The sequence below is a fragment of the Streptomyces sp. NBC_00631 genome (genome assembly GCF_045206895.1).
Taxonomy (GTDB): domain Bacteria; phylum Actinomycetota; class Actinomycetes; order Streptomycetales; family Streptomycetaceae; genus Streptomyces.
In genome coordinates this window covers 3,709,253-3,766,234 of the sequence record NZ_CP107734.1, presented here as the reverse complement: position 1 = coordinate 3,766,234, position 56,982 = coordinate 3,709,253, and the positions used below count along the sequence as shown (strand labels likewise).

46 protein-coding genes, 3 tRNA genes and 3 pseudogenes (2 of these 52 only partly in view) are annotated in these 56,982 nt (G+C 70.0%); 21 read left to right on the top strand and 31 right to left on the bottom strand.

Going from position 1 to position 56,982, the window contains the following annotated elements; translation table 11 throughout:
* From OHB00_RS17235 to OHB00_RS17180, 12 genes are all read right to left on the bottom strand, one after another.
* A protein-coding gene (locus OHB00_RS17235) for a TetR/AcrR family transcriptional regulator (RefSeq protein ID WP_406435785.1) crosses the window boundary here: on the bottom strand, positions 1-223 show its 5' portion. 362 nt of this gene lie to the left of the window's left edge; 223 of the gene's 585 nt are visible here — the first part of the coding sequence; the start codon lies at positions 221-223; its stop codon lies beyond the left edge, outside the window.
* 57 nt (positions 224-280) lie between these two features.
* Positions 281-631: a nitrite reductase small subunit NirD gene (gene nirD, locus OHB00_RS17230; protein WP_406435784.1), complete on the bottom strand. Its 351-nt coding sequence runs from the start codon at positions 629-631 to the stop codon at positions 281-283.
* Positions 628-3,243, bottom strand: coding sequence for a nitrite reductase large subunit NirB (gene nirB, locus OHB00_RS17225; RefSeq protein ID WP_406435783.1), 2,616 nt, complete (start codon positions 3,241-3,243; stop codon positions 628-630). The genes nirD and nirB overlap by 4 nt, the downstream gene beginning before the upstream one ends.
* Positions 3,243-3,587, bottom strand: coding sequence for a hypothetical protein (locus OHB00_RS17220; protein WP_406435782.1), 345 nt, complete (start codon positions 3,585-3,587; stop codon positions 3,243-3,245). The genes nirB and OHB00_RS17220 overlap by 1 nt, the downstream gene beginning before the upstream one ends.
* Positions 3,588-4,144: 557 nt before the next feature.
* A complete protein-coding gene (locus OHB00_RS17215; RefSeq protein ID WP_406435781.1) occupies positions 4,145-4,768 on the bottom strand; it encodes a class F sortase in 624 nt (207 codons plus the stop codon).
* Between the two features lie 119 nt (positions 4,769-4,887).
* The gene (locus OHB00_RS17210; protein ID WP_406435780.1) at positions 4,888-5,412 is read right to left on the bottom strand and encodes a hypothetical protein; all 525 of its coding nucleotides are present in this window, start codon (positions 5,410-5,412) and stop codon (positions 4,888-4,890) included.
* Positions 5,413-5,660: 248 nt separating this feature from the next.
* Positions 5,661-8,558 (bottom strand): TIR-like protein FxsC, encoded by a 2,898-nt coding sequence (locus OHB00_RS17205; protein WP_406435779.1) that lies wholly within the window; start codon positions 8,556-8,558, stop codon positions 5,661-5,663.
* A complete protein-coding gene (locus tag OHB00_RS17200; protein WP_406435778.1) occupies positions 8,551-9,483 on the bottom strand; it encodes an AAA family ATPase in 933 nt (310 codons plus the stop codon). Before OHB00_RS17200 ends, OHB00_RS17205 begins: the two co-directional genes overlap by 8 nt.
* The gene (locus tag OHB00_RS17195) at positions 9,480-11,561 is read right to left on the bottom strand and encodes a hypothetical protein (protein WP_406435777.1); all 2,082 of its coding nucleotides are present in this window, start codon (positions 11,559-11,561) and stop codon (positions 9,480-9,482) included. Before OHB00_RS17195 ends, OHB00_RS17200 begins: the two co-directional genes overlap by 4 nt.
* Positions 11,558-12,535: an alpha/beta hydrolase gene (locus OHB00_RS17190; RefSeq protein ID WP_406435776.1), complete on the bottom strand. Its 978-nt coding sequence runs from the start codon at positions 12,533-12,535 to the stop codon at positions 11,558-11,560. Before OHB00_RS17190 ends, OHB00_RS17195 begins: the two co-directional genes overlap by 4 nt.
* Positions 12,536-12,738: 203 nt before the next feature.
* Positions 12,739-13,398: a YceI family protein gene (locus OHB00_RS17185; RefSeq protein ID WP_406435775.1), complete on the bottom strand. Its 660-nt coding sequence runs from the start codon at positions 13,396-13,398 to the stop codon at positions 12,739-12,741.
* 284 nt (positions 13,399-13,682) lie between these two features.
* Entirely contained in the window at positions 13,683-15,326 is a 1,644-nt protein-coding gene (locus OHB00_RS17180; RefSeq protein WP_406435774.1) for a M4 family metallopeptidase, read from the bottom strand.
* Between the two features lie 138 nt (positions 15,327-15,464).
* On the opposite strand from OHB00_RS17180, the gene OHB00_RS17175 reads away from it, so the two are divergent.
* The gene (locus tag OHB00_RS17175) at positions 15,465-15,899 is read left to right on the top strand and encodes a gamma-glutamylcyclotransferase family protein (protein WP_406435773.1); all 435 of its coding nucleotides are present in this window, start codon (positions 15,465-15,467) and stop codon (positions 15,897-15,899) included.
* A 598-nt stretch (positions 15,900-16,497) separates the two neighbouring features.
* Here OHB00_RS17175 and OHB00_RS17170 read toward each other — a convergent pair.
* On the bottom strand, positions 16,498-17,178 hold the full coding sequence (locus OHB00_RS17170; protein WP_406435772.1) for a vancomycin high temperature exclusion protein: 681 nt from the start codon (positions 17,176-17,178) through the stop codon (positions 16,498-16,500).
* Positions 17,179-17,332: 154 nt separating this feature from the next.
* On the opposite strand from OHB00_RS17170, the gene OHB00_RS17165 reads away from it, so the two are divergent.
* From OHB00_RS17165 to OHB00_RS17145, 5 genes are all read left to right on the top strand, one after another.
* The gene (locus tag OHB00_RS17165; protein WP_406435771.1) at positions 17,333-18,067 is read left to right on the top strand and encodes a sirohydrochlorin chelatase; all 735 of its coding nucleotides are present in this window, start codon (positions 17,333-17,335) and stop codon (positions 18,065-18,067) included.
* Between the two features lie 282 nt (positions 18,068-18,349).
* The gene (locus OHB00_RS17160) at positions 18,350-19,624 is read left to right on the top strand and encodes a deoxyguanosinetriphosphate triphosphohydrolase (RefSeq protein WP_406435770.1); all 1,275 of its coding nucleotides are present in this window, start codon (positions 18,350-18,352) and stop codon (positions 19,622-19,624) included.
* Between the two features lie 148 nt (positions 19,625-19,772).
* The gene (locus tag OHB00_RS17155; RefSeq protein ID WP_406435769.1) at positions 19,773-21,035 is read left to right on the top strand and encodes an NAD(P)/FAD-dependent oxidoreductase; all 1,263 of its coding nucleotides are present in this window, start codon (positions 19,773-19,775) and stop codon (positions 21,033-21,035) included.
* 148 nt (positions 21,036-21,183) lie between these two features.
* Positions 21,184-23,097: a DNA primase gene (gene dnaG / locus OHB00_RS17150; protein WP_406435768.1), complete on the top strand. Its 1,914-nt coding sequence runs from the start codon at positions 21,184-21,186 to the stop codon at positions 23,095-23,097.
* A gap of 104 nt (positions 23,098-23,201) precedes the next feature.
* Positions 23,202-24,458, top strand: a complete 1,257-nt coding sequence (locus tag OHB00_RS17145) for an RNA polymerase sigma factor (protein ID WP_406435767.1) — start codon at positions 23,202-23,204, stop codon at positions 24,456-24,458.
* A gap of 187 nt (positions 24,459-24,645) precedes the next feature.
* On the opposite strand, the gene OHB00_RS17140 is transcribed toward OHB00_RS17145, so the two are convergent.
* From OHB00_RS17140 to OHB00_RS17125, 4 genes are all read right to left on the bottom strand, one after another.
* On the bottom strand, positions 24,646-26,574 hold the full coding sequence (locus OHB00_RS17140) for an ABC transporter ATP-binding protein (protein ID WP_406435766.1): 1,929 nt from the start codon (positions 26,572-26,574) through the stop codon (positions 24,646-24,648).
* Positions 26,574-28,307, bottom strand: coding sequence for an ABC transporter ATP-binding protein (locus OHB00_RS17135; RefSeq protein ID WP_406435765.1), 1,734 nt, complete (start codon positions 28,305-28,307; stop codon positions 26,574-26,576). The genes OHB00_RS17140 and OHB00_RS17135 overlap by 1 nt, the downstream gene beginning before the upstream one ends.
* Positions 28,308-28,471: 164 nt before the next feature.
* Positions 28,472-29,926: an FGGY-family carbohydrate kinase gene (locus OHB00_RS17130; protein WP_406435764.1), complete on the bottom strand. Its 1,455-nt coding sequence runs from the start codon at positions 29,924-29,926 to the stop codon at positions 28,472-28,474.
* 149 nt (positions 29,927-30,075) lie between these two features.
* Complete coding sequence (locus OHB00_RS17125) at positions 30,076-30,381, bottom strand: YtxH domain-containing protein (RefSeq protein WP_406435763.1); 306 nt, start codon at positions 30,379-30,381, stop codon at positions 30,076-30,078.
* 132 nt (positions 30,382-30,513) lie between these two features.
* Between OHB00_RS17125 and OHB00_RS17120 the strand changes: the two genes are divergently transcribed.
* From OHB00_RS17120 to OHB00_RS17110, 3 genes are all read left to right on the top strand, one after another.
* Positions 30,514-30,586: transfer RNA gene (locus OHB00_RS17120), tRNA-Asn, on the top strand.
* 5 nt (positions 30,587-30,591) lie between these two features.
* Positions 30,592-30,664: transfer RNA gene (locus tag OHB00_RS17115), tRNA-Asn, on the top strand.
* Between the two features lie 178 nt (positions 30,665-30,842).
* Positions 30,843-30,916, top strand: a tRNA-Ile gene (locus OHB00_RS17110).
* Between the two features lie 819 nt (positions 30,917-31,735).
* Here OHB00_RS17110 and OHB00_RS17105 read toward each other — a convergent pair.
* The 4 genes from OHB00_RS17105 to OHB00_RS17090 all read right to left on the bottom strand — a co-directional run bounded on the left by OHB00_RS17105 (position 31,736) and on the right by OHB00_RS17090 (position 34,827).
* Positions 31,736-32,131 (bottom strand): nuclear transport factor 2 family protein, encoded by a 396-nt coding sequence (locus OHB00_RS17105; protein WP_406435762.1) that lies wholly within the window; start codon positions 32,129-32,131, stop codon positions 31,736-31,738.
* A gap of 411 nt (positions 32,132-32,542) precedes the next feature.
* Positions 32,543-32,962, bottom strand: coding sequence for an ester cyclase (locus OHB00_RS17100; RefSeq protein ID WP_406435761.1), 420 nt, complete (start codon positions 32,960-32,962; stop codon positions 32,543-32,545).
* 44 nt (positions 32,963-33,006) lie between these two features.
* Complete coding sequence (locus tag OHB00_RS17095) at positions 33,007-33,960, bottom strand: alpha/beta fold hydrolase (protein WP_406435760.1); 954 nt, start codon at positions 33,958-33,960, stop codon at positions 33,007-33,009.
* Positions 33,961-34,062: 102 nt separating this feature from the next.
* Positions 34,063-34,827, bottom strand: coding sequence for a 3-oxoacyl-ACP reductase family protein (locus tag OHB00_RS17090; RefSeq protein WP_406435759.1), 765 nt, complete (start codon positions 34,825-34,827; stop codon positions 34,063-34,065).
* A 129-nt stretch (positions 34,828-34,956) separates the two neighbouring features.
* Here OHB00_RS17090 and OHB00_RS17085 point away from each other — a divergent pair, with 129 nt between their 5' ends.
* The gene (locus tag OHB00_RS17085; RefSeq protein WP_406435758.1) at positions 34,957-35,550 is read left to right on the top strand and encodes a TetR/AcrR family transcriptional regulator; all 594 of its coding nucleotides are present in this window, start codon (positions 34,957-34,959) and stop codon (positions 35,548-35,550) included.
* Positions 35,551-35,591: 41 nt separating this feature from the next.
* On the opposite strand, the pseudogene OHB00_RS17080 reads toward OHB00_RS17085, so the two are convergent.
* Together OHB00_RS17080 and OHB00_RS17075 are read right to left on the bottom strand one after the other, a co-directional pair.
* Positions 35,592-35,777: pseudogene (locus OHB00_RS17080) on the bottom strand (transposase); the annotation flags it as partial.
* Between the two features lie 121 nt (positions 35,778-35,898).
* The gene (locus tag OHB00_RS17075) at positions 35,899-36,600 is read right to left on the bottom strand and encodes an SDR family NAD(P)-dependent oxidoreductase (protein ID WP_406435757.1); all 702 of its coding nucleotides are present in this window, start codon (positions 36,598-36,600) and stop codon (positions 35,899-35,901) included.
* Positions 36,601-36,746: 146 nt separating this feature from the next.
* On the opposite strand from OHB00_RS17075, the gene OHB00_RS17070 reads away from it, so the two are divergent.
* From OHB00_RS17070 to OHB00_RS17060, 3 genes are all read left to right on the top strand, one after another.
* Complete coding sequence (locus OHB00_RS17070) at positions 36,747-37,442, top strand: TetR/AcrR family transcriptional regulator (protein WP_406435756.1); 696 nt, start codon at positions 36,747-36,749, stop codon at positions 37,440-37,442.
* 1,100 nt (positions 37,443-38,542) lie between these two features.
* Positions 38,543-38,794, top strand: a complete 252-nt coding sequence (locus OHB00_RS17065) for a type II toxin-antitoxin system Phd/YefM family antitoxin (protein WP_059205475.1) — start codon at positions 38,543-38,545, stop codon at positions 38,792-38,794.
* Entirely contained in the window at positions 38,782-39,180 is a 399-nt protein-coding gene (locus OHB00_RS17060) for a PIN domain-containing protein (RefSeq protein ID WP_406435755.1), read from the top strand. Before OHB00_RS17065 ends, OHB00_RS17060 begins: the two co-directional genes overlap by 13 nt.
* A 127-nt stretch (positions 39,181-39,307) precedes the next feature.
* On the opposite strand, the pseudogene OHB00_RS17055 reads toward OHB00_RS17060, so the two are convergent.
* A pseudogene (locus OHB00_RS17055) lies at positions 39,308-39,912 on the bottom strand (ABC transporter ATP-binding protein).
* Positions 39,913-40,184: 272 nt separating this feature from the next.
* Between OHB00_RS17055 and OHB00_RS17050 the strand changes: the two are divergent.
* Positions 40,185-40,343 carry a hypothetical protein gene (locus tag OHB00_RS17050; protein ID WP_406435754.1) on the top strand — a complete coding sequence of 53 codons (159 nt, stop codon included), beginning with the start codon at positions 40,185-40,187 and terminating at the stop codon, positions 40,341-40,343.
* Positions 40,344-40,586: 243 nt separating this feature from the next.
* Here OHB00_RS17050 and OHB00_RS17045 read toward each other — a convergent pair whose 3' ends face one another.
* Entirely contained in the window at positions 40,587-40,988 is a 402-nt protein-coding gene (locus tag OHB00_RS17045) for a MarR family winged helix-turn-helix transcriptional regulator (RefSeq protein ID WP_406445822.1), read from the bottom strand.
* A 469-nt stretch (positions 40,989-41,457) separates the two neighbouring features.
* Between OHB00_RS17045 and OHB00_RS17040 the strand changes: the two genes are divergently transcribed.
* Together OHB00_RS17040 and OHB00_RS17035 are read left to right on the top strand one after the other, a co-directional pair.
* Positions 41,458-41,661 (top strand): hypothetical protein, encoded by a 204-nt coding sequence (locus tag OHB00_RS17040; RefSeq protein WP_406435753.1) that lies wholly within the window; start codon positions 41,458-41,460, stop codon positions 41,659-41,661.
* Complete coding sequence (locus tag OHB00_RS17035; protein ID WP_406435752.1) at positions 41,658-41,897, top strand: hypothetical protein; 240 nt, start codon at positions 41,658-41,660, stop codon at positions 41,895-41,897. Before OHB00_RS17040 ends, OHB00_RS17035 begins: the two co-directional genes overlap by 4 nt.
* A 194-nt stretch (positions 41,898-42,091) precedes the next feature.
* Here OHB00_RS17035 and OHB00_RS17030 read toward each other — a convergent pair whose 3' ends face one another.
* Both OHB00_RS17030 and OHB00_RS17025 read right to left on the bottom strand, forming a co-directional pair.
* Positions 42,092-42,952: a TIGR03620 family F420-dependent LLM class oxidoreductase gene (locus OHB00_RS17030; protein WP_391073830.1), complete on the bottom strand. Its 861-nt coding sequence runs from the start codon at positions 42,950-42,952 to the stop codon at positions 42,092-42,094.
* 461 nt (positions 42,953-43,413) lie between these two features.
* Entirely contained in the window at positions 43,414-44,736 is a 1,323-nt protein-coding gene (locus OHB00_RS17025; RefSeq protein WP_406435751.1) for an epoxide hydrolase family protein, read from the bottom strand.
* A gap of 322 nt (positions 44,737-45,058) precedes the next feature.
* Here OHB00_RS17025 and OHB00_RS17020 point away from each other — a divergent pair, with 322 nt between their 5' ends.
* The 5 genes from OHB00_RS17020 (at position 45,059) to OHB00_RS17000 (ending at position 50,355) form a co-directional block, all read left to right on the top strand.
* Positions 45,059-45,502, top strand: coding sequence for a nuclear transport factor 2 family protein (locus tag OHB00_RS17020; protein ID WP_406435750.1), 444 nt, complete (start codon positions 45,059-45,061; stop codon positions 45,500-45,502).
* A 73-nt stretch (positions 45,503-45,575) separates the two neighbouring features.
* Complete coding sequence (locus tag OHB00_RS17015; RefSeq protein WP_406435749.1) at positions 45,576-46,544, top strand: alpha/beta hydrolase; 969 nt, start codon at positions 45,576-45,578, stop codon at positions 46,542-46,544.
* A gap of 257 nt (positions 46,545-46,801) precedes the next feature.
* Positions 46,802-48,121: an epoxide hydrolase family protein gene (locus OHB00_RS17010; protein ID WP_406435748.1), complete on the top strand. Its 1,320-nt coding sequence runs from the start codon at positions 46,802-46,804 to the stop codon at positions 48,119-48,121.
* 249 nt (positions 48,122-48,370) lie between these two features.
* A complete protein-coding gene (locus OHB00_RS17005) occupies positions 48,371-49,120 on the top strand; it encodes an SDR family oxidoreductase (protein ID WP_406435747.1) in 750 nt (249 codons plus the stop codon).
* A 41-nt stretch (positions 49,121-49,161) separates the two neighbouring features.
* Entirely contained in the window at positions 49,162-50,355 is a 1,194-nt protein-coding gene (locus OHB00_RS17000; RefSeq protein ID WP_406435746.1) for an MFS transporter, read from the top strand.
* A gap of 21 nt (positions 50,356-50,376) precedes the next feature.
* Here OHB00_RS17000 and OHB00_RS16995 read toward each other — a convergent pair whose 3' ends face one another.
* The 4 genes and pseudogenes from OHB00_RS16995 to OHB00_RS16980 all read right to left on the bottom strand — a co-directional run.
* Positions 50,377-53,217 (bottom strand): AAA family ATPase, encoded by a 2,841-nt coding sequence (locus tag OHB00_RS16995; protein WP_406435745.1) that lies wholly within the window; start codon positions 53,215-53,217, stop codon positions 50,377-50,379.
* A gap of 1,173 nt (positions 53,218-54,390) precedes the next feature.
* Positions 54,391-54,692 (bottom strand): annotated as a pseudogene (locus OHB00_RS16990) (hypothetical protein); the annotation flags it as partial.
* A 379-nt stretch (positions 54,693-55,071) separates the two neighbouring features.
* Positions 55,072-56,337 carry an alpha/beta fold hydrolase gene (locus OHB00_RS16985; protein WP_406435744.1) on the bottom strand — a complete coding sequence of 422 codons (1,266 nt, stop codon included), beginning with the start codon at positions 56,335-56,337 and terminating at the stop codon, positions 55,072-55,074.
* A 144-nt stretch (positions 56,338-56,481) separates the two neighbouring features.
* Positions 56,482-56,982: the 3' portion of a response regulator gene (locus tag OHB00_RS16980; RefSeq protein ID WP_406435743.1), read on the bottom strand. 159 nt of this gene lie beyond the right edge of the window; only the last 501 of its 660 coding nucleotides appear in the window; its start codon lies off the right edge, out of view; it ends in the stop codon at positions 56,482-56,484.

Sequence of the window (56,982 nt, the reverse complement as noted above, 5' to 3'; positions counted from 1 at the left end):
AGAGGGCGTGCAGGAGGCCCGGGAGCCGGTCCTGCTGGTAGCGGTCCAGCGCCTTCAGGTACAGGTCGTGCTTGCTGCCGAAGGTCGCGTAGAGGCTGGCCCGGCCGATGCCCAGGTGCTCGACCAGGTCGGCCATCGAGGTTGCCTCGTAGCCGCGCCGCCAGAACAGCTCCAGGGCTGCCAGCAGCGCGGCGTCGGGATCGAACTCCTTGCTCCTGGCCATGTGCCAGAGCCTAGGATTTTCTGGAACGGTCAGTCAAGCTTCCAGGGGGAGGAGGTCTCAGGCCGCCCGTACCTCGTAGGCCGCCACCCCTACCGCCTCGTCGTCCAGGCACGCGCCGGTCTCCAGGTCGAAGCGCTGCTTCAGCAGCGGGGAGGCCACGAACGGGCGGCCCTGGTGGGTGCCGGTCAGCCCGCGGGAGAGGACCGCCGCGCCACCGAACGGGTCGCGGTTGTCGATGGCGTACAGGCGGTCGGTGCGGTCGCGGAAGACGGCGACCTGACGGCCGTCCGGGAGGAGTACGGCCACACCCCGGCCGGGAGTCAGCTGGTTCAGGTCGCAGACCGTGAACCAGCTGTCCGTCAGCTGGAGCTGGACCTTCAGGTCGGTGGTCTCGGGTGCCAGGGTCATCGCTGGGTGCTTCCTTCCAGGACGTCCGCCGTGCGGTCCGCGCGGCGCAGGCCGATGGACAGCAGCGGCAGGTCGGGCTTCATCTGGTCACGCTCGGGCACGAAGCCGACGACCGGGTCGGGGGTGTCCGGGGCGTTGACGAAGGACACGAACCGGGCGAGCTTCTCGGGGTTGTCGATGGTGGTCGCCCACTCGTCGGCGTAGTTGGCGACGTGCGCCGCCATCAGCGACTCCAGCTCCTCGCAGATGCCGAGGGAGTCCTCGACCACCACGTCACGGACGTGGTCGAGGCCGCCCGGGATCCGCTCCAGCCAGGTCGACGTGCGCTCCAGGCGGTCGGCGGTGCGGATGTAGAACATCAGGAAACGGTCGATCAGCCGGATCAGTTCGGCGTCGGAGAGGTCCTGGGCGAGCAGGTCCGCGTGGCGCGGGGTGGCGCCGCCGTTGCCGCCGACGTACAGGTTCCAGCCGGCCGCGGTGGCGATCACGCCGAAGTCCTTCGACTGGGCCTCCGCGCACTCGCGGGCGCAGCCCGACACCGCCGACTTGAGCTTGTGCGGCGACCTGAGCCCCCGGTAGCGCAGCTCCAGGTCGATCGCCATCCGGACCGAGTCCTGGACGCCGTAACGGCACCAGGTGGACCCCACACAGGACTTGACGGTCCGCAGGGCCTTTCCGTACGCGTGGCCCGACTCGAAGCCGGCGTCCACCAACCGCATCCAGATCAGCGGGAGCTGTTCGACCCGCGCGCCGAACATGTCGATGCGCTGGCCGCCGGTGATCTTCGTGTAGAGGCCGAAGTCGCGGGCGATCTCGCCGATCGTGATCAGGCCCTCGGGGGTGATCTCACCGCCGGGGATGCGCGGGACGACCGAGTACGAGCCGTTCTTCTGGAGGTTGGCGAGGAAGTGGTCGTTGCTGTCCTGGAGCGCCGCCTGTTCGCCGTCCAGGACGTAACCGCTCGCGCCGATCGTCGGGGCGAGGGAAGCGATGATCGACGCCACCGCCGGCTTGCAGACCTCGCAGCCGTCGCCGCCCCGGGCGCCCTCGCGGCCGTACCGGTCGAGGAGGTCCTGGTAGGTGTTGATGCGCAGGGCGAGGACGATCTCGTACAGCTCCTCGCGGGTCTGCCCGAAGCAGCCGCACAGGCCCTTGTCGACCTCGACGCCGGACGCCTCCAGCTCCGCCGTGACCAGCTGACCGATCACCTTGACGCAACTGCCGCAGCCGGTACCGGCCTTGGTGCACTTCTTCACCTCCGGCACGGTGGTGCAGGAGTGCTCGGTCACCGCGCCGCGGATCGTGCCCTTGCTGACGTTGTGGCAGGAACAGATGATCGCCTCGTCCGGCAGGGCCGACGGGCCGAGCTGCGCGCCGCCGCTCGCGCCGGCCGGCAGCACCAGCGACTCGGGGGAGACCGGCGGCACCGAACCGGTGAAGGCCTTCAGGGTGCCGTACGCGTCCGCGTCGCCGACCAGGATGCCGCCGAGCAGGGTGCCGTCCCGGGCGATGACCAGCTTCTTGTACAGGCCCGAACGGGAGTCGGAGTAGACGACGTCCAGGCAGTCCTCGGCCGTGCCGTGCGCGTCCCCGAAGGAGGCCACGTCCACGCCGAGCAGCTTCAGCTTGGTGGACAGGTCGGCGCCGGTGAAGGCGGCCTCGTCGGACGCGATGGTCGCCGCGGCCGTCTCGGCCTGCTCGTAACCCGGCGCCACCAGCCCGTACACCCGGCCGTCCGCCGCCAGCGCGCACTCGCCGATCGCGAAGACGTGCGGGTCACTGACGGTACGGCACTGCTCGTCGACCGTGATGCCACCGCGTTCGCCGACCGTCAGACCGCAGTCCCGGGCGAGCTGGTCCCGCGGCCGGACACCGGCGCTGAACACCACCAGGTCGGTGGCGAGTTCGGATCCGTCGGACAGCTTCATGCCCGTCACGGCGCCGTCGGAGCCGACCACGATCTCCTGGGTGCCGACGCCCGTGTGGACCGTCAGGCCCATCTCCTCGATGGTGCGCAGCAGGGCCGCGCCACCGCCCTCGTCCACCTGCACCGGCATCAGCCGCGGCGCGAACTCCACGATGTGGGAGGTGAGTCCGAGCCCCTTCAGCGCGCCGGCCGCCTCCAGGCCGAGCAGTCCGCCGCCGACCACGGCACCTGTCGATGCCGTCTTCGCGTACTCCTCGATCGCGAGCAGGTCCTCGATCGTGCGGTAGACGAAGCAGCCGGCCGCGTCCTTGTTGGGGACCGGCGGCACGAACGGGTAGGAGCCGGTGGCGAGCACGAGCGTGTCGTACGCGAAGACCCTGCCGGACCTGGCCGTCACCGTCCGCGCCGCGCGGTCGATCGTCTCCGCCGGGTCGCCGACGTACAGCTCGATGCCGTGGGCGGCGATGAACTCCATGTCGGTCATGGAGAGTTCGTCGGGGGTCTTGCCCGAGAAGTACGAGGTGAGGGCGACGCGGTCGTACGCGGGACGCGGCTCCTCGCACAGCACGACCACGCGGTGCGTGGCGGTCAGACCGCGCTCGGCGAGGGCTTCGAGGAAGCGCTGGCCGACCATGCCGTGACCGACGAGCACGAGCGTGGGGGTGGCCCCGGGGGTGGTGGTCATCAGGAGCCTCCATCGTTGGTGAGCAGGTGGAGCAGAGGGGGGAGCGGGCGGCGCGGCGGCGGGAGCACGCGGTGGTGGGCGTGGGAGCCGGTGGCCGGGGCCGGTGTGTCGTATGCGATCGCCGTGCCGTCCGCGCGGCCGGCGCCACGGGCGGTCACCTCGGGGGCGTCGCGGCGGCCGGCCGGCACCTCGGCGCGGAGCGCCCTGCCGTACCGGCGGTGCTCCTCGTCGCCCACGGGCGTCCCGGACGGCACGGAGGTGCCGTCGAGCGCGCCGGGTCGCCGGGCGGGACGGGCACCCGCGGGGCCGGCGCCGATCACCACCACACGCGTATTCGAGGTCATGTCTAGGAGCGTGCGGGGCCGACGTTACCCGGCCGCATCACTCCTGTTTCCCGCGAGGAACGCTGCCCTCTTCGGGCGAGGGGCTTGGGTGTGAGGGGTCCGGGGGCGGAGCGGTGCGGGCTGTGAGGTGGGGGAAACGCGGGGCGGCGACGGGGGTGGCCACGCCGGGGAACGGTTGTGTACGTCGTTCACGCACGCCCTCCGCGGAAGGCCTGCGCGCGGAGGTCTCCGTGCACGTCGTCTCGGACCGCGGCCGGCCGATGGTGGCTCGGCGCCCCGGCGCCCCGGCGACCCGGTGACCCGGTGGTCCTGCGGCCTCGGTGACCCGGTGGTCCTGCGGCCTCGGTGACCCGGTGACCCGGTGACCCGGTGACCCGGCGGCCTCGGTGACCCGGTGGCCTCGGTGGCCCGGTGGTCCGGTTGTCCCGCGGCGCAGGTGGCCCGGTGGCCTCGGTGGTCCTGCGGCCCCGGCGGCCCGGTTGTCCCGTGGCCTCGGTGGCCTTGGTGACCCCGGGGCCTTGATGACCCCGGTGACCCCGGGGCACCGGCCTGCCTCGTCAGCGGCTGCCGGTCAGGTGGGCGAAGACGACGACGTTCCCCTGGTAGCCGGTCGTGCGTGAGTAGCCACCGCCGCAGGTGATGACGCGGAGCTCGGGGCGTTTCGCGGCGCCGTACACCTTCTCGTCGGGGAAGTCACGGGCCTGGTAGACCTCCACCGCGTCGACGCTGAACACGGCGACGCTCCTGTCCCGCCGGTCCACCTCGATGGTCGCGCCGCGCCGGAGGGCGCCGAGGTCGTAGAAGACGGCGGGGCCCTCGGTGTTGTCGACGTGCCCGGCGACGATCGCCGTGCCCCTCTCGCCGGGGGTGGTGCCGGCCTCGTACCAGCCGGCGAGGTTCTTCTCCGTGGCGGGCGGGACGTCGAGGCTGCCGGCGGGGGTGAGGGCGAGGCCCATGAGGGGGGCGTTCACGCGGATGGCGGGGATGCGGATGCGGGTGGGCGGGGAGGGGGAGAGCGCGGGGGCTTCGAGGCGTTCCTCGCCGGGGTCGGGGCGGCCCTCGGCGGCGGACGGCTGGGGCGGCGGGGTGCGCGGTCCGCTGCCGGGGCCGAGCAGCCAGACACCGGAGCAGAGGGCTATGACGCTTACGGTGGCTATCGCGGCGTCCCCGATCCTGCGCATGCGAACCCCTCTCCCCATCTCCCTGAGGTGACCCCCTACCCCCTCCGGGCCGCGAGGGGCGTCGGACCCGGAGGGGGTGGGATGTGCGGTACCGGCGGACGGACAGCGGAGGGTGTCCGTCAGATCACATCGCCTCTCGCCCGGCGATGCAGGAGCCAGGTACCGCCCGCGGCGGCGACGGCCAGAGCCGCCACGCCCGCCGCGGTCTGCACGGGGTCGGAGCCAAGAGCGCCACCGACCCCCGTCTTCACACTGCCGTGGGGCTGCAGCTGCTGCCCCGCGGCCGGCGCCAGTGCCACCACCAGGTCCCCGGTCACCTGCCGGTTCCCCTCGGCGCACTTCGCGACGATCTCGTACGTCCCCGGTTGCGCGCTGGGCGGCACCTGGAACTGCCCGATCGCCTCGCCCTCGTGCGTACTGGGTGCAAGGGTGAACTGGCCGGCGCCGACCGCACTGGCGTCCCCGACCGCCGTTCCCTTCTCGCCGCACGCCGCCGTGTTCACGGTGACCTGGGCACCTGCCGCCGCCGTCGACGGGTACACGTCGAGGCTGCCGGTGCCGCCGCCGTACGCCGGCGCGACGGCGAGTCCGACGGTGGCCACGGCCAGCGCGGTCCCGGTCAGCACACGGTCGGTGCGTCGCATGGTGCTCCCTCGGTCGAGGTCGTCCACTCCCTTGCTCTACCGAGGTAAAAGCCAACCGCCCGGCCCCGCTCCCTGAGACACCGTCAGTTTTGGGATGAACGGGTGTCACGGCGAGAGCCCGCGAGGTCGGTTGAGGGGGAATCCGAGCAGGTCAAGGGGGTTGCGCGAGCGCAAGTATGAAGAACACACGAATGGTGGGGGCGGGGGGAGTGAACGGGTGACCCTGGCCGGCCCGGCCGAGGGCGCCGTCAGGCCTCTCCTCCGGGGGCGTCTCCCGTGTCCGGGTCGGACGACGGGTGGGGGGCCGCCAGGCGGGGTCTGGGGACGTGCGGGTCCAGGGGCAGCCCGACCGTGTTTTTCAGGAACTGCCGGGTGGTGTAGGCGACGACCTCGGGCAGCACCCTGGTGAAGGACTTGAGGGTGGGTACGCCGTTGACGGCGATCCGGGTGTCGCTGCGCCGGGCCCGCTCCAGGGCCGTCGGCATCACCCGCTCCAGTTCCCCGGCGAGCCGGCGGCCGTGCTCCCCGTGGTTCTGGAGATCGGCCCGGGAGCGCGGCACGATCGCGCTCACCCAGGGGCTGGCGTAGGCGTCGAATGTCCTCAGTCTGCTGCGGCGTTCCTCGTCGCCCAGCGCCCACTGGTCCACGAGCAGGATGGTCGGTCCGGGGACGTCATCGGCGTCTCCGGTCAGGTTCTCGTCGTCGAAACTGGAGACGGTCACCCGGTAGTCCAGGGAACGGATCAGTTCCTCGGCGAAGGCGGGCAACGGCCGTGCTGACTCCGCGTAGTACGGGTTCCAGTCCAGCGCGTCGTCGCCGTACGACCTGGGGTCGCGGTCGGCGGGCACGGTGTCCCGGGTGGGTGCCAGAACGGTCAGCCGGATGTGCCGCGGTCCGGTGCCGCGCGGTTTGAAGGCGCTCGGCGTGCTCTCGTAGTCCCGGGGGCGGCCGGGCGGCAGCCCGGACTCGCGGGCCGCCTGCACGATGCGCTCGGCGAGGCCGAACACGGTCTCGTCGTACTCGTCGCGCAGCCGGCTGAGCTTGATCAGCCCGTAGATCCCGTTGCTGAGGTACCGCCCGCTCGACGACACGTTCTCGACGTGGATGTGCCGTACCGAGTCCGGCAGTTCACGCATGTCGACGCGCGTCCACAGAGCGGGCACGATGGCCGAGGCGGTGGCCGCCCCGGTGGTCCTGGCGTTCAGCATCCGTTCGTGGAAGGCGTACCACTCGCGGCCGCACATCTCGCTGGAGAAGTAGCGCGGCGAGAACAGCGGCACGAACACCCGGCACGTAGCGAGGTTCTCGCTCAGCTTCTCGGGCCAGCCCTCCCCGGAGCGCATCTCCCGGTCCATGAACCCGGCCGGGCAGCCCGCGGGCAGGTCGGTGAGCGCCATGATATGGCTGCACAGGTCGTTGAACAGGACCCGCACCCAGTGGTCCGGATCGTCGCCGCCCGGGCCCCACGGCGGGGTGTGGGCGTACGACAGGAAGAAGTACGGTCGCTTGTGGGGCTCCGGAGGAAACCATCCCGCCGACGTCAGGCGCGGTCCCGCCCCGATCGGCGGGGACGGAGACCGCTCCTCCCTCGCCTCGACCGCTGTCCGGTCCGGGGCAGCCGTGTCCTCCTGTCTGACCAGCCCGAGCATCTCCAGAGTGTGCCGGGACGCCTGGGCGAATGCCTGGATCTCCGCCTGGATCCCGGTGGTCGCTGCCGGGTCGTGTGCCATGGACGGGATCTGCCGGCTTCTGCCCTCCAGGGCGGCCACATGGCGGTTGAGTGCCTCGGTGATCCGCCACATCTCGTGCTGCGCGAGGTACTGCTGCAGCTGCCGGCGCACCGGCTCGGACAGGCTCAGCTCGGTCGTTCCGTCGTGGCCGGTACCGAGCGAGAAGAGCCCGCTGACGAGGACCTCCGCGACGTCCGCCGTAGACGCCTCGGGCACCAGCTCCTGCCGGATGAGGTGCAGCAGGCGGATGCTCAGCCTGCTGAACGTGGAGCACAGGACGGCAAGGCGCACCGCCGGTGCGGACGCGGTCCGTACGAAGTCGTCCGCTGTCACCGTTCGCAGCCTGCCGCGAACGGCGCTCGCGGGCCGTCCCCAGGAAGGCACGAGTACGGCCCCGCATCCTTCGGGAGCCCGTCGCATCACCGTGCGGGACCAGCGGTCGAGCGTGTGCGGGGACAGCGACAGGACGGGGACGGGCTGCCATCCGTCGTCATGCGCCGCCTCCCCGTCGGGCAGCAACGGCGGCCTGTCGAAGGAGAGCCGGGCGTTGACCGCACCGGGCGTCGCCGAGAAGACGCGAACCGTCGGCAGATCGAGTCCCGTTCTGCGCCACAGCTTCACCGGCAGCGGATTGAGCAGCGCGACGGGCGTCGAGGTGGCCCACTCGCGCAGTAACCGCCATACGGCACCGTCCCGCCAGCCGGCGGCCGCGCAGTCGGAGACCACGATGACCAGCCGTCGGCCGTCGGCGGAGCGAAGCCGCCCGTGGCTCATGGGCTCGGCTTGCCGGTCGCTGAGTTCAGGCCCGCTGTCCGTGAGGAGCAGGTCGCACATCTGGAGTGTGCGAAAGGCGCCGAGCCGGTCCAGCACGGCCGCGAAGGCGGTGACGGTCTCCTGCCACACCCGCATCGCGGGCGACCGGTCCACCACCACGGTCACGTCGAACCACCGTTCCGGCTCGGGGCCGAAGACCGGCAGCAGCTCTCCGCTGCGGGCGTAACCGTCCACGGTGGCGTCGATGTCCAGAACCAGTCGGCGGCCCCGTGGCCAGCGGCGCTTCCACGGCCGCACGGCACGCCCGGTCTCCAGCGCCAGCGGCAGGGCCGCCGCCTGTGGCACGGCCACCGCGTCACCGGGAATCCGGACGTCGGTCTCGGCGCGGCGCTCATGGAGGTCTTCCGCCCGGGCCCCGGGCTGCGGATCGGTACCGGGCGCGTCGGCCGCCTGCGTGGGGGACGTGTTCTCGGGCAGGTCCGACGCGGACGGCCTGGCCCACTCGCTCGTGTTCCCGTCGATCCGTGAGGCCAGCCACAGCGCGTCGGCCAGATCCATGGCGCCCCAGTCCGGCGCGACGGTGGTCAGCGTGGTGAGAAGCCGTGCCAGCGGGTCGTTCTCCGGCGCGACGTGATCAGGCACGGGACAGCTCTCGCAGCACGAGGGCCATCACCGCTGCCCCGTCCTCACCGGTCAGTCCGGACGGTCCCGTCAGCAGGTGAATCGCGTTCAGGAGCTGGTCGACGGCGAGGCTCTCACCTGCCGCGACCCGTTGCACGAACGACTTGATCAACTCGTCCACCGTGCCGGCACGGTCCTCGTCGACGCTCGTCCGCAGGTGTGCCTCGACCACCTTGCGCAGAGCCTCCACAGAAGGCTTCGGCATGGTGAACCGGATGCAACGCCTCAGGAAGGCCGCCGGAAAGTCCCGCTCGCCGTTGCTCGTCATCACGATGAAGGGGAATTGCCGGCACTGAACACGTCCTCGGTGCACGGACGTGGTGTCGTCGCTGCGCCACTGGCGTACCTCGACGGTGTCGTCGGTCTCCGTGTACCGGGCCAGTTCGGGGATCTCGAAGTCGCCGCGTTCCAGTACGTCGAGCAGGTCGCTCGGCAGGTCCAGATCGCTCTTGTCGATCTCGTCGATGAGGAGTGCGCGCGGGCGGCCCACCGCGACGAGCGCCGTGCCCAGCGGCCCCAGTTCCAGGAAGGGCCCGATGTCGTCGTGGCCGCCGAGCCGCTGGGCGTGGATCCGGCCGAGGGCGTCGTACCGGTAGAGGGACTCGCTCAAGGTGCTGCGGGAGGTGATGTGCCAGCGCAGCACCTCGCCGAGTTTCAGTTCCGCGGCGACCTGTTCGATCACCGTGGACTTGCCGGACCCCGCCGCGCCGGTCAACAGCAGCGGGCGGCGCAGGGCCAGCGCGGCGTTGACGGCATTGATCAAACCGGGCGGCGGTTGGAACTCCTTGTGCAGGGCTTGCCGGGGAAAGCTCCGCCACGGCGGCGGATCCCCGAGCTCGACGTCGCGCGGGACACCGTCCCCGACGTAGAAGGGTTGCCAGGTCATGAGGCGTTCTCCCCCGTCACGGTGTACTGCCCGAACCAGTCGCAGAAGTCGAGCCACTCTGCGTCGTGCCAGATCGTGCGCCACTGCGCCAGTTGCTCCCGGCCGTCGGGCTGCCCAGGCGCTTTCCTCCGCCAGCTGCACCGGTAGGCCTCGCAGAACTCCGCCGGCAGGAGGTGCCAGAACTTGTCGAGGCTGGCCTGGAACCCCTCCCTTGTGCAGTCCTCGACGCCGGGCCACAGCACGATCGGGGCGTAGGCCAGGAGCGTCTCCATGAGTTGCTCGAAGCGCGGCGGCCGGTGCGCCAGCGCGACGGCGCGGTCGAATTCGCCTCGCCCCAGCCGTTCCTTCAACTCGTCGGCGCGGGCCATGTCCTGCTCACCGAGCCAGTCGACGGGGGCCTGCCCCGCTCCCCACGCGGTGATCTGTTCCAGCCGGTCACGGGCGCTGTCGTTGATCCACCACAGGTGCTGGGGCGGGCAGAGCCGCTCGCTCCAGCGCAACAGGACGTTGTACCGGAAGCCCAGCAGCTCGCCGAAGGACGTCAGCTCGGGCCGCCAGCGCAACAGCAGCGCGGCCGAGGCGGCTATGTCCACGGAACGCGGACGCACCCCGATCTTCCGGGCTTCCGTGGACGCCCATCTCACCGCGCGCTCCAGTTCGCGCTCGACGCCCTGCTGGGTGGGCGGACAGGCGAACCGGCCCTCGTGGGCGAACACCTCACCCCGGTCCAGCAGCCATGCCTCCAGGGTCTCGGGCCACTGGTCGGCCACGGCGGCGTGCAGACTGACGACGAGCCGCAGCCGGGCCTCGGTGCCGCGCCGGCCCAGTGCGTCGAAGGCCTCGTCGAGTTCGACCCGTACGCCGATCGAGGTCGCCCAGGCGCGGAGCTGCGGATGCTGCGCCGTGAGTCCGTCGTCGACGGCCAGTGCGGCGACGAAGTGCGCGAGTCTGGCGTTTCTCGCTTCGGCGTCACCCGGCGCGTGCAGTCGCAGGTACTCCACGGCGTCCGTGAGCAACGCCGTGCCCGCGCTCCCGGGCAGGGGCGCCGCGGGCCGACCCACCGCCAGCCACAGGGCGCGGCGTAGCCGTTCCGATGTGAGGGGGCGCTCTCCTGGCCATGCGGAGAGGAAGTCGACGGTGCGGACACCGTCCAGGGTGCCGTGCACGACACGCAGCGCCCAGGCCAGCGTCGCGGAGTCGTCGTGCTCCCGTGCTTGCAGGAGGCCGGCGTGCAGTCGGCGGAGCGCGTCGGCTCCGGACACCGGTTCCGGAAGCAGGGACATTCCGCCCAGCGGCTCCAGAGCGCGTCGCAGTTCGGCGGTGGCCCGGGGACCGAGCGCGGATCCGCCCAGCCGGTGGCTCGCGTTGCGGGCGAGCCACAGAGGCCGGCCGAACCTGGCCCCTTCGTAGCTCACGTGTCGCGCGTCCTGCCCCGGGACGGCGTCCCGTACCGCGCGGAGCACGGTCGTGGGATGCAGCAGCTCACCGGCGCCGACGATGCCTTCGGTGAGGACGCGCGAGATGCCCCGGGAGAAGGCGAGCCCGTGGGCCGTCTGCGCGGCACTGACCCCCGTCAGCATCGCAAAATCCGCCGCGCCCCTGCGCACGCCCCCATCGAATGCCCTGAGGTCGGGCAGCCCCCCTCCCGCGTGGCAGGTGTCGACGAGGAGGATGACCCCGGGCAGTCCGGGTGTCTCCAGGGTGCGCGTGAAGATTTCCCCGACGTTCACCGCGGACCCGGTGACGTCCCTGCGCGAGTCGCCCGCCATCAGGAAAAGGGTCGGATTCCTGCCCGAGATGATCCCGTGACCGATCAGGGCGACCATGAGGACGGCCTGATCGGCTGCCGCTGCCGAGGCCGCCTCACGGAGCACGCCTTCGACGAGGGCCTGGCTGACAGAGGCGCCGTGCAGCGGCGACGAACCAGAGACGGGGCTCGGCCTGCAGGCACCGGTCCACTCGTCGGTGAGCGCCCGGTAGAGGTCCTGGGCCACGACGTCCAGTTCGTCGAGCACCTCCAGTTCGGCGCACTGCGGCGCGATGACGAGCGCGTGTCTGCGCGTGACCGGCCCGGTCATGACGCGGTGGCTCTCTCGATCGCCTCGATCACGGGGCCTGCCACTCCTGGCTGGGCCAGGTATTTCACGGCTGGGTGCACCCAGGGGCCGTCCGAGTCGATCCGCCTGCTGCGGGGCAGGACACCCTGGTGATTGGGCAGAAGTGTCTTCTCCAGCCGGGGCCGGACGGCTATGAAGTCGTCCTTGTCCCAGAAGTTGAGCCATCTGCCGACCGATTCGGGAACTCTCAACGGCTGGGGCCGGACTCGCCGACCGACGACCGCGCGCATTCCGATGGGCGAGCCCAGGGTGACGAACAGGGGAACCTTTACGTCGTGTGTGTGGAGCGCCTCCAGCGCTACCACCGTACCCAGCGAATGGGCCAGCACGATCGTGGGAACGCCGGAGTCCAGTTCCTGGTCGAGGCAGCGGCGGACCCGGGTGTCGAGGGTCGTTCCCGTACCGTCCTGCTCCGCGCGCCGCAGGTATCGGGTGACCTGACGCAGCTGACCCACCATCAAACCTGCGCTGGCCCAGGTGCCGACCGTGCGCAGTCCTGGTGCGGACAGGAGCGTGTTCGCGCAGTCCAGGACCTGCCTGACGACCGCACCGGCACCTTGTGCTCCGCCGTCGGGGTCAAGCTGGGCCTGGGCGTGCCGGAGCGGTGCAGCTTCCTGCTCGTCGGTGGACTCGGCCAGCCATTCGGTCACCGCCTCCCGGAAGAGTTCACGGATGAGCTCGGCCTCGGCCGCGTCGCAGCTCTCCGGATCGTCCAGGTGGTCGGAGTCTCCGCCCTGCTCCTGAGGGCGGCCGAACAGGTGGCCGTAGTACACGAACCGTGCGTCGGCCGCCCACCCCTGAGTCAGGTCGAGGAACCGCCGTGCATGTCCCGCGTGGCGGCCTCCCTCGGCCAGCGCCCGCAGCCATGAGTCGAGTTCGGCGGCCGGATTGCGAGGGCCGCCCACGCCGTGCACGAAGAGCAAACGCGGCTTCATGCTCCCCCTTGAGCCCCAGCTGGACCACTGGCAGGACATGAGGGTAGCAATCGTGACACCGGGAAGTCCCTTGTCCGGTAAAACCCGAGCATAAGGAGCGAGAAGGAGCGAGAAGGAGCGAGAAGGAGCGAGAAGGAGCGAGAAGGAGCGAGAAGGCGTGAGGCCGGGAGCACGCGGCAATCCGCCGTCGTCCGGTCGGTGCCTTAGCCCTCCGGCACCGTCCGGATCGCCGCGATGTCGAACTGCAGCCGTACCGTCTCACTCACCATCGCCCCGCCCTCCGCGAGCCGGGAGTCGTAGGACAGCCCCCAGTCCATGCGGTTGATGGTGGTGGTGCCGTCGAAGCCGGCGCGCTGGTAGCCGAAGGGGTCCGTGACGTTGCCTATGTAGGTGAGTTCCAGGTCCACCGGGCGCGTCGTGCTCTTGATGGTCAGGTCGCCGGTCATGACGTAGACATCCGGCGCTTTCAAACGCACCGCCGTGCTGGCGAAGCGCATGCGGGGGTGGGTCGCGGCGTCCAGGAAGTCGCGGCCGACCAGGTGGGCGTCCCGCTGTTCCACGCCCGTGTCGACGCTCGCCGTGGAGAGGATGATCTCCGCCTGGGAGCGGGACGGGTCGCGGCCGTCGAAGTAGAGGCGGCTCTTGTACTCGGTGAAGGCCCCGCGGACCGTCGTCACCATCGCATGCCTGACCGAGAAGCCGATTCTGCTGTGCGCCGGGTCGATGACCCACTCACCGGTGAGGGCGGCGAGGGTGGGGTCGAGGAGGACGGGTGCGGAGGTGGGGGAGGAGGGCGCCTGCGGGGGGCGGGAGGGGGCTGTGGGGGTGCGCCGGGAGGTGTGGGGGCGGCTGAACAAGTTCATGGTTTATCTAGTTAGTGCACGCACGAAATCGCCGCAAGGGCTTGTCAGGACAACGGAGTTATGGAATTCGGCAAACCGTCACGGAAATCACACATATCGGCCATGGAATCTGCTCAGGGTGCCGGATGAATGCCCCGGCTGTCCCCGCCTGTTCCTTGAATTCCGCGTATTCACCGTATTCACCATTGTTCGGGATGGGTTACGGCCGCCCCGGTTTGTTCACCGGGACACCGGGACGCCGGGGATCCGGGGCGGCCGTGGTCATGCTCCTGAAGTGCCGCCGCTCAGTTCACGTTCACCGCGCTCCAGGCCGCCGCCACCGCGTTGTACTCCGTGCTGCCCGCGCCGTACAGGTCCTTCGCCGCGTTGAGGGTCGCCGTGCGGGCGCCCGCGTAGTTCGTCGAGGACGTCATGTAGACGGTCAGCGCGCGGTACCAGATCGCGCCGAGCTTGTCGCGGCCGATACCGGTGACCGTCGAGCCGTTGTACGTCGGGGAGTTGTAGCTCACGCCGTTGATGGTCTTCGCGCCGCTGCCCTCCGCCAGGAGGTATGCGAAGTGGTTCGCGACGCCGGAGGAGTAGTGGACGTCGAGATTGCCCACCGACGAACTCCAGTAGTCCGCCGAACTCCCGTCCTTCGACGGCTGGTCCATGTACCGCAGTGCCGTCTTGCCGAAGCCCGAGCGGACGATCTTCTCGCCGATCAGGTAGTCGCCCGGGTCGGACGAGTTGTTCGCGTACCACTCCACCAGCGTGCCGAGGATGTCCGAGGTCGCCTCGTTCAGGCCGCCGGACTCGCCCGAGTACGTCAGCGCCGCCGTCTTGCTGGTGACGCCGTGCGTCATCTCGTGGCCCGCCACGTCCAGCGCCACCAGCGGGCCGAAGGTCGTCCCGTCACCGTCGCCGTACGTCATGCAGAAGCAACTGTCGTCCCAGAAGGCGTTGTTGTAGCTGTTGCCGTAGTGGACGCGGTTGTACGAGCCCTTGCCGTCGCCGGCGATGCCGTTGCGGCCGTGGACGTTCTTGTAGTAGTCCCAGGTCTCGTTGGTGCCGTACTGGGCGTCGACGGCCGCCGAGGAGCGGTCCGAAGTGGCGCCCGTGCCCCAGTGGTTGTCGGCGTCCGTGAACACCGTCGAAGGCGCCCGGCTGATGCAGATGCCGAAGATGCACAGGTCGGTCTTGTTGGCCGCGTCCCCGGTGTAGGTGTTGCCGCGTGTCGGGTCCGTGAGGTTGTACGTCGAACCGGACTGCGTCGTCTCCAGCGGAACCGTGCCGCTGTACAGCGACTTACCGTCGCCGGTCGCCGTCTCGATGCTGTCCCAGGCGTCGATCTGGGCGCCGCTGCGGGCGTCCGTCAGCACGGTGCGCGCGACCGGGTTGCCGAGCGAGTCCTTGCCGACCGCGTTGGTGCGCCAGGCCAGCTTCGGGGTGCCGTGCAGGGCGTCGACGACCAGCTCCGGCTTGGCCTTCACCTGCTTCAGCGCGTCGCCGAGGTTGGCCGCCCGCAGCGCGTTCACCGCGAGGTCGGCGGCCTTCGGGGCGGAGACGTTCGGGACGATCGAGGCGAGGGATATCCTGCTCCGGGTCGCCCGGTCGGCGCTGCGGTAGGCGCCGTCCGACTTGAGGTGGACGACGAAGTCACCGCCCAGGACCGGGAGTTCGCGGTACGTACGGTCGTAACGGACGTGCTGGGTGCCGTTCCTGTCGACGATCACGTCACGGACCGAGGTGCCCTCGGCGGACGTGAGGCCCAGGGCGGTGGCGTGCTGGACGAGTGCCTGCGCCGCGTTCTCGATCGCGGTGGCCCTGGTGGGTCTCGGGTCGGCGTGGGCGGCGGGGGAGAGCGCGGCGGCCAGCAGGGTCGCGGTGGTGGCGGCGACGCCGGCCGTGGCGAGACGGGAGGCTCGGGTGTTCCGTGTCCGGCTCATCGGTCTCCTTGGAGGTGCGCCTCGAAGGCGTGGGGGTGGCGCTGATGACGACAGAGATTTAAGAGGCCATGACAAGTCATGTCCATAGCGCCTCCATGGAGATGTGTGGGGAAGTGGCGGGGGTGCAGAATCCTTCCTGTGACCGCCCGGAACCCCCACCACCTCCCGTTCTTCGTCTACGGCACGCTCCGCCCGGGCGAGGTCAACCACGACGTGTACCTGCGGGGGCGGACGGAGACCGAGGAACCCGGCCGCCTCGACGGCGCGGTGCTCTACGACGGGCCCGGCTATCCCTACGCCGTCGAGGAGCCCGGGGCGGCGGCGGTGCGCGGCGAACTCGTCACCGCGCGCCCCGAGTCGTACGACCGGCTCCTCCTGGAACTCGACGAGCTGGAGGAGTGCGTGTCCGAGGACCCGGCGAGCCTGTACGTACGCGTCGCGCGGGACGTCGTACGGCTGCGGGACGGGGCGGCCGTCCGGGCCTGGGTGTACGTCGCCGGGCCCGCCGTGGCCGAGAAGCTGCGCCTCGACGGGCGGCGCATCGCCGGCGGCGACTGGCGGGCCCACGGCTGACCGGGGGGAAGCGCAGCGGCGTACCCGCGCACCGTCGTACGCGCGCACCGGCTCGCCGGGCCGGCCGGAGACCTCGGCGCCCTCCCGGCGGGCAGGGGCGACAGAGCCATCCCGAACCGCGGGACGCGGTACGGGGGTGGGCGGACGCCGAGGCGGTCTCCACGTCGCCCAGCGTGCTTCCGTTGTGTTACGTCCCCTGACGGACCCGTGTTGCACGGCCGAAACGGTCAACTCCCCGCGATGTGCCGGCCATCGTGAGAACCGATGCCGGCCCGCTGCCCGCCGGCACCGGGCCCCGCGGCGCTGACGGGTGCCTGGTCTGCCGTGGTCTGCCGCGGCCCGAGTGGCACAGCACCCTCCGCGGGTGGCTCGTTCCCCACCCCTGTTGGCCGGTCCCACCCCGTTGAGACTTCGAAAGGCCCGACTAGAGTCGTCGTCCGCCACCGCCGTCGCCCCGCAGACAAGGCACCCCCCGCACGGCGCCAGACCCCGCCCTGACCGGGCCGGGGCACCCGGCACCCGGGCCCCGCTGCGTCGCACCGGGGAACGGACGGCGGGCACGGTCGCGGCCACCCGGTGAGGACACCGGCACCACGCCCTAACGCGGCGCCGCCGCCAGGGCCTTGGCCACCCCTGGTTCCTTCTTCCCCAGGAACCGGGGGTTCGGCTCGAAGAGCACGTCGAGGGCCGCCTTGCCCGCCGCGAAGACCTCCCGGGTGCCCCCGTAGTACCAGGTCGCGTCGTGCTTGGCGTCGACCCCGACCCCGTACGACGTCACGCCCGCCGCCTCGCACAGCGCCACCGCCCGCCGGATGTGGAACCCCTGGCTGATCAGCACGGCCCGGTCCACGCCGAAGATCTTCTTCGCGCGGACGCAGGAGTCCCAGGTGTCGAAGCCGGCGTAGTCGCTGACGATGCGCCGGGCGGGGACGCCGTGCCCGGTCAGGTAGGTGCGCATGGCGTCCGGCTCGTCGTAGTCCTTGCGGCTGTTGTCGCCGGTGACGAGGACCACCTTGATACGGCCCTCCTTGTACAGCGTCGCCGCCGCGTTCAGGCGGTTCGCGAGGTACGGCGACGGCTCGCCGTCCCACAGGCCCGCGCCGAAGACGACCGCGACGTCGGTGCGCGGCACGTCCGCCAGGGTGCGCAGCCGGCCGGCCGTCGAGACGTACAGCCAGGTGGCCGGCAGCAGCGCCAGCACGCATCCGGCCATCACGCCCTGCACCAGGCGCCGCCGGCCGGTGCGGGTCCGCGGCAGCCGCGGTCGGCGGATCCTCATACGCTTGTTCCCCCCTGTGGGCTTCGACCATGGAGGACGCACCGCGGGACGATCCGGTTCGCTCACAGCGTGCGGGTTCGTGCCGTGAAGCGCCGGAAAACACTCGTGACGGTCAGGCAACGGGCATGCAACCTCGCCCGGCGAGGATCTTTGCATGACGGTGACCGACCTCTCCCCGCGCCCCGGCCCGCCCGCCCTGGTCCTGGTGGCCCACGGCAGCCGCGACCCGCGCGCGCTCAGCACCGTGCGGGCGCTCATGGACCGGGTGCGCGCGCTGCGCCCCGGCCTGCCCGTGCACGTCGGTCACATCGAGCTGAACGAGCCGCTGCTCCCGGACACCCTCGCCGCCCTCGGGAACGCCGAGGCCGTCCTCGTCCCCCTCCTGCTCAGCCGCGGCTACCACGTCAAGCAGGACATCCCGCAGATGGCGGCCGCCGCCGGCGCCCGCACCCGCGTCGCCGCCCCACTGGGCCCGCACCCCCTCCTGGCCGACACCCTGCAGGCCCGGCTGCTGGAGGCGGGCTGGCGCCCCCGGCCCGCGAGCGCCGTGGTCCTGGCGGCGGCCGGCTCCCGCGACCCCGACGCCCGGGCCGACACCAGCCACATGGCCGACCTCCTCGCCGCCCGCCTCGGCGTCCCGGTCCTTGCGGCCTACGCCTCGGCGGCGACCCCGACGGTCCCGCAGGCGATCACCGCCCTGCGGGCGAGGGGCCGCCGCCACATCGCCATCGCCTCCTACTTCACGGCCCCGGGCCGCTTCGCGACGGAGTGCGCGGCACACGCCCCGTGGATCGCCTCGGCCCCCCTGGGAGCCCACGACGCGATGGCCGACCTGGTCATCCACCGGTACGAGCAAGCACTGGGAACGCCGGTGACTGCGGCCGCCTAGGGGCGCGTGGATCGCTGCGGGTGCGTGGGGCCGGCCGCGCAGTTCCCCGCGCCCCCAAGAAGGTGGGTCCACTGCGCCGACCTGAAAGGGACGCGGGGAACTGCGCCCCAAGAAGGTGGGTCCACTGGGCCGACCTGAAAGGGGCGCGGGGCTGTGTTTGATCTGCGGCTACCGCCGCGTGGGCGCGACAGGCCCCCACGCACCCGCACCCGCACCCCGACCCGGCAGATCAGCAGGCGCACCAAACACCCATTTGTCACTACCGCCCCGTACTGTCGAACCATGGCAGTCCCCGCACCCTCTTCGGCCTATGACCAGGCGTCAGCCGACCGCTGGGCCCCCGAACCCGACAAACGCCCCGGCCGCACCGCCTTCCAGCGCGACCGCGCCCGCGTCCTGCACTCCGCCGCCCTCAGAAGGCTCGCCGGCAAGACCCAGGTCGTCACCCCCGGCACCCCCGGCCAGGCATGGGACGCCAGCCCCCGCACCCGCCTCACCCACTCCCTCGAATGCGCCCAGGTCGGCCGGGAGCTGGGCGCGGCCCTCGGCTGCGACCCCGACCTCGTGGAGGCCGCCTGCCTCTCCCACGACCTCGGTCACCCGCCCTTCGGCCACAACGGCGAGCAGGCGCTGAACGAGTTCGCGGACGACTGCGGCGGTTTCGAGGGCAACGCACAGTCCCTCAGGCTCCTCACCCGCATCGAGCCCAAGCGGTTCACCCCCGAGGGCTCCGTCGGTCTCAACCTCACCCGTGCCGCCCTCGACGCCGCCACCAAGTACCCGTGGCCGCGCGGCGCGCACCCCACCGACCCGGCCTCGCCCAAGTTCGGTGTGTACGAGGACGACCGGCCGGTCTTCGACTGGGTCCGCAAGGAGGCCCCCGCCACCCGCACCTGCTTCGAGGCCCAGGTCATGGACTGGTCGGACGACGTCGCCTACTCCGTGCACGACGTCGAGGACGGCCTGCACGCCGGTCACATCGACCCCGACTGCCTGCACGCGGAGCCGGAACGCCGGGAGGTGTACGCCGTCGCCGTCGGGCTGTACGTGCCGGCCGGCACCGACCCCGCCGAACTCGCCGCCGCCCTCGACCGGCTCCAGGACGAGGAGTGGTGGCCGCACGGCTACGACGGCACCGCGGTGGCCCAGGCCCGCCTCAAGGACGCCACCAGCCAGCTCATCGGCCGGTTCTGTCTGGCCGCGGAGGGCGCCACCCGCGAGGCGTACGGCGCCGGCCGGCTCACCCGCTACGGCGCCGAACTGGTCGTACCGCGCGAGGCCCGGATGGAGTGCGCGGTGCTCAAGGCGATCGCCCACCGGTACGTCATGCAGCGCGCCGAGCAGGAGCGGCTCCGGGCCGACCAGCGCGTCGTCGTCGCCGAACTCGCCGAGGCGCTCACCGCCCGGGCGCCCGGCGGACTCGACCCGCAGTTCCGGGTGCTGTTCGACACGGCCGGTGACGACCACGCCCGTAAGCGGGTGATCGTCGATCAGATCGCGTCGCTCACCGACGCGTCTGCGCGATCATTGCATGCGCGGCTGACGGGACGTATGTGAACACTTTGTGACTCTGTGTGGCCTGATCGGGTCATGATCGCGTCAGTGGGGGTCACTCCCTCTTCCCGCATCACGCTGCGTGCGGGAGGCTCACAGTGCGGCGCATGTGGGCGGCATATGTGGCGGCACCCTTACGAGGAGGCATCAAGTGGTCGACGCGGACCAGACATTCGTCATCGTCGGAGGCGGACTCGCCGGCGCCAAGGCGGCCGAGACGCTCCGAGCCGAGGGCTTCAGCGGCCGGGTGATACTGATCTGCGACGAGCGCGACCACCCCTACGAGCGGCCGCCGCTCTCCAAGGGATACCTGCTCGGCAAGGCGGAACGCGACAGCGTCTTCGTGCACGAGCCCGCCTGGTACGCGCAGCACGACATCGAACTGCACCTCGGCCAGACCGTGGACCGCGTCGACCGCGCCGCGAAGACCGTACGGTTCGGTGACGACGGCACGCTGGTGCGCTACGACAAGCTGCTGCTCGCCACCGGAGCCGAGCCCCGCCGCCTCGACATCCCCGGCACCGAGCTGGCCGGCGTCCACCACCTGCGCCGCCTCGCGCACGCCGAGCGTCTCAAGGGCGTCCTGGCCGCGCTCGGCCGGGACAACGGGCACCTCGTCATCGCCGGCGCCGGCTGGATCGGCCTGGAGGTCGCGGCGGCGGCGCGGACGTACGGCGCCGAGGTGACCGTCATCGAGCACGGGTCGACCCCGCTGCACAGCGTGCTCGGGCCCGAACTCGGCAACGTCTTCGCCCAGCTGCACGAGGAGCACGGGGTGCGGTTCCGCTTCGGGGTGCGGCTCACCGAGATCGTCGGCCAGGACGGCATGGTGCTCGCCGCGCGCACCGACGACGGCGAGGAGCACCCGGCGCACGACGTGCTCGCGGCGATCGGCGCGGCGCCGCGGATCGGGCTGGCCGAGGCGGCCGGGCTGGAGCTGGCCGACCGGGCGCAGGGCGGCGGCATCATGGTCGACGAACGGCTGCGGACGTCCGACCCGGACATCTACGCGGCCGGCGACGTCGCGGCCTTCCCGCACGCGCTGTTCGACACGAGGCTCCGCGTGGAGCACTGGGCCAACGCGCTGAACGGCGGCCCGGCGGCGGCCCGCTCGATGCTGGGGCAGGACGCCGCCTACGACCGGGTGCCGTACTTCTTCACCGACCAGTACGACCTGGGCATGGAGTACAGCGGGTGGGCGCCGCCGGGGTCGTACGACCAGGTGGTGATCCGGGGGGACGCGGGGAAGCGGGAGTTCATCGCGTTCTGGGTGAAGGAGGGGCGGGTGCTGGCCGGGATGAACGTGAACGTGTGGGATGTCACAGAGCCGATCCAGCGGCTGATCCGCACCGGGGCGCCGGTGGATCTCGACGCGCTGGCCGACCCCCATGTGGCGTTGGATTCGCTCGCCTAGGGGGCTCCGCTGTCGGTGGGTGCGCGGGTGCCGGTCGTGTGTGACGTCGCGCTCACGCGGCGGAGCCGCATATCGGACACAGTCCCGCGCCCCTGGAGGGGCGCTCCGGCTCGCCGGAGTTGTCACAGCACCCCCGTAGAATTCACCCGTGGCTGGACGGATCAATGACGAGGATGTGAAGGCGGTACGGGACGCGGTCCCGATCGACGCCGTCGTGTCCGAGTATCTCCAGTTGCGCAACGCGGGCGGCGGGAACCTGAAGGGCCTGTGCCCGTTCCATGACGAGAAGTCGCCGTCCTTCCAGGTCAGCCCGAGCAAGGGACTCTTCCACTGCTTCGGCTGCCAGGAGGGCGGCGACACCCTCACCTTCGTGATGAAGGTCGACCACCTCTCCTTCTCGGAGGCGGTCGAGCGGCTGGCCGCCCGCGCCGGCATCACCCTGCGCTACGAGGAGGGCGGGTACAACCCGTCCCACCAGCGCGGTGAGCGGATCCGGCTGGTCGAGGCGCACAAGGTCGCCGCCGTCTGGTACGCGGAGCAGCTCGCCACCAGCCCCGAGGCCGAGACCGGCCGGGTCTTCCTCGCCGAGCGCGGCTTCGACCAGGCGGCCGCCGTCCACTTCGGCGTCGGCTACAGCCCCCAGGGCTGGGACCATCTCACCCGCTACCTGCGCGGGCAGGGCTTCACCGACAAGGAGCTGCTGCTCTCCGGGCTCTCGCAGGAGGGCAGGCGCGGGCCCATCGACCGGTTCCGGGGCCGCCTCATGTGGCCGATCCGGGACATCGGCGGCGAGGTCGTCGGCTTCGGCGCCCGCAAGCTGTACGAGACGGACAACGGGCCCAAGTACCTCAACACGCCCGACACCGCGATCTACAAGAAGTCCCAGGTCCTGTACGGCATCGACCTCGCCAAGCAGCACATCGCGAAGGTCAGCCGCGCGGTCGTGGTCGAGGGCTACACGGACGTCATGGCCTGCCACCTGGCCGGGGTGACGACCGCGATCGCCACCTGCGGTACGGCCTTCGGCGGCGAGCACATCAAGATCCTGCGGCGGCTGCTGATGGACAACGGCTCGGCCCGCGTGATCTTCACCTTCGACGGTGACGCGGCCGGGCAGAAGGCGGCCCTGCGCGCCTTCGAGGACGACCAGAAGTTCGCCGCCGAGACGTACATCGCCATCGCCCCGGACGGCATGGACCCCTGCGAGCTGCGGCTGGCCAAGGGCGACGAGGCGGTCGCCGACCTGGTCGAACCGCGCACCCCGCTCTTCGAGTTCGCGCTCCGCCAGATCGTCGCCCGCTACGACCTGGACACCCCGGCAGGCCGAGCGGCCGCCCTCGACGAGGCGGCGCCGATCGTCGCCCGGATCAAGAACAGCGGCGCCCAGCACGAGGTCGCCGTCGAACTGGCCGGCATGCTCGGCATTCTCGACACCCAGTTCGTGGTGAAGCGGGTGGCCCAGCTGGCCCGTTGGGCGCGGGAGAAGGGCGGCGGCGGCAGAGGGGCCGGCCCGGGGCGCGGCCCGCAGCAGCCGTCGTACGACACCGCGGCCTCGCGCCCGGCCGTCTCCGGTCCCGCCCTCAACCTGCGCAACGCCGTCTTCGCCACCGAGCGCGAGCTGCTGAAACTCGCCCTCCAGCGCCCCGAGCTGGTCTCCCCGGCCTTCGACGCGTACGGCATCGACGAGTTCACCGCCGAGCAGTACGCGGCCGTCCGCCGGACCATCATGGAGGCGGGCGGCGCCGAGTACGGCGTCCAGGACCCCCAGGAATACCTGGTCCGGGTCCGCGAGGCGGCGCCCGACGACTCCGTCCGCGCGATGGTCACGGAGCTCGCCGTCGAGGCGATCATGCGCCGCACGGTCGACGAGAACTACGCCGGCGAGCAACTCGTGACCGTCCGCCGCCGGGCCGTCGACCGCCGTATCCACGAGATCCAGATCACCCTCACCCGCCTCGGCAGCGGCGGCGACCCGGCCCAACTCGCATCAGTGCAGAACGAGTTGTGGGTGCTCCAGCAGTACGGGCAGGCGCTGCGCGAGCGCGGCGCGGCGGCCCTCTGAACCCCGGCCGGCCGGCACGATAACCGCGCGGTCACGGACCGGACGCAAAAAGTCACCGCACGCCCCTCGTGGCGGCGATGTGTCTTACCCCACACTGGGGGGCGGTGCCTGAGTCCTCGGAGCGCGGCCGGCCCGTCCCGGACGGGTCCCACACCCCCGCCGTTCCACTCATCGCGTACGGGACGGACAGCGGCGAGGCCGTCGTCTCCGCCCCCGAAGTACCGCTGCCGTACCCTCTGGCAGCGATCATCCTGGAGGTCGCCCCCGTGCAGACCCAGACCCTGACCCAGACAGACAGCAGCTATGCCGGCGTGCCGCCGCAGAGCCGGGCCGTGCTGCACCCCGAGACCGAGCCGGAGGGCCCGCCCCCGGAGGAGCTCGCGGCCGACGCCCCCGACACCGAGCCCGAGCCCGCCGAGCCGCCCGCAGCCGCCCGCGCCGACACCGGCAGCCCCTCCTCGGACCTGTTCCGCCAGTACCTGCGCGAGATCGGCCGTATCCCGCTGCTCACCGCCGTCGAGGAGGTCGAACTCGCCCGCCGCGTCGAGGCCGGCCTGTTCGCCGAGGAGAAGCTGGGCAGCACCCCCGACCTGGACAGCCAGCTGGCGCTGGACCTGGACCGGCTGGTCGTCATGGGCCGCATGGCCAAGCGCCGCCTCATCGAGGCGAACCTGCGGCTGGTGGTGTCGGTCGCGAAGCGGTACGTGGGCCGCGGCCTGACCATGCTCGACCTGGTCCAGGAGGGAAACCTCGGCCTGATCCGGGCCGTCGAGAAGTTCGACTACGCCCGCGGCTACAAGTTCTCCACGTACGCGACCTGGTGGATCCGCCAGGCCATGTCCCGGGCCCTCGCCGACCAGGCCCGCACCATCCGCGTCCCCGTGCACGTGGTGGAGCTGATCAACCGGGTCGTCCGGGTCCAGCGCCGGATGCTCCAGGAGCGGGGCTACGAGCCGACGCCCGACGAGGTGGCCGCGCACCTGGATCTGGCGCCGGAGCGGGTGGGCGAGGTGCTGAGGCTGGCGCAGGAGCCGGTGTCCCTGCACGCCCCGGTGGGCGAGGAGGACGACGTCGCCCTCGGCGACCTCATCGAGGACGGCGACGCGGCGAGTCCGGTCGAGTCGGCCGCGTTCCTGCTGCTGCGGGAACACCTTGAGGCGGTGCTGTCGACGCTCGGGGAGCGGGAGCGGAAGGTCGTCCAACTCCGGTACGGGCTGGCCGACGGGCGGCCTCGGACGCTGGAGGAGATAGGGCGGATCTTCGGGGTGACGCGGGAGCGGATCCGGCAGATCGAGTCGAAGACTCTGAACAAGCTGCGGGACCATGCCTTCGCGGATCAGCTTCGGGGTTATCTGGACTGACGCCGGATGCGGGTGCGTGGGGGCTGGTCGCGCAGTTCCCCGCGCCCCTGAAGGGCGCTCAGCTCGCGCCAGCTTCCCGGCCGCGGGCATGCGTGCCGCCCGGGGCGGCACGGGTGGGCGCGGCGGCACCCGGCAAGCGCCGGTAAGCGTCCCCACCCGTGCCCAGCCCCAGCGGCCGGTGCCGGACTCAGTCCACCTCGGCCACCGCCTGCGCGAACTGCGCCTTGTAGAGCCGTGCATAGGCACCGTCCGCCGCCAAGAGCTCGGCATGCGCGCCCTGCTCCACGATGGACCCGTTCTCCATCACCAGGATGGTGTCCGCGTCCCGGATCGTCGACAGCCGGTGCGCGATCACGAACGACGTGCGGCCGTCCGCCAGTTTGGCCATCGCCTTCTGGATCAGCACCTCCGTACGGGTGTCGACCGACGACGTCGCCTCGTCGAGGACGAGGATCGTCGGGTCGGACAGGAACGCCCGCGCGATGGTGATGAGCTGCTTCTCGCCCGCGCTGACGCCCGTGCCCTCGTCGTCGATGACGGTGTCGTAGCCGTCCGGCAGGGTCCGGATGAACCGGTCGGCGTGGGCCGCCCGCGCCGCCTCCTCGATCTCGCCCCGGGTGACCTCGCGCGCGGAGCCGTACGCGATGTTCTCCGCGATGGAGCCGCCGAACAGCCAGGTGTCCTGGAGCACCATGCCGATCCCGGCGCGGAGTTCGTCCCGGGACATGCGGGTGATGTCGACGCCGTCGAGGGTGATCCGGCCGCCGGAGACGTCGTAGAACCGCATGAGGAGGTTCACCAGCGTGGTCTTGCCGGCGCCCGTCGGGCCGACGATCGCGACCGTGTGCCCGGGGTCGACCGTCAGGGACAGGTCCTCGATGAGCGGCTTCTCCGGGTCGTAACGGAAGGAGACGTGCTCCAGCGCCACCCGCCCGCGCAGTTCGGCGGGACGCTCGCCCGGCACCGGGTCGGCCTCCTGCTCCTCCGCGTCCAGGAGCTCGAAGATCCGCTCCGCCGACGCGACCCCGGACTGCACCAGGTTGGCCATGGAGGCGACCTGGGTCAGCGGCATCGAGAACTGCCGGGAGTACTGGATGAATGCCTGCACGTCACCGATGGACAGCGCGCCCGACGCGACCCGCAGACCGCCGACGACGGCCACCAGCACGTAGTTCAGGTTCGACACGAACATCATCAGGGGCTGCATCACACCGCTGTTGAACTGCGCCTTGAACCCGGCCTCGTACAGCGCCTCGTTCTGCTCGGCGAACTGCTGCGCGGACTCGTCCTGACGGCCGAACACCTTCACCAGGGTGTGCCCGGTGTACATCTCCTCGACGTGGGCGTTCAGCTTGCCGGTGGAGCGCCACTGCTGCACGAAGTGCGGCTGGGAGCGCTTGCCGATGCGGGTGGCGACCAGGAAGGACAGCGGCACGGTCGCCAGCGCGACCAGGGCCAGCAGCCAGGACACCCAGAACATCACCGCGAGCACACCGATGATGGTGAGCAGCGAGTTGATGAGCTGGCCCATCGACTGCTGGAGGGTCTGGCCGATGTTGTCGATGTCGTTGGTGGCGCGCGAGAGCACCTCGCCGCGCTGGCGCTTGTCGAAGTAGGACAGCGGGAGCCGGGACAGCTTCGTCTGGACGTCCTCGCGCAGCCGGTACATCGTGCGGTTGACGGACCGGTTGACGAGCCGGGTCGCCACCGCCATCAGCAGGCCCGCGACGACGTACGTACAGAGCGCGAAGAGCAGGACGTCGCCGACCTGGCCGAAGTCGATGCCCTTGCCCGGGGTGAAGTCGGTGCTCTTGAGCATGTCGGCGACGGTCCCCTGGCCGCGCTCGCGCATGCCCGCCAGCACCTGGTCCTTGGTGGCCCCGGCGGGCATCTGCTTGCCGATGACACCGGCGAAGACCAGGTCGGTGGCCTTGCCGAGGATCTTGGGGCCGATCACGTTGAGGGTGACGCTCGCGACCACGCAGACCAGCAGCACGTAGATCGTGAACCGTTCGGGTTTGAACCGGGCGACCAGCCGTTTGCCCGAGTTCTTGAAGTCCATCGAGCGCTGGTCGGGGCCGCCCCCGGCCATCATGCGTCCCATGGGCCCGGCCATCAGGCAGCCTCCGCTTCCGTCAGCTGGGAGAGCACGATCTCCCGGTAGGTGTCGTTGCCGGCCATGAGTTCGTGGTGGCGGCCGGTGCCGACGACCCGTCCCTCGTCGAGGACGACGATCCGGTCGGCGTCCCTGATGGTCGCCACCCGCTGGGCGACGATGACGACGGTCGACTCGGCCGTCTCCTGGGCGAGCGCGGCGCGCAGGGCGGCGTCGGTCGCGTAGTCGAGGGCGGAGAAGGAGTCGTCGAAGAGGTAGATCTCCGGGCGCTGCACGAGCGTACGGGCGATGGCGAGGCGCTGGCGCTGGCCGCCGGAGACGTTCGTTCCGCCCTGGGCGATGGGCGCGTTCAGGCCGCCCTCCAGATTGTCGACGAAGCCCTTGGCCTGCGCGACCTCCAGCGCGTGCCAGAGCTCCTCGTCGGTGGCGTCCGGGTTGCCGTAGCGCAGGTTGGTCGCCACGGTTCCCGCGAACAGGTACGGCTTCTGCGGGACCAGACCGACGGTCCTGGCGAGCAGCTTCGGGTCGAGCCCGGAGACGTCCTCCCCGTCCACGAGGACAGAGCCGTCCGTGGCGTCGAAGAGGCGCGCGACCAGGCCGAGCAGGGTGGACTTGCCGCTGCCGGTGGAGCCGATCACGGCGGTCACCTCGCCGGGCCGGGCCACCAGGTCGACGGCCTTGAGCACCGGCTCCTCGGCGCCCGGGTAGCAGAACCCCGCGGCCCGGATCTCCAGGTGGCCGTGGCGGCGCAGTTCGGTGACCGGCGCGAGCGGCGGGACGACGCTCGACTCGGTGTCCAGCACCTCCTCGATGCGCTCGGCGCAGACCTCCGCGCGCGGCACCATCATGAACATGAAGGTGGCCATCATCACGGACATCACGATCTGCATCAGGTAGGCGAGGAACGCGGTCAGGTCACCGATCGCCATCTGGCCGCTGTCGATGCGGTGCGCGCCGAACCACACCACCGCGATCGAGGACACGTTCACCGTCGTCATGACGATCGGGAACATCAGCGCGAGCATGTTACCGGTGGCCAGCTGCATCTCGGTCAGGTCCTTGTTGGCCTTCCCGAACCGGCCCTGTTCGTACTCGTCGCGCACGAACGCGCGGATCACCCGGTTGCCGGTGATCTGCTCGCGCAGCACCCGGTTCACCGTGTCGAGCCGCACCTGCATGGAGCGGAACAGCGGGCGCAGCCGGCGCACGATCAGCGTCACCGAGATGCCGAGCACGGGTACGACGGCGACCAGCACCCCGGACAGCGGAACGTCCAGGCCGAGGGCGAGCACGATGCCGCCGACACACATGATGGGCGCCGACACCATCAGCGTGAACGTCATCAGGACCAGCATCTGGACCTGCTGTACGTCGTTGGTCGTACGGGTGATGAGCGAGGGCGCCCCGAAGTGACCTACCTCACGCGAGGAGAAGGACTGCACCCGGTCGAAGACCGCGGCCCGCACGTCCCGGCCGAGCGCCGAAGCGGTCCGGGCGCCGTAGTACACCGCACCGATGTTGCACGCCACCTGGGCCAGCGAGATGCCGATCATCAGGCCACCCAGGGACAGGATGTAATCCGTGTCACCCTTCACGACGCCGTTGTCGATGATGTGCGCGTTGAGCGTGGGCAGGTAGAGAGTGGCGCAGGTCTGCAGGAACTGCAGCAGCACCAGGAGGGAGATGGGTTTCTTGTAGGGCCTGAGATAGGTCCGCAGAAGTCGTATGAGCACGCTACGTCTCTCGGAGTCGGCGGTGGGGGCGGGGTCGCGTCTGCCCGGACGAGCGGGTCGCTTGCCCTAGGCCCCTATCGTCCGACACTCCACCCGCGTTACCTCAACCGATTAACCCAACAGCGGACGCAGGTCGGCGTACGCGGGCGTGCGTTTCGCGACGGTTACGCCCGGAACGCCCCCGGATGGGTCTGCTCCCGCACCGAGACGAACTGCTGCCGCACCGCCTGCCCGACGGCCAGTTCGTCCCCGGGCTCCAGCACCTGCGCCGCCGCGCCCTGCCACACCGGCGGGGTACGCGGGTCCAGCGTCCCCTGCGAGACCCCGAGCGCCCAGGCCGCCTGCCGCGCGGCCCCGATCGCCGCGTAGTCCGCCGGCTGCGGTACGACGACCTGCACGCCGAACAGCATCGGCGCGGCCGCCTGCACGGCCGACAGCTCGGCGGCCTGCCCCAGCAGGAAGATCCGCCGCACCTCGACACCGCGGCCGCGCAGCACGTCCAGCGCGTCGGCCAGCCCGCACAGCATGCCCTCGAAGGACGCCCGCGCCAGATGCTCGGCCCGCATCGACTCCCGGCGCAGTCCGGCCAGCGTCCCGGCGGTGTGCGGCAGGTTCGGCGTCCGCTCACCCTCCAGGTACGGCAGCATGACCAGCCCGTGCGACCCCGGCGTCGACTTCATCGCCAGGTCGGAGAGGGCCTCCAGATCGGACAGCCCGAGCAGCTCCGCGGTACCGCGCAGGGCCCGTACGGCGTTGAGGGTGGTGACGACCGGCAGGTGCATGCCGGTGGCGTCGGCGAGCGAGGTGATCATCCCGGAGGTGTCGGCGAGCGCCTCCGGATGCACGGCCATCACCGACCCCGAGGCGCCGAGCGACACCACGGCGTCCCCGAACCCGAGCCCCAGCCCGAAGGCGGCGGCCATGGTCTCGCCGGTCCCCGCGGAGATCAGCAGCCCCTCCGGGGTCGTACCGGCCGCGTCGGACGGCCCGATCACCTCGGGCAGCATCGTCTGATGCCCCAGGGCGAGTTCGACGAGGTCGGGCCGGTAGGCGCCGGTGGCGGCGGACCAGTACCCGGTCCCGGAGGCCCCGCCACGGTCGGTGGTCCGCCTGACCGGCCGCCCGAGCAACTGCCACACCAGCCAGTCGTGGGCCTGCAGCAGTACGGCGGTGCGCCGGGCGTTCTCCGGCTCGGTCTTCGCCAGCCAGCGCAGCTTGGTGACCGGCTGCGCGGCCTGCGGCGCGCACCCCACCGCCTGCGCCCAGGCCTCCCGGCCGCCCAGCGCGTCGATGAGATCGGCGGCCGCGACCTGGGTGCGCTTGTCGCCGCCGACCATCGCCGGGCGGACGGTGTTGCCCTGGGCGTCCAGCGGAATCAGCGCGTTCTGCTGCGCGGAGACGCCGATGGCCTGCACACCCTCCAGGAGCCCGCCGCCGGCGGCCTCGCCGAGGGAGAGCAGCCAGGCCTGCGGGTCGACGTCACTGGGGCGCGCCGTGCCGTCCGGCGTGTCCACCGGGTGCGGTGCGTATCCCTGGCGGAGCACCGCACCCGTGTCCGTGTCGCAGACCACGATGCGAGTGAAATCCGGTGAGCTGTCCAACCCGGCGACTATCCCCATGCCCGAAATTCTGCCGCACGCTGCGCTGTGGTTCGGCCGACGGGCGCCGTTCGGGTGGGGGCCGCGTCCGGGTGCGGGTACGTCGGGGCTGGTCGCGCGGTTCCCCGCGCCCCTGGGGGGTTGCAGCCGGGCGTGTTGAAAAGGTCGACCTACGTGGCGCTGGTGCCCCAGTCGTCCCCGGCTGCGCCGTTCGGGTGGCGGTCGCGCAGGGAACGCACCCGGGCCGTGACCGAGTCGGGCATGCGGTCGCCGACCTTCTCGCTCACCGTGTGGATGGCCTTGCCCGCGTAGACGCGGCCCTGTTGGGCGGCGGTCTCGGCGGTGTTGCGGACGGCCGGGTTCTGGGCGACCTGGCGGGCCGACTTCTTCAGCTGTTCGTAGCGCTCTCGTCCGGCCCGCGTGCCGAGCACGTAACCGAGAGCGAGCCCGACGACGAACGTGAGCTTGTAGCGCATGACGGCGACCCTTCCGGTGTGGGGGAGTACCGATTGGCGGAGCACCCCCCTGCTTGCGCTAATGTATGTGTCGCAGCGAGCGCCCGCCCCCTGGCGAATACCCAGGTAGGTGCGTTCGATGCAACGAGGCATTCCTCCGTAGCTCAATTGGCAGAGCAGCCGGCTGTTAACCGGCAGGTTACTGGTTCGAGTCCAGTCGGGGGAGCTCGGTCCTCCGTAGCTCAATTGGCAGAGCAGCCGGCTGTTAACCGGCAGGTTACTGGTTCGAGTCCAGTCGGGGGAGCATGCTGAACGAGGACCCCTGGTGGGGTCCTTTTTCATGTCCACGGGAACCGCCGGGCCTGCGCCGATGTCCTCAAGGTCGTGAACGTCGCAGTTCGCCGACCAGCCGAAGCAGGAGATCGTATGAGCGGCTATGCTGCGGCAGACGGCGCGCACACGTGTACGCGACACGCCGCTATGGGGCGGTAGCTCAGCCGGTTAGAGCAGCGGACTCATAATCCGTCGGCCGTGGGTTCGAGTCCCACCCGCCCCACTTGTGCAGGGCTGTGACCTGCGGAAACGTTCATTTTTGGGTGTTGGATCGTCAACTTCGCCTGAACGGACTGAATCCGCTGCTCGCGAGTTCGGAGTCGGGCGGTGCTCGGGGGAGCTCCACCCTCCTGACCTGCGGGTGAGGAGATGATCGAGGGTGTCGCTCGCGGCCTGGGTGACTGCCTTGAGGGCCGATGCCGGGACCCAGGGGCCGTACAGGGGCCGGGACGGCGCGGGCGCGTCCAGGCCGACGGTGTCTCCGGGGCGATTCGTTGTCCGATTTACCGTTGCGTGGGCATCGGGTGGACATCCTTCGTAGGGCCAGTCGAATACCGGACCAGCGGAGAGGGCGGCACGGCTGCCGGTACGTCTGGGTTCGCAGGGTGGGGGAGAAGGAAACTGCCCGAAGAGGAAAGGGCACTACAGGGTCGTCGGCGGCCTGTTTCCGAAGCCGTCCGCCCGGTGAGGCGGCCGGGGCCGCACAGGAGGTCTGAGCCAGCTGTCGCTGTGAACTGGCTCCCCGCCCCGTGGACATGGCCATCGGCGGTCCATGAGCCGATCATGCCCGTGAGGACATCGCAGACGGGTGAGTCAGTTCTGTCGTGGGCCGTGGATCGCGGTCCTTCGCTAACGGTGCGGCCGTGAAGAGCTCGTCGCGCGGGGCATCCTTGGCAGTTGACCTGCGCCGCCTCGATCGTCGGCGGGGTGTCGGAGTCGGCTAAGCCGACAATGACGGGAACGACGTGGGGCCGTCCTTTCGGCGTGACGTTCTGGCCCCGGGGAGCCACGCTCTCGTTCTCGTTGAACGCGGAGGCCGTCACTACACTTCGGCGAGGCTGTCGAGCACGCGCGAGTCGAAGTACTCCTCGATCCGTGCCACGAGCCCGTCGGAGTCGATCTCCAGTCGCATCATCGCCGGCATTCGGAACCGGCCTCCGGAGTGGAGCGCCGCGGTCAGCGTGTACTGCAGGAACGCCTGGGAGCCGACTGTCGTGATGCGTCGGTCCTCGTAGTTCCGGCTCGTCGAGTGGGCACAGAGGTGGCCGAGCATCGCAGCCATGGCATGGACGTCCTGCTCGATCTCGTCGAAGTTGTGCCAGGTGAGCGCGTCGGGTGCGAAGCAGCGTCGCACCTCGTCCATGTCGCCCTTCTCGATCGCGGCCAGCAAGGTGTTCACCACGCTGAAGTCCGTGGGGTCCGGTTCTTTGCCCGACATCTCTTTCCTCGGTTCTCTTGGCCGCGCGGTGCGGCAATGCGTCCTGGACTTGGGTCCAGCTCTTTGTGACTGGGGCTCAGCGCCGGGCCTCGGCCATACGGCCTTTGCGGGCGCGTTCGGCGCGGTACTCGGCGAACCGCTGGAGTGCGCACGATTGCGATGCGCTTGGCCGGGACCTGGAGCTCCGTGCCGGTGATGGTGTGCGGGGCCGCGCCTTAATCCTTCTCTGCACCATGTCAATGGAGCGAGCGCCTCCGGTATGTCGTCAGACGGCCTTCAGGAGCCGACGGGGCACAGCGTGAGCCATGAGAACCCCCGGCGAAGGGTCTATGGGGCGATCAACTTCGACTCTTCGCCGGGGGTCCCTTGTCTGGTCAGCTCACGCCGCGTTGGTGCATCCCTGCTGCTGCCTCAGTCGGTGAGCTGCATCTGCATCTGCAGTTGCAGCAGCTCCTCGACGTGCCGGACCTCGACGATCCGGCCGTCGACCACCCGCGCGAGATCGATGCCGGAGCAGGTCACCTCACGGCCGGTCGCGGGCAGTCCGAACCAAGGGCCGGTGTGGGTCGCTGTGACCACCCACTGGGAGACGACCCAGCCGTCGTCGGTCTCGGCCTGGTAGACGATCTCGTGGTGAGGGCTGGTGAACCCGTCGCGCATGGCAGCGACCATTGCCTTCATCCCCTCGATCGCCGAGGGAGCCTCTGGGGGCAGGTTGTGGTCGATGAGATCGGGCGAGACCAGGGTGTCCAGCGCGGCGATATCGCCCGCGTCGAAGGCGGCGAACAGGCGGGTAGGGACATCGCGGGCGGATGTGGGGTGGCTGTTCATCAGGGGTTTTCCTCTCACTTCGGTGTGCCGGTTCTCGAAGTCGGTCAGGCTGGGGGGTTGGTGGGGTAGAAGGCGTTGATCTCGGCCAGGACGCGGTCGGGTGCTTCGTGGAGGAGGAAGTGTCCGGCGCCGGGGACGTCGGCGGAGGTGGCGTGGGGGGCGGCGTCCTGGAGGGGCGGCAGGACCATGTCGGCGAGGCCGGCCTGGGTGATCATGCGGACCGGGATGGTCAGCGGGGTCTCCTGGAGTTTGGTGTTGTCGGCCTCGTCCTGGGTCTCGGTCCGGTAGAGCTCGAAGCCGGCGTGCAGGACCTGGGGGCGGGAGTACAGCCGTACGAACTCGGCCAGTTCGTCGGCGGAGATGTTCTCGCCGGCGGTCTTCATCCCCTGGAAGAAGTGGGTGAGGAAGGTCTCGACCCGGTCGGTGACCAGTTCCTCCGCGAGGGGACGCTGCTTGTTGAAGGAGAAGTGCCAGAACATCGACTCGATGGCGGCGAACTTCAGGTTCTTGCCGGTCAGGCCGTAGTCCATGAGGAACAGGCCTGCTATCTGCTCGCGGTACTGGGCGGCCAGCGGGTAGGCGACGCTGACGCCGAAGTCGTGGGCGACGACCTGCACGTTCTCGCGGTGGCCGAGGTGGTCGAGCAGCTTGTGGACGTAGGTGGCCAGGACCGTCTTGGCCCTGGAGGGCGGGTTCCCGGTCGAGTCGCCCAGGCCCGGCAGGTCGATGGCGATGACGGTGCGGCCGGGCAGCAGCGAGGGCATGATCTGGCGGTACTCGTACCAGCTCTGCGGCCAGCCGTGCAGCAGCACCATGACCTGCGGGCCGTCGCCGCCGATGACGTAGTGCATCTGCACGTCGTCGATGGTCGTGAAGCCGTGCCGGAAGAGCTCGTTGAACTCGGCGTCGTCCTTGGTCGCCGCGTCGTAGCCGGGGCTGAGCGGCTCCTCCGACCCGACGGCCAGGGCGGTCGTGGAGGCTGTGGTGGAAGCGTTCATGGTCGTGGTACGTCCTTTGTGACGGGGGGGTGTTGTCGTGCACGGCGGTGCGGCTGGAGGCCGGTGGACCGCGCCTGCTTGCGGCCGGCCCGGGGTGGGCGGTCAGACGGCGATGCCGCCGTCGATGTTCCAGCTGGTGCCGGTGATGAAGTGGGCTTCGGGGCCGGCGAGATAGGCGACGGCGCTGGCGATGTCGGCGGGCTGGGCGAAGTGGTCGAGCGGCATGAGCTGCTTCAGGGATTCCGCGTACGGGCCGGAGTCGGGGGCCATGTCCGTAGTGGTGGCGCCGGGTTGCACGTTGTTGACGGTGATGCCGTGCGGACCGAGTTCGCGGGCCAGGCCGCGGGTGAGACCGGCGACGGCGGCCTTGGTCAGGGCGTAGACGGTTGCGCCGGGGAAGGGGACGCGGTCGACGATGACGCTGCCGATGGTGATGATGCGACCGCCCGGGCCGAGGTGGGGAGTGGCGGCCTGGACGGCGCTGAACACGCCCCGGACGTTGACCGCGATCAGGCGGTCGAACTCCTCCAGCGGGAAGTCCTCGATCGGCGCGATGTGGGCGACGCCGGCGTTGTTGACGAGGATGTCCAGTCCGCCGAAATGCTGTGCGGTGCGGCTGACCGCGGCCCGGACGGCTTCGTGGTCCGCGTTGTCCGCCTGCACGGCCAGGGCGCCCGTCGCCTCGGCCACGGCGGCGGCCTGGTCCTTGGCGCTGGCGTAGGTGAAGGCGACCTGGGCGCCGTCGGCGGTCAGACGGCGCACGATCGCGGCACCGATGCCCCGGGATCCACCCGTGACCAGGGCGATTTTGCCATCGAGGGGCCGTATGCCCGACTGGGTGGTGCCGGGGGCGAGCGGGGTGCTCATAAGAGGGGTCTCCGATGTCTGCGTCCATTTACGAACCGAACCGCTCGGTTACTATATGCGCGATGACACTAACCTGAGCAACCACGGGAGTCATTCCGTAGCGGCGAACTTTTTCTCAAGGAGGCTTCGATGCCCAGCACGGGACGGCCCCGGTCCTTCGACACCGACGAGGCGCTGGAGGTGGCGATGCGGGTGTTCTGGGCCGAGGGTTACGAAGGTGCCTCGCTCGCCGCGCTGACCGAGGCCATGGGGATCAACCGGCGCAGCATCTACGCCGCCTTCGGCAACAAGGAGGAGCTGTTCCGCAAGGCCGTCGACCGCTATGTGCAGGGCCCGGGAGCCTTCGTGGCCCCGGCACTTGAGCTGCCCACCGCCCGGCAGGTGGCCGAGGCGATGCTGCACGGAGGCGTGGAGGCCCACACCGCGCCCGGCTGTCCGCGCGGCTGTCTGCTGGTGCAGTCCGCGCTGGCCGCCGGCCCGGACAGCGAAGCGGTCCGCCGCGACCTGGCCGAACGCCGCGAGGCCGGAGTGGCCGCCCTGCGGAAACGGTTCGAACAAGCCCAGGCCGAGGGTGACCTGCCACTCACCGCCGACCCGGAAACCCTCGCCCGCTATGTGCACACCGTCGGGCAGGGCCTCGCCGTACAGGCCGCCGGCGGCGCCAGCCGAGAAGACATGCACCGCGTCGCCGACCAGGCACTCAGCACCTGGCCGAGTAACTGAAGCCTCGCGGCGCCGGCCGTCCGGACAGTCTGCGGGTGCGAACGGATCCGAGTGGTCTGACGGGTCCGATCGTTGACCAGGTCGAGGCGGCGTGCGGTCAGAGTGCGCAGGTCGGCGGCTATCTCGTCGCCGGGCCGCAGGAGACCAAGGTCTTGGCGCATGCGTGCCTGGTCGGCGATGACGAACGCATCCTTCTCAGCCGTCCTGCCCTGGCCGCGACAGGCGGCCGACACCTGGTTGTACGGGCCTTCCGCTGTGAAGCTGGGTTCACAGTCGCGTCGCGGCGCTGGGGCGCCGCGACGCGATCGGGTTTCGGCAAGGGGCCGAGTCGGCAGAGCCGGCGCGGTGTCAGGCGCGTGGGAAGCCCTCGGCATCGAGGCGGAAGACGAGCTCGGCCTTGTCGCGCTTGGTGGTGTGCAGTTCCCAGTAGAGGGGGGCGATCTGCTCGGGCTTGGCCGCCTCGACGCCGGGGATGACGGAGACGCCGATCGACGAGTCGATGCCGACGTGGGCGGCCTGGATGCCGGTGCCGTCCAGCTCCTTGTGCAGGTTCATCGCCCAGTTGCGCAGCGCCGCTGCGGCGGCGTTGACGTTGGCGACCCGTGGGTCGGGCCAGATCGAGCCGGCGCCGGTGGTGTAGAGCAGGGTGCCCGCGCCGGTCTCCTGCATCGCCGGCAGTACCGCCTTGGTGGCAGTGATGGCTCCGTAGAGCTGGAAGTTCATCTCGAACTCCACATGAGACGGCTCGGTCTCGGCCGGAGCGGTCAGCTTTATGACACCGAACGACCCCACCGGGGAGTACTCCAGGACGTCGATCCCGCCGAACCGCGCGGCGGCGTCCTTGAGTGCCTGGGTGAGCGCGTCGCGGTCGAGCACGTCCGCGGGGAACGCGGCGGCGGTGATGCCGTCGGCGGCGAGCTTGCCGACAAGACCGTCGAGCTTCTCGCGGTTACGGGAGATCAGGGCGACGTCGAAGCCCTGGGAGCCGAAGGTACGGGCGATGGCCAGGCCCATCTGGGGGCCGGCTCCAACGATGGCGATGCTGGTCACAGGGATCCTTTCAAGAAATCTGGTCGAAGGAGGAACGTCATCCGGATAGCTCTGTCCATATCAAGATCCGGATAAGCCGCTCCGGTTTGCCGCTGCCACCGTACACCAAAAATGGATAGGGTAATCCGATTGCTAGACTCCCCGGTATGCCCCCTGCCACCGAGCATCCCGACGGCACCGCCGGCCAGCCCCTGCGCAGCGACGCCGAGCGCAACCGTGAGCGGATCACCGTGGCCGCGCGCAAGGTGTTTGCGCGTGACGGTCTGGGTGCCTCAATGGCCTCCGTGGCCCGTGAGGCGGGGGTGGGGATCGCCACCATGTTCCGCCGCTTCCCCACGAAGGAGGAGCTGGTCGACGCCGTCTTCATCGACCGCATGGACGCCTACGCTGATGCCGTCGCCGTCGCCCTGGAGGACCCCGACCCCTGGAACGGGTTCGTCGGCTACATCGAGACCGCCTGTGCGATGCAGGCCGCCGACAGCGGCTTCGCCGACGTCCTCATCACGACCTTCCCGACCGCCAGGGCGCTGGAGCGGCGGCGCAACGAGGCCTATGAGGGCATGGTGGAGCTCATCGGCCGGGCCAAGGCGACGGGTCGGCTGCGCGAGGACTTCGACTCCTCGGACCTGGTGCTGCTGCACATGGCCAACGCCGGTGTCGTCAACGCCACCGGCGACGCCGCCCCCGACGCCTGGCGCCGCGTTGTCGCCCTGTTCATCCAGTCCTTCGAGGCCCCCGCCCGCGGCACCCTGCCCGCCTCACCCGAGCATGACGCCCTCTACAGGGCCATGCTCCGCGCCGGTCCGGCCGCTGATGCGGCGCCGGATGCGCGTACCAACTGACCTGGAACTGGAGCGTGCGGAGCCTCTGCGCGGTGGAAGGGGAATCCGCTGTGCGGGGTTCTATCCCCTTGGCTGGACTGGGCGGACGCGGCTGTTGCCGTAGAAGCCGTCTGACTCATCGCCCCCCAGGGGCCATTGAGGGGCCACAAGGACAGGAACAGACCAACAAGCACCGCACAGGGCTGACACGGATCAGCACGTCTGACCTGCAAGAACGGCGTGAATCGGCAATGATCGGCAACAGCCGCCAAGATCCTCAATGGACTCATAATCCGTCGGCCGTGGGTTCGAGTCCCACCCGCCCCACCTTTGCAGGTCCCTGACCTGCGGAAACGTTCATTTTTGGGTGTCGGGGCGTCAGCTTCGCCTGGACGGACTGAATCCACTGCTCGTGAGCTCAGCCTCGTTGCCGGTGTCGGGAGAGCGGATGCCCCTGACCTGCACGGATGTTCCAGTTCGCAGCGGTTGAACTTGCGATACATGGATCCTGTGGCTGGTTGGGCACTGGATTCTGGACGCTGGCTGGACGCGAGGAATCGCAAGTGCCATCTGATGATCTTCGAGTTGGCCCGCTGTTCTGGGCGGCGTGTGGGTGCGGTCGTCCGTCCGAGGGTGCGGTGGCCGAGGTGATTGCTGGGATAACGGCCGTACTGAAAACGGCCCAGCGCGTCCTTGCGTGACCGGCGCAGGTAGAGGTTAAGGCCGCCGCGGGCGCGGGGAAGGGGGGCCAGGCGGTGAGGGGGCGGGTCATGGCATAGGCCGTCCAGAGGGCGGCAACCGCGCCCTGGGCCAGCGTGGAAGCGAAGAGGGCGACGAACGCCGGGTAGCCGAAGCCGACGGTGGCGGTGGGGTCGTCGGCGGCGGTGCCGAGGGCGAAGGTGGCGAGTACGGCTGCTCAGCAGAACGCCACGCGGCGCCGTGCTCGGGATGCCGGTGCGTGACAAGGGTCAGAAGGGAATGGCAAGGGTGGAGAAGGTCGGGGTGCCAATCATGCCTGACCTGGGAAAAGGATGCGCTGGCCGTGGGTTCGAGTCCCGTTCGCCCCACCACTCGTTACTACATGTCTTGTCGGGTATCAGATTCTCTGAGAAAATCAGGTCATGAAGACGATGACCGCTACCGAAGCGTCACGGAACTTCGCCTCCGTGCTGGACAGTGCGGAACGCGGGGAAACCATCGTGATCACCCGCGGAGGCAAGCGTCTGGCCGTGCTCGCTCCCGCACCCAAGGCCACGGGGCGGGCTGTGAAGGACGCTCTCCTGCCTCATGTCGGCACGCTCGACGACGCCTTCGAGGACGACGTGACCGCCACACGTGATCTGTTGACGCTGGACGATCCGTGGAGCGACTGATCCTGGACACCGGCTTGCTGATCGCGATCGAGCGCCGGAAGATCTCCCTCGACCAGGCGCTGGCCGACGACGACGATCCAGCGATCGCCGCCATCACGGCGGCGGAACTGCTCCAGGGCGTGGAACTGGCGGACGACACCAACCGGGTCGCCCGCCAGTCCTTCGTCGACACCGTCCTCGCCACCATCCCGGTCGAGGAATACACCGTGGACGTGGCCCGCGCGCACGCACGGCTGCTCGCCCACGTCCGCAGAGCCGGCCAGCCCCGAGGTGCCCATGACCTGATCATCGCGGCCACCACGCTGACCACCGCGCGCACGGTGGTCACCCATGACAAGCGGGCCCGCTTTGACGACCTTCCCGGTGTCCGGGTACGTCAGTTGTGACAGGCCTTGGACGATGGGCGTTGGCAGGCGGCTGAGGGTTTTCATGCCGCTCTGGGCAGCCTCGTGGCGACCAAGGAACGCCGGGCAGGAATGTCGGTCAGCAAGCCCAATACGCGCGACTCTTTCGTCAGGGGCTGCTCACCGCGCCGAGTGTCTCCCAGCGGAGCGTGCGATCACACCAGCGGTTCAGGAGCATACGGTCATGTCCTACGGCGAGCAGCCCCGCGTCGGCGTGTCGCCGGTAGTTCTCAACCATGTCTACCTGCACGGCAGTTGTCGACGTGTCGAGCACTGCGGTCATCTCGTCGCAGACCAGCCAGCGGGGGCGCAGGACGAGGGCGCGGGCGAGGCAGGCGTGTTGGAGCTGGCCGTCGCTGACTTCGTGGAGGCCTCTGCTCAGCAGGTCGGGGGTGAGGCCGACGGTGGCGGCGAGTTCGGCGACCCGCTCGGTGACGGTGTCGCGGCGGCCGGTGGCACGCAGGGGCTCGGCGATCAGGTCCCTGAGTTGCAGTCGGGGATCCGCGGACAACCTCGGCTGCTGGAAGACGACGCAGTAAGCGGTGCGCAGGTCACGCGGTGCAGGAGCGCGGTGACCCAGGTCGGGGTCGATTTGCCGCAGCGGCTGGGCCCGAGGAGGCCGACGGCTTCGCCCGGCTCGACGGTAAGGGAGACGTCTCGAACCACGGGGGCGTAGCGATCGTATCCGGCGGTGACGGCGCGCAGTTCAAGCACGGGCGTCTCCCGGGACGTGAGGGGGGTGGCATGCGACGACGCTCGTCAGGGACGGCAGCGCGGTGCACGCGTCGGTGGCCCGCTCGCGGCGCGGGCCCGCCGAACGCGGATTGCTCCGGTCCCGCCAAGCCCCGGCGAGCCGGCGACGGCGAGCGTCGGCACGATGACGAACAGGCCGGGAAAACAAGGTCGGCCACCAGTGCGTAGGCAGCCCGAGAGCGTGCGCGTGCTTGCGGGCTACGGACGTCACCGACAGTCCGGGGAAGCTGGTGATGACTTCCGAGTCCGGGTGGGTGGAACGCTTCCTGGGTGGCCGTCGCGAGGACGTCGACGCTCCGGCAGGTGGCGTCGAGTTGCTGGACGCGATGACGGGCCGCACGGCGGTGGTGACCCGTGAATCCGACGGCAGTCGTCAGTCAAATTACCGATGACACGGCATGAGGTGAGCGGCAGCATGGGGCGTGCCGACACTTGGTCGTGCGGCGCACCGACCCCCGCTGGTCTCCTCGGCGCACGACCTCCTCTGCAGGGCCGGCCGTGCCGAAGCGACGGTGGGCCGATGGTACTCGAAGGGGAGTCGGGGGAACGGGTGTGTGAGCACCGGCCCGCCGCCGGTGTTCACACACCTGCCCGCGTCGTCCTCCGGGTGAGGGGCAGCGCGATCGGCGTGTGGGTCACTGCTGCGATTCGAGTTTCTCGATGATCGTGTCGGCGATCTCCGCCAGGATGGCTGTCTGGCCCGGGGTCATGTGGTCCAGGAACAGGCGCCGTACATCCGCGACGTGCTGGGGCGCGGCCGTCTCCAGGGCAACCCGACCTGTCGGAGTGATCCTGACGTACGCCCCACGGCCGTCGTCGGCGCATTCTTCCCGGTCGACAAGATCTCGCTTGGTCATGCGCGCGATGTGATGGGAGACCCTGCTCTTCTCCCAGCCCAGCACTTTCGCGAGCTCCAGTACCCGCAACCGGTCGTCGCTGGCACGCGTCAGCTCTGCCAGCACCTTGTAATCAGTCGCGGACAGCCCGAAGTGGCTCTGTATCGACCGACCGGCCTGGCTGACCAGCAGGTCGTGCATGCGCAGCAGACCTCGCCATGCCCGTTCCTCGACCGGGGTCAGCCATCGGGGTGATTCCGTCATGAGTCCACCATATGAGAAAGTTGACACTTCAGTCACCTCCGGCCGTCGTGACTCCACCCGCGTCGTGACCGCAGTCGGCTGAGGATCTATATCAGAAGGAGGCCCCAGGGGGCGGGCGATCTTGGTTCACAGGTGTGGGTTTCTGGCGGTCAGCGGCGGGCCGCGTCGGTACCGGATGTAGGTCGAAGATCCGCGATGAGCATGGGAACGCCTCACCACCAAGTGGGTGTGCCGTTCACCGCGGCGGCGCCTTCCCGGTGCCGCACGGTTCCAGGCCGTCTGAAGCGCGGCGCACCGAATGCCCCGCGCCTTTGTGGAGCTGATGGGGGCTGGGCGGCTATGCGTCGGGTGGACACATCGCGTGTGTAGCGTGGCCACGGCTACGGAGTCCGCCTCCCGTCACGGCATGCCCGCCACCCTCCTCGCCATGGCCGCGGCCTTCGGTCCGCTGCTCGGCGGGGCAACCTACGGCCTGCGCGGGGCCCCTCCGTCGGAGCGGGCGACCAACTTGGTGATGATGCTCGCCGCCTGGGGTGGCTCCTACGCGCCGTCCGTATTCGAGGGACGTTCGGGGCCGTCGGGCTCGGAACCGCCGCCGTCTGGTCGGTGACAGGACCGGCGGGAGGGGCACTGCTGGGGCGGGCTGGGTGGACGGTGCAGCGCGGGCGGGGCGACGTCCGGGCGCTGGCCCGCGCGGTCACGGCGATGGTGGTACTGGCGCAGGTGCTCTGGCTGGGGCCGGCGCCCCACTACTGGGGAGAGGCGGTCGTCCTCCTGGCCGTCGGTGCGTTGCTCACCGCTGCCCTGACCGCCGGCCTTGCGCGCGCCGACGTGCACCGGTACTAGCCGTGCGCGGTCCCCGCCCCCATGCGCGGTCTCACCTGCTGTCTCGCCGGGGACGGCATCCTCGACGCCTGTTCGGATCGGCGTGAGTCGGTCCGGCTCCGCACTGGATCTGACGTTGGTCACATCCGTTGGTTGGTGGATGCCGCGAGGGGAGGCGCCGCGGCCGTGCGCTCGGTTCCCGTACGGAGTCCGGGTCAGTGGGCCAGTGGTGCGAGCTGTCGCCACTCGGCAAGGGGCAACCCATTGCCTCTGCCGATGGCATGGAGGGCCACATGGGTGGCGCCGGCGTCGTGATGGGCCCTGATCCGTTCACCGATGGCGTCGACGTCCCCCCAGGCCACGACGGCGTCGATGAGACGGTTGCTGCCACCGTCGGACAGGTCATCCTCGCTGAAGCCCTGCCGGAGCAGGCTCTTGGCGTAGTGCCCCATGCGGATGAAGGGGGCGAGGAAACCGCGAGCCGCCTCCCGGGCACGCTCGGGTTCCGGATCCACGACGACCGCCTGGTAGGGGGCGAGCATGGGGCCGGAACCCAGAATGGCTCTGGCGCCGGCGGTGAACTCCGGGGTGACCAGGAAGGGGTGGGTACCCGCGCTGCGCCGCCCTGCCAGTTCGGTGAGCTTGGGCCCCATGGCGGCGACCACGCGCTCATCGGCCGGAACGGCTTCCTTCGCCTGATCCAGGGCGTCGAGGTAGCTGTTGAGCGCCGCGAGGGGTCGGTAGGTCCCGCCGGCGTGCTGCGCGGCGGCGGCGTCGCTGACGCCGAGGCCGAGGAGGAGTCGATGGTCGTACGCCTGGCGAAGTCGGGCGTGGCCCTCCGCCATCTCGGCGGCCGGGTGGCGCCAGATGCTGAGCACTCCGGTGGCGATGGTGGTGTTCTCGGTCGCTCGCAGCAGCCGTTCTGCGTCACCCAGGATGTCGCCGCCGCCCAGACCGGGGATCCACAGAGCGCCCCAGCCGTGCTGGTCCAGTTCGGCCGCAGCCTCGTGGATCTCCACGGGGTCGGGGTGCAGACGCAGTTCCGGGCTCCAGATTCCTGTCTTGCCGATGTGCATTGCGATGCTCCTCTTCTGTCTACCGCAGTCGTGCCGTCACCCTAACCACAAGTGGATGACGTTTCAACTAGATGGAGGGTGGCTTCGTGCCGACGAGAGCCTCGTTCGGGAACTCGGCGCAACGCCTGTGCGCTACGGTCCGGGCGTCATCGACGCGGTGCGGGATCCGGGTGGTGTCCAAGCCGTGTTCGACGCGGCGGGCAAGAGTGTCCAGGCTGACGCGATCGCGCCGGCCGGCGATCCCGGGCGCGTGATCACGCTCTCCGATCCGGCCGCTGCGGACACACGACGCTGCCGAGGTGCGACGCCGCCGAGGACCATCGGAGGCTGGAAAGCGGCAGTGGGCATCGGTGCATCGTCCTCACCACCGCGTAGGCGCGGAGGTCGCGGCGAAGTCGGGTCCGCCCCTCGAGGCGCATACCCGGCGGAAGTCCTTACGGCCGGTTTCCGTCCGGCAGCGGTCACCTCACGTGGCGGGCGTAGGCGCGCAGTTCATCCACGAAGATGCCGGGCTGCTCGAACGCGGCGAAGTGCCCGCCGGCCGTGATGTCGTCGTTGAAGTAGACGAGGTTGTCGTAGGCCTTCTCGGCCCACACCTTCGGGGTGCGCACCAGTTCGTGGGGAAAGACACTGACTCCCACCGGGAGGTCCAGTCGCGTCAGGTCATGGTTGTCGCGGTAGAACTCCCAGTAGAGCCGCGCGGAGGACGCACCGGTTCCCGTGAGCCAGTACAGGGTTATGTCGTCCAGCATGCGGTCGTAACCGAGGACGCGCTCGGGCCGGTGGTCGCTGTCCGTCCAGTCGATGAACTTCTCGAAGATCCAACTCGCCTGGCCCGCGGGTGAGTCGGCGAGCCCGTAGCCGACCGTCTGGGGACGGGTGGCCTGCTCCTGGAAGTATCCGGCGTACTGCTGGGCGAAGAGCTTCTGCTCGGCGATGGCCGCCTGCTCCTGCGGGGTGCTGTCCCCGAGAGCCGTGTTGGTCAGCATGAACTCGGGCAGGTTGAGGTGCACGCCGATCAGGCCCGACGGGCGTTGCCTGCCCATCTGCGTGGTGACGGCCCCGCCCCAGTCACCGCCCTGGGCGATGTAGCGGCGGTAGCCCAGCCGTTCCATGAGCGTGCCCCAGGCGGTGGCGATCCGGGACGGATCCCAACCGGACTGCGCGGGGAGGTCGGAGAACCCGTGGCCCGGCATGGAGGGGATGACCACGTGGAACGCGTCCTCCGGGGCTCCGCCGTACCGCGTCGGATCGGTGAGGGGCCCGATGGTGTCGAGGAACTCGACGAACGACCCGGGCCAGCCGTGGTTGAGGATCACCGGCAGGGCGTTTCGGTGTCTGGACCTGACGTGCACGAAGTGAATGCCCAGCCCCTCGATCCGTGTGCGGTACTGCCCGAGCGCGTTGACCCGCGACTCGAAAGCGCGCCAGTCGTACCGCGTGCGCCAGTGATCGAGCAGGTCCCGCAACCGGTCGAGCGGCACGCCCTGGGAGACGTCGTCGACTGTCTCCCGCTCGGGGAGGCGGACGGTGCGCAGGCGCTGGTTCAGGTCGTCGAGAGCGCTCTGCGGTACGTGCAGGTGGAAGCGTTCCGTACCGGGTCCGACCGGTGCAAGGCGGAAACCGGCGACCTCCGTCGGGCGGGCCCGTCCGGGAACGGGAAGGTGGGAGAGCGGGAGTCCCGGCACCGCCCCCATGGCCGCGGCCGAGCGCAGAAAACCTCGACGGGGCTCTCCCTGCTGCGCCGACGGGGAAGGCGAGACGGGCTGTGCTGGTTCGGTCAAGGCTTCTCCCTGTGCTGGATCCGGGCGGTGCATGGCGAGAGCATAGGAGGCATCGAGTTGATGTTTCAACCATATGTGGAAGACGTCTGTATCGCTGCGCGGTTAGAGCAGGCTCGCACTCCATGCTGACCTGCAGATTTACATCCGTTGAGATCCTGTGATCACCTCCGGCGCCTTGGCATTAGGTTGACATTTCACTTACGCGGGCTACTGTGACGACAGATCCGAGGGATTCCAGATGACCGCGGCCCCCAGCCGGTCTCGGCCCGGCCATCCCTCCCTGTCTCGTCGCTGCCTTCCTCCTCGAAAGGGACACAGCCTCATGTCTCTCGACAACGAAAAGATCATTCGGAACGCCTACCGGGTGGCGGAAGATCAGGACATCCCTGGGTGGATCGACTGCTTCACCGAGGACGGAACCTTCACCGACCAGTCGGTGGGCATCACCTACCGCGGCACCGAGGTCGCGGACCCGGTGCGCAACTACGCCCAGGCCTTCCCCGACATGCACCGTGAGCTCTACGACGTGTACGTGAACGGAGACATCGTTGTCGTCGAGCTGTCCCTCAACGGAACTCACCAGGGTGAACTGACCCTTCCCATGGGGTCGATCCGTGCGACCGGCAACACCATCCAGGTCCCGTGCTGCGACGTGTTCCGACTGCGCGAGGGCAAGATCGAGTCCTTCAACTGCTACCCCTCCGGCACCGTCCTCATGGGGCAGCTCGGGGTGCTGAACAACCTGGAGGCCGCGCTCGCGCACTGAGCCGCGCCCTGCCTCGGCCGCGAACGGCTGCGTATCCCTAGCACCTGACGTTTCGACACCAAGGAGCACCACCATGGCCGGCAACCCCCGCAACATCGCACTGGAGCCCGCCGCGCAGGCCTTCGTCGACGCGACCTCCGAACCGCCGTTCCTGTACCAGCTGCCTCCGGAGGAGGGGCGAAAGGCGGTGGACCAGGTCCAGGACGCCGAGATCTTCAAGCCCGAGGTCGACGAGGAGTGGGTGGAGGTGGAGGGCGGCCCCACGGGCACCGTCCAGGTGCGCGTCGTGCGTCCCGTGGGTACGTCCGGGACGAGCCTGCCCGTCATCCTCTATGTGCACGGCGCGGGCTGGGTGTTCGGCGACGCCCACACACATGACCGTCTCGTGCGGGATCTCGCTGTCGGGGTCAACGCCGCAGTGGTCTTCCCCGAATACGACCACGCGCCCGAGGCGGGATACCCCGTCGCCCTGGAGCAGAATTACGCGGTGGCGCAGTGGGTGACGACGAAGGGCGCCGACAAGAACCTGGACGCGCAGCGCCTGGCGGTGGCCGGCGACTCGGTCGGCGGCAACATGGCGATCGCGCTCACCCTGCTGGCCAAGCAGCGTGGCGACGTGCGCTTCGTCAAGCAGGTGGAGTTCTACCCCGTCACCGACGCTTCCTTCGACACCGCGTCGTACGAGGAGTTCGCCGAGGGCTACTTCCTCGCCCGTGACGGCATGAAGTGGTTCTGGGACCAGTACACCCGCAGTGAGGAGGAGCGCGGCCAGATCACCGTCTCGCCTCTGCGGGCGAGCCTGGAGGACCTGGCGGGCCTGCCGCCCGCGCTGATCATCACCGCCGAGGCCGACGTGCTGCGCGACGAGGGCGAGGCGTTCGCCGCCAGGCTCCGTCAGGCCGGTGTGCCGGCGACGAACGCCCGGTTCGGCGGCATCGTGCACGACTTCGTGATGGTGAACTCGCTGCATGACACCGAGGCCGCCAAGCACGCGGTCCTGCTCGCGGTCGCGAGCCTCAAGGAGGCCCTGCACTCCAACTGACGGAGTCGAAAGGGCGTGAACAACCCGTGGCGGTCGTCTTTCCCGGGCCGACCGCCACGCGGACCGAACTCCTCTGTTCCGCGTCCGTTCGCCGCGCCACCGCTTGCACGGCGAAGGCGACTGTGACGGGCGCCTCGACGAGTCGGAGCCTGTGACCCGACTCGATCGACGTCCGGCGGCCGCTCAACGTCCCATCTTCCACTCGCGTGTCACCGAACTGTGCCCTCTGGCACGCCATGTGAGACCGGAGCCAACCCATGCACTCGTTCCGCCATCCGGAAGCGTCGGCTGACACGGCCGCCTTCCAACCCTCCCGCCGCAACCTGCTGCGCACCGCAACCGTCGCCGGCCTGGCCACAGCCATGCCGGCCGTGCTCGGCACCGACCTGGCGTCCGCCGACGACGGAGAGCTGAGCTCGCTCTCCCTGCCACGGGCCACTGAGGAGATCACGCGACTGCACCTGCGCGTACCCGAGGCGCACCTGAAGGACCTGCGCCGGCGACTGGCCCGCGTCCGCCTGCCCGAACGGGAGACGGTTCCCGACGCCTCGCAGGGCGTCCAGCTCGACAAGCTGTCCAGTCTGCTGAGGTACTGGAGCACACAGTACGACTGGCGCAGGCTGGAGCGGAGGATCAACGCGTTCGGCCAGTACCGGACGCGTATCGACGGCCTGGGTATCCACTTCCTGCACGTCCGCAGCCGGCACGCCGACGCCACTCCGTTGATCCTCACCCACGGATGGCCCGGCTCCTTCGTGGAGTTCCTGAAGGCGATCGGTCCGCTGACCGACCCCACCGCATACGGCGGCACCGCGCAGGACGCCTTCCACGTGGTCATTCCGTCCCTGCCGGGCTTCGGTCTCTCGGACCGACCCACCTCGACCGGCTGGACCACGGCGCGTATCGCGGCGGCCTGGGCCGAGCTCATGGAGCGCCTGGGGTACACCCGCTACATCGCCCAAGGCGGCGACTGGGGCGGCGGCGTGACCACCCAGCTGGGCAAGCTGCGCCCCAAGGGCCTGCTGGGGGTGGAGCTCAACTTCCCGGAGTACACCTTCGCCCCGCCGGTCTCCGCCAGCCCCACCGCCGATGAACAGAGGGCTCTCGCCGAGATCCAGACGTTCTCCGCCCAGTACTCCGGCTACTTCCAGGAGCAGTCCACGCGTCCGCAGACCATCGGCTACGCCCTGGCCGACTCTCCGTCGGGACAGGCTGCCTGGATCTTCGAGAAGTTCCTCGACTGGACCGACAACACCGGTCGGCCGCAGGGTGTCCTGACGCGCGACGAGATGCTGGACAACATCACCCTGTACTGGCTCACCGACACCGCGGCGTCCTCGGCCCGCCTCTACTGGCAGAACTACGGCGCCTCGGGCCTGACCACCCTCGACCTGCCGGTCGGTCTGAGCGTGTTCCCGCACGAACTGGTCCGCAGCCCGAAGGTGTGGGCCGAGCGCGCGTACAGCGACCTGGTCTACTTCAACGACCGGATTCCTGCCGGCGGCCACTTCGCGGCGTTCGAGCAGCCGCTGCTCTTCGCCCAGGAAGTCAGGAAGTTCGCCCGGCTGATCAAGTGAAAGGCCGCGTCCGCCATTTGGCAGGGCGGTGACGCCCCCGGAGGGGAGCGGTGCGGGTCTGGACGGCGCGCTGCCCGCCGCCGCTCTCCCGCTGTGCCGCCCGGCAACGCAGGGGTGCAGACCTCCGGGCAGGAAGGCGGCGGCACTCGGGCATGTAGTTGACGTTTCACCTATCTAGACCGTATAGTGATTGAACATTCAACAGATGGTGGCTCGGGTGCCGAGCCACCCGAGCAAGGAAGTGACACGATGGGACAGCTCAGCGGAAAGACGGCCGTCATCACGGGCGGCACCAGCGGGATCGGCCTGGCCACCGCACAGCGGTTCGCCAAGGAAGGTGCCCGGGTCTATGTGACCGGCCGCCGCAAGGAGACCCTGGACGAGGCCGTCGCCGCGATCGGCGGCGACGTGATCGGGGTGCAGGCCGACAGCGCCGACCTCGCCGACCTCGACCGCCTCTACGCCACCGTCGAGGCGGCCGGTGACCGTATCGACATCCTCTTCGCCAACGCCGGCGGTGGCGAGTTCGCCACCCTGGAACAGGTCACCGAAGAGCACTTCGACGCGACCTTCGGCACCAACGTCAAGGGCACCCTCTTCACCGTCCAGAAGTCCCTGCCGCACCTCAACGACGGTGCCTCCGTCATCCTCACCGGTTCCACCGCCGCAACCGTCGGCAACGAGGCCTTCGGCGTCTACGGCGCGTCCAAGGCCGCCATTCGCTCCTTCGCCCGCACCTGGGCCAACGAGCTGCGCACCCGCGCCATCCGCGTCAACACCATCGCCCCGGGCCCGATCACCACGCCTGGCCTCGACAACCTCGCCCCGTCCGAAGAAGAGGCCGCTCAGCTCCGGGACCACCTCGCCACCACCGTCCCCCTCGGCCGTATGGGGCAGCCCGAGGAAGTAGCCGACCTCGCGCTCTTCCTCGCCACCGACCAGTCCAGCTACATCACCGGCACCGAGATCTTCATCGACGGCGGCGCCAACCAGATCTGATCGGCAGACACCAGCAAGCCGGTCCGGTGAAAGAGGAGTTCATGGGCACCCACTCCGTCCCGGCCACACCCGCACCGCCCGAGGCGGAGCGCGCCCCGGCCGGCGGGTGGCCCGCGGTGGCAGCCGTCGCCGCGGTGTCATTCGTCCTCGTCCTCTCCGAGTTCCTGCCCGTCGGTCTCCTCCCGTCCATCAGCCACGGCCTCCAGGTCGACACCGGCACGGCGGGACTGGTCGTCGTCGTGCCGGGGCTGGCGGCAGCCATAGCCGCTCCGCTTCTCACCATGGCCGCCCGTCGGCTCGACCGGCGGCATGTCCTCCTCGCCCTGGCTGCCCTGATCGCGGTCTCGGACGCGTTGGCCGCCTCCGCCTCGGGCCTCGCGGTCATGGTCGGCGCCCGTCTCCTGCTCGGCCTCGCCGTCGGTGGTTTCTGGGCGATGGGCGCGGGCGTAGGTGGACGTCTCGTCCCGCCCGCCTCCGTGGGCCGGGCCACCGCGCTGATCACCGCGGGCATCTCGGGCGGAACGGTCATCAGCCTTCCTCTGGGGTCCCTGATCGGTCATGTCGCCGACTGGAGAGCGGCCTTCGTCGTCGCCGCGCTGGCCGCGCTGCTGACACTCGTCGTGCTCGGCCTCGCACTCCCGTCCCTCCGGCCCACCGGAGCGGTACGGGCGGCCGCACTGGGCAGCGTCCTGCGCAGGCCGCCCGTCGCCCTGACCCTGCTGATCGCGGCCGTCGTCTTCTTCGGCCACTTCACCGCCTATACCTACATCACCCCTTACCTGCAACAGCGTGCGCACTTCGGCCCCGGTACCGTGACCGCGGTGCTACTGGGCTATGGATTGGCAGGGCTGACCGGAAACTTCCTCGCCGGTCTCTCGTCCCGCTCACCACGCCGGGTCCTGGTGGTTGCCGCGCTCATCCTGGCGGCGGCAGTCGTCCTACTCACCCGCGTTCACGATGAACCTGCGGTTGTGGGCCTGGTTCTCGGGTGGGGCGCTGCTTTCGGAGCGGTACCCGCGGCCGCGCAGACCCGTGTGATGGATCTGGCCGGGCAGGACACGGACGCGGCCTTGGCGCTCCTGGTCACCGCCTCGCAGACCTTCCTCGCCCTTGGGTCGTTCACCGGAGGGCTGCTGACCGATCACGCAGGCACCACGGCGGCCTTCGCCCTGGGCGGCAGCGCCGTACTGCTCAGCGTCCTGGTGCCGGCCGGACACCGCCGCGTACGCGGTTAGCGGCGGACACGGACCGGCGTGTCAGCCCCCACCGTTACCCGCGCGGTATTGGGCCGGGCGGTGCTGCCGGGCCGACAACGCGTCCCGAAGCGCCCCGCGCGACGTTATGCCCAGCTTGGGGTATATCTGGTAGAGGTGGGCGCCGACCGTCCGGTGCGAGATGAAGAACTTCTCGGCGATCTGCTTGTTCGTCAGCCCACGCGCGGCCAGTTCCGCGATCTCGTACTCGCGTGGCGTCAGTTCCGTCAGGAAGCCCTCCGCCCGGGAGCCCTCCGCCGGGCCGGGCACGCTCGCCCCCGCCGCACGCAACTCCCTCGCCGCGCGTTCGGCCCAGGGGCGTGAGTCCAGACGCCGGAAGGCCCCGAGCGCCGCTTCGAGCGGCCCCGTGCATGCCGTGACCGACCCCGCCCGGCGCAGCCTTTCCCCCCGGGCCAATTGGATTCGCGCTCGGTCGAAAGGCCACTCGCCCGTATCCGCACCGGAAAGGACCTGCTGGAAGAGCTGCTCAGCTGTTGCATCGTCCTCGGTCGCCACCGCCCGAGCGCCGGCGGCGAGCAGAGCCAGTCGCGGGGAGAGGTTCTCCACGTTGGACGCGAGGACGGCCTGCACGTGGGAGGCGGCCTCGGAGTGTCGGCCGGTGCTCATGGCCGCTTCCACGAGGTCGAAGAAGACCCACACAGCAGCCTGCGCGTACTGCGCCAGCCGGCCCGCCGGGCTGATCGATTCGGCGCACCGAAATGCTTCTTCGAAGTCGCCGGCCGAGACATGGGCCAGTGCACGGACATGGTCGGAGTACTGGACGATCGCTTGGAGGCCGCGCGGCGAAGCCCAATCCGTCATGTGGTCGGCCAACGCGTGAGCGGTGTCCACGTCACCCGAGGAAGCCGTGGCAAGGCCCTTGCTGTAGTAGAAGTACCAGGAGAAAAAGCTGTAGCCGGAACTCTCACACAACGCGAGCCCTTCGTCGGCCAGTTCGACCGCCTCCTGCCACCTCCCCGAGTAGTAGGCGTCCAGGGCCAGATGAAAAAGCACCCCGAGGTGCCTGCGGGCCGGACCACCCTCTCTGCCCTGCCGCAGGATCCGCCGGGAGGCTTCCCTGAGCAGCGGCAACCGATCCGTGTAGACGGCGCCGGTCCCGATCCGCACGATCTGGGCGGGGTCTGTTTCCCTGACCGCCGCATCGCAGATCTGTCCAAGCTGCCGCAGCGTCGCCTGTTCGGTACGGGCCGGATCGCTGTACAACTGTCCGAGCACGGACAGTAGGGCCGGCGGCTCCGGCCTCAGACGTGCGAGCAACTCGTGGAACGGGCTCCAGAAGTCCTCCCTCGCCCCGTAGATGCACAGCAGGAGAAGAAGATGCATCGCGTCCACGAGTTCGGCACTGTTCGCGTCGTAGCCGCGGCTGTCCTGCTCGATGGCACCGACCAGAAGGCGGTGCGCGGTCGTGACGTCTCCGTCGCCGCTCAGCAGAAGGTGCACGGTGACCGCGGCCGCGTAGAGCGAGCCGGCCCGCTCCGGATCGGCCTGCCGAGCGTCTTCCAGCAACTCCGACGCGCTGTGCAACGCTCCCGTCGCCTCGGCGCCGATGTATGCGGCCTCGGCCAGTCGTCGAGCCCGGTCTGCGTCATGAGGGCTCAACTCGGCCGCCCGGGTGAGTGCCGCGATGGCGGCGACCGCGTCCCCGCGATTGAGGATCCGGCGGGCCGCCTCCTCCAGAAGCTCCGACACGTGATCGTCGGGATCAAGAGTCGCCTGTCCCAAATGCCAAGCGCGCGACTCGAGTTGCCTGTCAAGCACCCGGGCAAGCGCATGGTGAGCCGAACGGCGTCTGCTGCTGGTGGTCGCCTCCACCACCGCCGACTGAATCAACGGGTGACGGAACACCAGACGGTGACTGGCATGATCGACCCGGACCAGGTGGTCGCGCTCAGCCGGTATCAGATTCTCCAGATCTGCATGGCCCCCCATCTCACGCGCCGCGGCGCACAGCACCCCCACGTCTCCGCCGCCGTTCAGCGCCGCCAGCAGCAGCATGTCCTGAGTCTTCTCCGGCAGCTGCCGTACGCGCGAGACGAAGAGAGACTGCAGCCGTTGGCCGAGCGGAAGAACTGCCGGCAAGCCCTCGACGGCTGCGGGAGAATGATCGCCCAGGGCGCGCGGAATCTCCAGAAGAGCCAACGGATTTCCTTGTGCAGTCGTCAGCACCCGCTGTTGAACACGGTGAGGAAGGAATGGGAACCTGGTTTTCACCAGGTGCGTTGCCGATTCCGCATCCAATGGTGGAAGCTCATAACACGGCAGACCGCCGCTTTCAAAGAAGCTGTCCGTCCCGGTCCGCAGAGCGGCGAGGAAACTTATCCCTGTCCCGGACAGCCGCCTCGAGACGAAGCCGAAGACCGCAGCACTCGCGCGGTCCACCCACGGCAGGTCGTCCACGATGACCAGCACCGGCTGCTGCTCCGCCGCTCTGCGCAGCACTTCCAGAGCCGCGTTGCAGACGACCAGACGTTCTGGAGGGGGGCCTGCGCCGAAGCCGAGGGCCGCGCTCAACGCCTGGCGGTGAAGTTCGTCCAGGGTCTGCACGGTGTCACGCAGTGGGAGGAACGCCTGGTTCAGAGCGGCGTAGCTGAGATCCGCCTCGAATTGCACGCCGGCGATCCGCAGCACCCGCGCACCGTTGGCAGCGGCTGACCTCTCCACGGCCTGCAACAGGGCTGTCTTGCCCACGCCGGGATCACCGGACAGCAGCAAGGACCGGCCGGAACCACTGTGTGCGAAGAATCCCGATATCCGGGCGAGATCTGCATCTCGCCCCACAAGCCGATCGACGATTTCGCCCGCCCACGGTCCGGATGAACTCACCGGGCTCTTCCTCGCTTTTCTTGATGCGATCATGAACGGGCCGGTGTGTATGAAGGGATCAACGGTTCTTCCGGTCCAGCGGAAGTATAAGTGCCTTAACTTCGTCTCCCGTTGGCCGTCCCATCTATCGGTACTCAACGTCACCCGTATCCGCCCCGGAGGCCTCGCCGGCTTCAGGCGCACACACCCGTCGGAGCGCGAGGTGCTCCCGGATCCGCGCAGGGCAGGGGCGGGGCGCGGGCACGGGAAGGGCAATCCGTTGCGCGCGAGTTCGAGGCCAGTTGTTGAGCTGTAGCGATCGTCTCGGAACCCGGCCGGACCTGCCCACCCGGGACGCGTTCTGGACGCAGGTTGGACCCAAGGATCGGAAAGGACTGACAAGGGCCGAGAAGGACTGAAACGCCAAACCGCGTCTGACGTGGGAAAACGGCCAGGATGAGCACTGATCGGCAAGGGTCGCCAAGATCCTCAGCGGACTCATAATCCGTCGGCCGTGGGTTCGAGTCCCACCCGCCTCACCTTTGCAGATCCCTGACCTGCGGAAACGTTCATTTCTGGGTGTCGGGGCGTCAACTTCGCCTGGACGGACTGAATCCACTGCTCGTGGGTTTGGTGGCCGGCGGTATTCGGGGGAGCTCCAACCCATCTGACCTGCGGTGGAGTAGGCGAGCGTCGTTGTCGCGCACCGTCGGGGGGACTGCTTTGATGGTCGATGTCAAGGCGCAGGGGCCGTACCGGGGCCGGGACGGCGCAGCCGCGTCCAGGTCGACAGTTTCTCCGGGAGGATTCGTTGCCCCATTTGCGGGTTGCGCGGCACAGCCTGTTGTCCCGGCGTGGGAGTCGAGGACCGGGTCGGCAGCGGAGACAGTGCAGATACCGGCATGGCGGGTGCGTGGGCGCAAGATGGGCGATGTCGGCTGCTCATCGCGCAGTGAGGCCACGGCCGCCTTCGTGTTGATCCGTGAGTCGTCCAGGTGTGTCGGCGGCCTGCGTGCCGATGGTGCACCTGGTGTTGTTCGGCGGCAGGTGGCGGCTGAGCGCGTGTCCTGTCGATGGCCGATGGAACCAGGAAACAGCCCGAAGAGGAAACTGCCCCCACCGGCGGCACAATCGGCGTGCCGATGCCGGCCAGCAGGCGTCAGGCCGTCGCGGTGGAAGCGACAGGGTCGAAGGCTGGTCGCGCAGAACAGCGAGGTCGGTTATGGCCTCGCCGCCGTCGGCGAGCATCACCGCCCGGTCGGTCGCGACCAGTCCGGGATCGTGCCCAGTTCCGCGTGGCCGCAGCCGGCGCAGTGTGTCGGTGAAGGCGCCGGTCGGGCCGTGGCGTCGGCGAGATCAGCCAGCAGGCGGGACCTGGCATGGCTGACCACTCCACGCCTGTCGGCCGAAACCACAAGGCGGGGCCGTGACCCGGTAGCGCGCACTGACGAAGGTGCCTTCCCGGTGGGCTGACAGAGACTCTGGACAAGCCTCATCGCCCCAGGTCAGAAGGCGCCTTCGTCGGTGCACTCATGATCTGGACAGAGCCACAAGTGAAACGCGCAGGCTGGACAATCCGGCACATGGCCTTCGGTCACGGCGCACACCACTTCCTCGGCGGGCCCCCTGGCCCGCGCCGAGGCGCTTACCGCCCTGCCCGCGCTCTTCGGCCGCTTTCCCCGCCTGACCCTCATAGAGGATCATCCCTTCGACCACGTGCCGTCGTTCCTCATCCACGGCTTCCGGGAGATCCAGGTCTTCCTCGGCTGAACACCGGACGACCGCTTCGGTCTCCAGGACCCCGGCAGGTCCTGGTGACCGGAGACGCCGCCGGCCGGCACGACGCTCCCCCCGACTCGACCGCCCGTTCCGGACTCAGCCGATGCCCGTCGGTAGCGGTTCGTCCAGGAGGAAGGCGCGCAGCAGTGCGGTGTAGCGGCCGGGCTGTTCGCCCGAGATGGAGTGTCCGGCTCCTTTGACGGTCACCAACTCGGAGCCTGTGAGTGTGTGTTGGTACTCGGCGGTCACAGCGGGCTTGATGAAGTCGCACTCCCCTCGCATGATCAGAGAGGGGACGCGCAGGGTGCGCAGGCGGGGCCGTGGGTCGGGGAGTTGCTCGAAGTCCCTGACGGTCATCTGGTTGCTGTAGAAGCCCTGAGGGTTGTCGTGCGCCTTGGCGGGCGGAGCCTCCGCGCAGGTGGTGCTGTCCTTGCCCTGGAGCGCGACTTCATGCATCCAGTGGTCGACTTCGCGGTCGCCGACGAGCGCATGGGCGGCGCCGGGGTTGATCTGGAGGAGGAGGCTCGCCGCGATGATGCGGGGTTCGCTGTTCAGCCGGTCGAGCCGGGCCTTCTGCGCGGGGGAGAGGCGGCTCCAGGGTTCGCCGGCCTTGTGGCCGGGGTATTGGCGGCCCCACAGCGCGCCCGGCGAGGTGAAGACCGCTTTGGCGACGTGCTCGCCATGGGCGGCCAGGTACTGGGCGGTGAGCGATCCGCCCCAGGACTGGCCGACCAGGATGATCCGGCCGGCGCCGAGTGTGCGCCGGATCGCTTCCAGGTCGGCGACCTGGCGGGCGACGGTGTATCCGGTGACGTCCCGCAGCCGGGTGGAGCGGCCGGCGCCGAGCTGGTCGTAGGAGTAGACGTCGAAGCCGTCCGCCGCGAGGTCACGGCCCCCGGTGGGGACGCCCTCGCCGGGGGTGCCCGGACCGCCGTGCAGGAAGATCACCGGGGTCGGTCTGGGCTTGCCTGTGGCGGGGGCGTGGACGTAGGCGATGCGTGAACCGGTCGGCAGATCCCAGAACCGCACGCCGGGCGGGGCGGGGGCGGCCGTCGTGGTGGGCATCGGATGGAGGACGGTGACGGCGGCGAGGACGGCGACGGCCGCGGTCAGGCCGACCGTGAGGAACGCGGACGCCCGCAGGGCCGGGCGGCGGGCGAGTCCGAACAGGGCGAACGCCGCCCGGCCCAGCAGCCCGCCGGCCAGGGCGCCGCAGACGAGGCCGACGATGACCAGGACCGGCACGCTCGCGGTGACGAACGCCGCGGCGAGGAAACCGGCCACCGCCACGGCAGGGGTCAGCAAGAGCGCCAGGAGCAGCAGGACACCGCCGGCGACACGGCGGGGAAGTATGCGTGACATGTCTTCGAGGCTAGGAAGACAACGCGGTCGATCCGTCCAGCTCAGGGACGGTCCCGCCGCGTGTGGGGGCCGCCGTGCGGCGGGGTGGCACCCCCACCTCACGGCGGGGTGCCGACTCACCTCAGGGCCCGCCGGCGACCCACCTCACGGCCCGCTGCCGGGCCGGATCAGCCCCGTCTCGTACGCGGCGATCGTCGCCTGCACCCGGTCGCGTACGCCGAGTTTGCCGAGGAGGACGGAGACGTGGTCCTTCACGGTGGGCGGACTCACCCCCAGCACCGCCGCGATCTCCGCGTTGGAGAGCCCCCGCGCGACCTGCCGCAGCACCTCCGTCTCGCGCGGGGTGAGCAGGTCGAGCCGGGCCGCATCGAGCGGACCGGGACCGTCCGCGAACCGGTCTATCAGCCTGCGGGTCACCGCCGGATCGAGCAGCGCGGCGCCCCCGTGGACCACCCGTACCGCGTCGATCACCCGCTCCGGCTCGGTGTCCTTGAGCAGGAAACCGGCGGCCCCGGCGCGCAGCGCGGCGAACAGGTAGTCGTCGAGACCGAAGGTGGTGAGCACCAGAACACGGGTCCCGGGGCTGCGTTCGGTGATCGCGGCGGTCGCCGCGAGCCCGCCGATCCCCGGCATGCGGACGTCCAT

What these genes read in the sequence shown, in the direction of transcription:
- OHB00_RS17085 (WP_406435758.1), top strand. Translation starts at nt 34,957, where the DNA reads ATGCCCAGCACGGGACGGCCCCGGTCCTTCGACACCGACGAGGCGCTG.
- OHB00_RS17170 (WP_406435772.1), bottom strand. Translation starts at nt 17,178, where the DNA reads ATGAGGATCCGCCGACCGCGGCTGCCGCGGACCCGCACCGGCCGGCGG.
- nirD (WP_406435784.1), bottom strand. Translation starts at nt 631, where the DNA reads ATGACCCTGGCACCCGAGACCACCGACCTGAAGGTCCAGCTCCAGCTG.
- OHB00_RS17070 (WP_406435756.1), top strand. Translation starts at nt 36,747, where the DNA reads ATGCCCCCTGCCACCGAGCATCCCGACGGCACCGCCGGCCAGCCCCTG.
- OHB00_RS17050 (WP_406435754.1), top strand. Translation starts at nt 40,185, where the DNA reads ATGACTTCCGAGTCCGGGTGGGTGGAACGCTTCCTGGGTGGCCGTCGC.
- OHB00_RS17200 (WP_406435778.1), bottom strand. Translation starts at nt 9,483, where the DNA reads ATGACCTGGCAACCCTTCTACGTCGGGGACGGTGTCCCGCGCGACGTC.
- OHB00_RS17095 (WP_406435760.1), bottom strand. Translation starts at nt 33,960, where the DNA reads ATGAACGCTTCCACCACAGCCTCCACGACCGCCCTGGCCGTCGGGTCG.
- OHB00_RS17100 (WP_406435761.1), bottom strand. Translation starts at nt 32,962, where the DNA reads ATGAACAGCCACCCCACATCCGCCCGCGATGTCCCTACCCGCCTGTTC.
- OHB00_RS17160 (WP_406435770.1), top strand. Translation starts at nt 18,350, where the DNA reads ATGGCAGTCCCCGCACCCTCTTCGGCCTATGACCAGGCGTCAGCCGAC.
- OHB00_RS17195 (WP_406435777.1), bottom strand. Translation starts at nt 11,561, where the DNA reads ATGACCGGGCCGGTCACGCGCAGACACGCGCTCGTCATCGCGCCGCAG.
- OHB00_RS17140 (WP_406435766.1), bottom strand. Translation starts at nt 26,574, where the DNA reads ATGGCCGGGCCCATGGGACGCATGATGGCCGGGGGCGGCCCCGACCAG.
- OHB00_RS17000 (WP_406435746.1), top strand. Translation starts at nt 49,162, where the DNA reads ATGGGCACCCACTCCGTCCCGGCCACACCCGCACCGCCCGAGGCGGAG.
- OHB00_RS17165 (WP_406435771.1), top strand. Translation starts at nt 17,333, where the DNA reads ATGACGGTGACCGACCTCTCCCCGCGCCCCGGCCCGCCCGCCCTGGTC.
- OHB00_RS17030 (WP_391073830.1), bottom strand. Translation starts at nt 42,952, where the DNA reads ATGCACATCGGCAAGACAGGAATCTGGAGCCCGGAACTGCGTCTGCAC.
- OHB00_RS17045 (WP_406445822.1), bottom strand. Translation starts at nt 40,988, where the DNA reads ATGCACGACCTGCTGGTCAGCCAGGCCGGTCGGTCGATACAGAGCCAC.
- OHB00_RS17125 (WP_406435763.1), bottom strand. Translation starts at nt 30,381, where the DNA reads ATGCGCTACAAGCTCACGTTCGTCGTCGGGCTCGCTCTCGGTTACGTG.
- OHB00_RS17005 (WP_406435747.1), top strand. Translation starts at nt 48,371, where the DNA reads ATGGGACAGCTCAGCGGAAAGACGGCCGTCATCACGGGCGGCACCAGC.
- OHB00_RS17105 (WP_406435762.1), bottom strand. Translation starts at nt 32,131, where the DNA reads ATGTCGGGCAAAGAACCGGACCCCACGGACTTCAGCGTGGTGAACACC.
- OHB00_RS17065 (WP_059205475.1), top strand. Translation starts at nt 38,543, where the DNA reads ATGAAGACGATGACCGCTACCGAAGCGTCACGGAACTTCGCCTCCGTG.
- OHB00_RS17010 (WP_406435748.1), top strand. Translation starts at nt 46,802, where the DNA reads ATGCACTCGTTCCGCCATCCGGAAGCGTCGGCTGACACGGCCGCCTTC.
- OHB00_RS17215 (WP_406435781.1), bottom strand. Translation starts at nt 4,768, where the DNA reads ATGCGCAGGATCGGGGACGCCGCGATAGCCACCGTAAGCGTCATAGCC.
- OHB00_RS17020 (WP_406435750.1), top strand. Translation starts at nt 45,059, where the DNA reads ATGTCTCTCGACAACGAAAAGATCATTCGGAACGCCTACCGGGTGGCG.
- nirB (WP_406435783.1), bottom strand. Translation starts at nt 3,243, where the DNA reads ATGACCACCACCCCCGGGGCCACCCCCACGCTCGTGCTCGTCGGTCAC.
- OHB00_RS17190 (WP_406435776.1), bottom strand. Translation starts at nt 12,535, where the DNA reads ATGAAGCCGCGTTTGCTCTTCGTGCACGGCGTGGGCGGCCCTCGCAAT.
- OHB00_RS17040 (WP_406435753.1), top strand. Translation starts at nt 41,458, where the DNA reads ATGCCCGCCACCCTCCTCGCCATGGCCGCGGCCTTCGGTCCGCTGCTC.
- OHB00_RS17090 (WP_406435759.1), bottom strand. Translation starts at nt 34,827, where the DNA reads ATGAGCACCCCGCTCGCCCCCGGCACCACCCAGTCGGGCATACGGCCC.
- OHB00_RS17130 (WP_406435764.1), bottom strand. Translation starts at nt 29,926, where the DNA reads ATGGGGATAGTCGCCGGGTTGGACAGCTCACCGGATTTCACTCGCATC.
- OHB00_RS16985 (WP_406435744.1), bottom strand. Translation starts at nt 56,337, where the DNA reads ATGTCACGCATACTTCCCCGCCGTGTCGCCGGCGGTGTCCTGCTGCTC.
- OHB00_RS17015 (WP_406435749.1), top strand. Translation starts at nt 45,576, where the DNA reads ATGGCCGGCAACCCCCGCAACATCGCACTGGAGCCCGCCGCGCAGGCC.
- OHB00_RS17210 (WP_406435780.1), bottom strand. Translation starts at nt 5,412, where the DNA reads ATGCGACGCACCGACCGTGTGCTGACCGGGACCGCGCTGGCCGTGGCC.
- OHB00_RS17220 (WP_406435782.1), bottom strand. Translation starts at nt 3,587, where the DNA reads ATGACCTCGAATACGCGTGTGGTGGTGATCGGCGCCGGCCCCGCGGGT.
- OHB00_RS17185 (WP_406435775.1), bottom strand. Translation starts at nt 13,398, where the DNA reads ATGAACTTGTTCAGCCGCCCCCACACCTCCCGGCGCACCCCCACAGCC.
- OHB00_RS17180 (WP_406435774.1), bottom strand. Translation starts at nt 15,326, where the DNA reads ATGAGCCGGACACGGAACACCCGAGCCTCCCGTCTCGCCACGGCCGGC.